Below are 57,671 nucleotides of genomic sequence, written 5' to 3' on the forward strand. Positions count from 1 at the left end.
GTTGGCATCCACTTTTAAAAAAGTGAAATCAAAACAGCTCAAGGCTGTACCAACATGAATTGGGTATTGGTCACTCAGTTCATCGAATAAATCTTTTTGTCTATTCTCAACGAGTGCCCACACAGATTGCATAGGTCAAATTGTTAAAGAGCGTTGACTGTGCGAAGCTGCGCTTCGCTTGGTCAGGGTTGCGTATCTTACTCGCCTTACCGTTAAAGTCAAGAAGAAATTTTATCTTTTATTTTCAACCCTCAGGCTGGAAACAAAACCTCTTTTTGACTCCCCTAACGCTTGGCGTCAAGTGGACGGCTATCTTAATCTTTTAAAAACTCACGTCAAGCGTTTATTTTTATTTGATTTTTTACTTCAACATGGCGCTAAGCGCTTGCGCTGTGTGCCGTGTCGATGTGGGGCGTAGTATAGCGACACAGATCACACTGACAAGGGTTTTTTACGTTTTTTATTTCGACTGGGCAATAATCCACCTAAAATGATGAATAACCAGCGTTTTGAAACATTCTTGATACGTGGTATTTACTGAGAGACAACGCTGGCCTGTTTTCTTGGTCCTTTTCATGACATGCATTGCCTATTTGTTGTTCATGTCATCACTTTTAATCGCTCTATTTTTAATAATGCTTATGAAATCACCAGTCAATTTTGCACTAATTATCTGTATCGCCGTACTCGGCGCCATTATCGTCAACCTGATGGGGGTCAGTTCACCTGCCATTACATTCGCTGCAGGCGCAATCGTCAGCGGACTGGCTTGCCTCTACCTTCCTCTCCCCGATTTTAAACCAGCGACACAGGATGCCCCTGCACCACATAGCGCGAACAACGACGAGGAAGAATCACCTCAGAGTAAAACCTTGTATGTGGGTAACCTACCTTATCGCGCCAATGAAAATGATGTCCGTACACTGTTTAGCGAACATGGCGAGGTTTTTGCCGTTCGGCTGATGAAGGATAAACGCACCGGCAAACGTCGAGGCTTTGGTTTCGTGGTGATGGCCGCTGCGCATGCCGAGGATGCCATCAACGCCCTGAATAACAATGTATATGGCGAGCGGACACTTAAAGTCCGTGAAGCGAACGAACCAAAAAAGCAGGCGAATAGCTAACGCGCGTCAATCCTATCGATTGTATATAGTCGGATAGCGCGTCAGCCTTAATCGGTGTTGCCGTTGCGTAAGCGTGATTGTCTGATGTTGTCGCGGTAACACTGGATAAGTTCAGTGTCGCCGTCAGTGAGACGATGCGGCGCGCGATTGCAGTGCCTGAATCAATCAAACACACTGACTCACCCAATACTTGTTGGATTTCATCTCGCAATAAGGGGAAATGCGTACATCCCAGCACCAACGTATCGATGGTGGCTGTAAACGGCGCTAAGATTGCCGTTAAGTCCTCTTGATTAACGGCCTCGCCTCGTAACTTTCGCTCTGCCATATGCACCAAAGCTGTAGTACCTACCGACACCATATGACAGCCTTTGGCGTAATCGGCAATCAACTGCTTCGTATAAGGACGAGCAACGGTGGCAGGTGTGGCCAGCAAACCTATCGTTTTATGCTGACTTTGCGCCGCTGCCGGTTTGATCGCCGGCACCACGCCGACAACCGGAATCGCTAACTGTTCACGTAACTGCGGCAGTACCAGCGTCGAGGCGGTATTACATGCGATGACGACGATATCAATATCATGCTGCATACATACCGCACTCACCAAAGCAGTCACACGAGTGATGAGTTGGGTATCGTCCAACTCACCGTATGGGAAAGCTGCGTTATCGAACAAATAGGTGTAGTTAGCATCAGGAAGCAGCTCTCGCACCGACTGATAAATCGATAGGCCCCCCACACCGGAGTCGAAGATCAATATATTGGGCTGCGCCATGGGACACCCATTCAATAAAAAACGCCCTTATCATAACGATAAAGGCGTGATTAAAGCTAGTTTCACCATAAAAGCAAACGCTAGTACTGATAGTCCAGCGTCATAAAGTAGCCGCGTTCGGCCGCAGGATAACCACCCGCAGTCTCGTACTCTTTATCGAACACATTATCGACTTTGCCTTTCACGGTCAGGTTATCGGTCGCCTGATAGGATGCAGTGACCGTCCACAGACTATAGCTTCCCAGCATCTCTCCACCGGAATAATCCAGACGTTCACTTTGATACTGCCACTGAGTACCGAGCTGCAGTCGCTCCCATTGGTGCGATGCCTGCCATTTCGCCACCCGTTTAGCACGACGTGCGAGCTGCTCACCGGTTTTATCTTTTTTGGGATCTTTATACTCCAATGAGAGCTGGTTATGGAGTGATGCCACATCAAAGTTGGCGATGAGTTCAATCCCCTTAATCGTCACCTCTTCGACATTGCGATATTTACTCGTCGTCATATCGTAATCAATCATGTTATCGATATGATTAATATAGCCGGTAAGCGACCAATCAATGTCTGCGGTTAAGCCATGCAGAGCAAGCTCGGTATTTGCAGATTCATCTGGATTTAAATTTTCATCTCCATACTGACCATAAAGCTCAGTAAAAAGCGGTGCTTTGAAGGCGGTGCTATAACCAGCGATCAATTGATACCCTTCCGCTATCGCAAAACCCGCGCTTGTCTGCCAAGTCGTATGCTGCCCGTATTGTTCGTTATCATCCAAGCGCACGCTTGCTTCAATAGATAGTGCCTCTACTGGACTAAATTGCGTTAAAAAGTAACTGCCCAGGTTATCGCGTGGGTTAATAGCAATTTCATCAATATCTACCCGTCTTTTATTGTAGGTATCTTGTCGATAATCCACACCACCGCCAAGCAGCCAATCATTCTTGGCTTGATACTGGAGTCCCAACGAGGTAGTGACTTGCTCCACATCAGAATTTTTATTCTCCTTACGCGCACTGCCAGGAAAGTAGTCATACTTATCTCGCTGAGAAAACTCCCCGCTCAGCGTTGCACTTAAGGCACCTGAGCGATAATTCAGATTGCCAGACAGTGCTTGGCTTTCCAACCAACTGTGCTTTATTTGGTTGGATTCGTTGTAATCGTATTCATTCTGATACCAGCGTCCGGTGATATCAGCCGACCAAGATGTATTCCAGTGATGACTGTAGCCAAGTTGGGCATTGCGGCCAGTAAAGCCATGCTGATCGCCACGGTTACTCGCCGTTGGGTGAACATTGTATCCATCATTGGACTCATACCCAGCAATGCCTGAGAAGTGACCCTTATCGCCTAACTTTGTTGCCCAAGCGCCGTTAATCGCATGATGATCCAAACTGCCCATGGTTACGGAAACATTGGCTCGCTCTTTATCGGTTTTAGTAATGATATTGATCACACCGCCGATCGCGCTCGACCCATAGAGTGTGGCGCGTGCGCCGCGAATAACCTCAATACGCTCGATACTGTTCACCGGGATCTGATTAAAATCCACCGACCCAGTGATGGACGAGGCCATACGCACCCCATCAATTAGGACCAAAGAGTGGTCTGATTCCGTGCCGCGCATAAAAATAGAGGCAAGTTGGCCACGACCACCGCTTTGAGCAATCTCGATGCTCGGCACCGTGCGCAATACATCAACAAGGCTTCGCGCCTGCAAGCGCGCAATGTCTTGACGCGTTAAGATAGTTGCCGATTGCAACACTGAAGCATCGGACTGCTCAAACCGACTGGCGGTCACCACCACCGTTTCGGTATTTTGCTCGGCCCACGCGCTCGCGGGGAGTAATGACGCCGCCACCAGGCTCGCCACAATTGGTTTGTTCATGGGTTATTCCTTCCTATCGCGAGAATATGCAGCACAATGCTGCGGGGCGGACTGTATTCGGACTTAAGAGCATGGCTTTCGCCGCCTACTGCTAACGACTTCCCATCACCTATCCAAAGAATTGGCGACAGTGTCTGGCCAGGGGCCGAGTTAGGGTCGTTCTCTGATACCGCTGCGCGTCAGTTGCGGATTCTCACCGCATTCCTGCGATTACGGCCTGTTTGCTCGCTAATCGCTTGCCCGCCCAAGGATAGTAGCCATCTAGATGGATATTGTCCATTGATAACCTTATAGAATAACGGAGAATCGTGAGCAAGGCTGGACATAGCTGGGGATTTGTCTAAAATCTGCGCTCATTTTCCAATCGCTGAGGCAGCCATCATGACCAAGGCCCAATCAACCGTTGACTACGACACACAGCTTGCTGAGAAAGTCCAACGACTCACGGAACAACTCGCACCGTTTCACGCGCCTGAGCTCGAAGTGTTTCATTCGCCAGAGACGCATTATCGGATGCGCGCGGAATTTCGGGTATGGCATGAGGGGGATGATCTTTACTACATCATGTTTGACCCGGCGACTAAACAAAAATATCGCGTTGATACCTTTCCCGTGGCGAGCCGCTTAATCAACGACTTGATGCCGCTCTTACTCGAAGCAATTAAACCCAACGAGACCTTGCGCCGCAAACTGTTCCAAGTGGACTTTTTGTCAACCCAAAGTGGCGAGATCTTGGTGTCGTTACTGTACCACCGCCAACTAGATGAAGCGTGGGAGCAGGCCGCCCAAGCACTGAAGCAACGCCTCAATGATGAAGGCTTTAACCTCAACTTGATTGGCCGTGCGCGTAAGCAAAAAAAGGTACTAGACCGCGATTACGTACTAGAAAAGGTACAGGCTGACGGCCAAACCTTGGTGTACCAGCAAATTGAAAACAGTTTTACCCAGCCCAATGGCCCAGTGGCGCAAAAAATGCTGGATTGGGCGATTGATTGTACCCGAGATAGCGAGGGCGATTTGCTGGAACTGTATTGCGGTAACGGCAACTTCTCACTGGCGCTGGCAAAAAACTTCCGTCGAGTCTTAGCCACCGAGCTTGCCAAGCCCTCGGTACAATCGGCGCAATACAATATTGCCGCCAATCATATCGATAACGTGCAAATCGTTCGTATGTCAGCCGAAGAGTTTACCCAAGCGATTAATGGTGAGCGTGAGTTCCGTCGCTTACAAGACCAAGGCGTGACGCTGAGTGATTATCAGTGCAACACCATTTTTGTCGATCCACCTCGCGCGGGCATGGATGATGAAACCTGCAAAATGGTGCAAGGCTACGATCGTATTTTGTATATTTCATGCAATCCGGAAACCTTGGTCGAGAATTTACAACGCTTAGGCCAAACCCACCGGATTAGTCGTTGTGCCCTGTTCGATCAATTCCCGTTCACTCACCATACCGAAGCGGGTGTGTGGTTAGAGCGCCTATAAAACCGCTAAAGCCAGAAACAAAAAAGGCGTCGCTCGCGAAAGGGACGCCTTTTTTTTAGCCCTGGTGATTAGGAATCAGAGGCCGTCTCTGCAGTCTGTTTGCGACTGAAAAAGCCCAACTTATGCCCAATCCAGAAGGCTAACGCCATTGAGACCAAGATCGAGAAGAAGTTACCGCCCAGCTCTGGTATTTGCATGCGAATAAAGGCGGAATAGCCAAATGCCCCCACCAGGAAACACGCAAAGGCAATCAGCGGTGTGCCTTCTGTCAGTGGCTGTCGTTCATGCAATTGATAACAAGCATGTATGGCCAGTACAAATGCGAGAATGGGGAAGATCGAAAACGCCACGCCACTGAAAAAGACGGTGGCTAGCGTTGCACTTCCACAAATGCCAGTGACTAGCGCCAGCAATAAGAATTTACGTTCTGATTTGACTTGCTCGTGTTCCATGTTTTCACCTGTTTATGACAGTTTTTCCTGTAAGGCTCGCCGCTCACGGTCTTTACGGTACCAGTAAGCTCCCTTGGCTATCATGCGCAATTGTAACACCATTCGCTCCGCCAATTCTGCGCGTGCGTGCGGGTCGAGATCAAGGGCCTCAGCCCCCATATTGAAGACTAAAATCACACACGCCTCAGATTGATTGTACGCTTCTTCATACGTGAGCTGTGTGCGCGATTGTAAATACTCGGTTAACTCCGCAACAAAATGTTGAATTTCTCGCGCGACCGCAGCACGAAACGCAGCGGATGTACCTGACCGTTCACGGAGCAACAATCGAAACACATTCGGACTACTTTCAATAAATTCCATAAAGGTTTCGACGGAAGTACGTACCACACTGCCTTCCGCAGCGATACGTTGACGCGCTTGGCGCATCAGTTGGCGCAATAACAAGCCCCCTTCATCGACCATGGTTAAACCGAGCTCATCCATGTCTTTGAAGTGACGATAAAACGAAGTCGGTGCTATACCTGCCTCACGGGCCACTTCGCGCAAACTTAAGCCTGAGAAACTGCGCTCAGCACTGAGTTGGCTAAACGCCGCATCAATGACAGATCGACGCGTTTTTTCTTTTTGTTCTGCTCGAATCCCCATCATATCCAACTCATGGTCACCATGGTGTCACTATACGCAATTTTTATCGGCAAATCAGCCAGCCTACATCACGCGCGAACGCCAATTTCACCAGAGATTGGGCACCGAAAGTTAACCTTACGGATAATAAGCGTTAAACTAGTCATAAATGGATGTTGCAATAATGAAAATAAGGTCTGAGCCCTATGAGTAAGTCGAGTCCCCACCCAAAAGATCACTTTGACGCGATCGTTATTGGTAGCGGCCCTGGCGGTGAAGGGGCCGCGATGGGTTTGTCAAAAGCAGGCAAACGCGTCGCGGTAATTGAGCGCGAAAACACGGTTGGCGGCGGATGTACCCATTGGGGCACGATTCCCTCCAAAGCGCTGCGCCACACGGTTAGCCGGATCATCGAATTTAATCAAAGTCCGATTTATACCCAAAACACCAAGAGCCTACACAGTACGTTTGCACAAATTCTAAGTCATGCCGATTCAGTGATTGGCAAACAAACGCGCATGCGCCAAGGCTTTTACGACCGCAACCAATGTACCTTGTTACATGGGAGTGCCACATTTATTGATGCACACACATTAGCGGTTCATCATAGTGATGGCAGCGCTGATACCTACACGGCTGATCACTTTGTGATAGCCACCGGCTCTCGCCCTTATCAACCGGCAGATGTTGATTTTGCTCACCCTCGTATTTACGACAGTGATTCAATTTTGTCGCTTGAGCACGACCCTCGTCATGTCATCATTTATGGTGCGGGGGTCATTGGCAGTGAATATGCCTCGATTTTTCGCGGGTTAGGGGTGAAGGTCGATTTAATCAATACACGAGACCGCTTGCTCTCCTTTTTGGATAACGAAATCTCTGATGCCTTGTCCTATCACTTTGGCAGTAGCGGCGTCATGATCCGTAACGATGAGACCTATGCAAACATTGAAGGCACGGAAGATGGGGTGGTCGTCCATCTTGAGTCAGGCAAAAAAATGAAAGCCGATTGTTTGCTCTATGCCAATGGACGCGCGGGCAATACCGACAAACTTAATCTTCAATCCGTCGGGCTGACACCGAATTCTCGCGGTCAACTTGATGTCGATAGCGAAAGCTATGCCACTGAGGTCGGTCACATCTACGCGGTCGGTGATGTCATTGGTTATCCAAGTTTAGCGAGTGCTGCCTACGACCAAGGCCGTGTGGTGGCTGAAGCCATCTGCCAAGGCAATGCCAATGTGCGCCTGATTGAACATATTCCAACTGGGATCTATACCATTCCGGAGATCAGTTCAGTGGGGAAAACCGAGCAGGAGCTCACTGCAGAGAAAGTCCCTTACGAAGTAGGCCGATCGCTTTTTAAACACCTAGCACGAGCACAAATTGCAGGGATGGATGTCGGTAGCTTAAAGATACTGTTTCACCGTGAAACACGCGAGATCCTTGGCATCCATTGCTTTGGTGAACGTGCCTCGGAAATCATTCACATTGGCCAAGCGATTTTCGAGCAAAAAGGTGAGGCAAATACCATCGATTATTTTGTCAACACCACCTTCAATTATCCCACCATGGCAGAAGCCTATCGGGTGGCGGCGCTTAATGGGCTCAATCGCTTGTTCTAGCGGCTTTGTTCTTATCCATGCAAAACGGCACCGAGAGCGGTGCCGTTGACTGTATTATCAAACACCTGCGGTGTCTCTAGCGACGTAAAATAGATGACCACGCTAGCGACTCATCGCCAAGAACAATAAAGTTTGGATTTTGCAGTGAATCCCGCTCGTTATACGACAAAGGGTCAAGCTCTGTGCTGAGGATCCGTCCACCTGCTTGCTCGACGATGCATTGCGTCGCGGCGGTGTCCCACTCACCGGTCGGTCCTAAACGCAGATAACAATCTACCGCCCCTTCCGCCACTAAACAGGCTTTCAGTGCGGCTGAGCCCAAAGGGATCAAATCGTAATTAATTTCAGGCGCTAGTTTTTCCGTCACCGCATGAATATCTTGTCGACGACTGATCGCAATGGATAACGAGGTAATCGCTTCGTCGCGCTTCATGGTCGAGATGCGATGCATATCGCCATCAGGGGTGATTTTCCACGCCCCTTTATCTTGGCACGCATAATAGGTCACACCCGATACAGGCGCATAGACCACGCCCATCACCGGATGGTTGTTTTCCACCAGCGCAATAATAGTGGCAAAATCGCCACTGCCAGCGATAAATTCTTGGGTACCATCCAGTGGATCAATCAGCCAATAGCGCTGCCATTGTTGGCGATCACTGAAGGGCACACCGCAATCTTCTTCCGACAATACCGGAATATCCGGCGTCAACGCAGTGAGTTTTTCCGTAATCAGCTTGTGGGCAGCTAAATCGGCGCTGGTCACCGGCGTTTGATCACTTTTGGTGATCTCTTCAAAATCACCGTCTTGATAAATATCGAGAATAACCTGGCCCGCTGAGCGGGTTATTTCAATCACATCAGGCAACAACTCAGGCAATGCCATGCCTCACCTCTCCGCTTGTAAGTACTTCAGCGCCATCATCAGTGCGGTAATACTGCGCGCTTCACAGAAATCACCATGGGTCAGTAACTCTTCCGCTTGGGCTAACGGCCAGCGAATGATCTCAAGCGGTTCGGGTTCATCACCTTCCAAGCTTTCTGGATACAAATCACGTGCCAACATCAAGGTCATACGGCTGGAAAAGTACGAAGGCGCGAGGACCACCTCTTTCAACGGGATCAATTCGCGCGCGCCCTGGCCAATTTCTTCTTTCAGCTCACGCACCGCCGCTTGCGCGGCCTCTTCACCCGGGTCAATTAAGCCTTTCGGGAATCCCAATTCATAGCGCTCTGTCCCAGCAGCATATTCTCGGACTAATAAGAGATCGCCTGACTCGGTAACCGGCACCATCATTACCGCATTACGGCCTGAGGGTTTCATCCGCTCATAGGTACGTTCAACGCCATTGCTAAACGTGAGATCTAACGACTCCACCTTAAACAAACGAGAAGCGGCGACGACCTGTTTCGACAGGATTTGAGGAAGTTTACGCTGCGTCATAGTGTGATTTGCCACCCTTTGCTGATATGCCAATCAGGCCTTGTTAGCCGCGAAAAGAAAAGCGATAGCGGCCTTGTTGATCTGGCGCGCCTAACCAAGATAATGGCGCCTTCATCGGCTCGGGATAGTCAGGCCCCGGCTTTAGCCATCCCGATACAGAGTATCGCCCAGACGGCGTAATTGACAATGAAAACTTATTGCTTAAAGACGCCGATTGCCCCTCACCGTGCGCGGCAATACCTTGATTTTCGCAGGATAAAGCGGCTTGCGCAGGAATATTTTCTAGCTGCCCCATCGGCAGTTGCAATGCTGCATGCTGCCATTGGATTTGCCCTTGCAATTGCTGACACCCTGATTCAGCCAAGATGGCATCGCGCAGCACCAGATCGAGTGTGCCATCAATCGCAACGCCCGGGGGCAGTGCGATAGCGCCTGTTAATAGCTGCGCGGGCGCAGACACCAACGTTTGTGACACCGTCAGTGTCGAGCCGTTAAAACCAAGGTTCCCTTTTCCTCGCAACCCGTCAGGGCTACGTACCTGAATGGCCGCTTCAAACGTCGCGCCGGTGACTAAACGATGCCACTGCACATCCCATTGCACCGGCCCTAGGGTATAATTTTGCCACCGTATTTGTTCGACTTGCCCGTGCCAAACCGTGCCGTCGATTTCACCGATTTGTATCGCATCGGGCAAAGGCGCTAGGCGTAATAAAGACGCAGGCGCGTGCACCACAACACTGACCACAAAGACAAGCACACACCCTATGCCGAATAAGCCTTTTTTCCACATTGTTTTATCGCTCCAACTGCAGTCGATTCACCTTAACTTTGCCGGCCGTCTCTGTGGCTTCCGTGCTTAAACGCACCACGCGAATACCATGTACACTCGCCAGTTGATCTAACCAGCGGAGGAGTTGGTTAAACGGCAGCGGTTCAATCCCAAGCTGCACGCTATCTTCACCCGGTTGTAAGCGCGTAATCGTGAGGTTAAATTCCCCAGCACTGGCCGCGATGACTTGGTTTAATGGCTGTGTACGGCTTGCAGAGGCTTGATGACCGCTTCCTGACTGCGCCCGCAGCTGCATGATTTGGGTGCGCTTTTGTTGAACGTCTCGCAACAGGTGCTGCTCGCTGGCTAGCGCGGTATTGGCCTTTTCGGCCTGAGTTTGAAGCGGAACGATAACTCCCCAGTACAAAAGACTAACGACCAGCACGCCACCTGCGATCAGTAATAATCGCTGCTCGCGCACACTGATCGCCTGCCACTGGGCTTGAATGCGTGCCATCATGATGGGCTCCTTAACGTAAACTCGCCACTGACTGCGTCGCCACTACGGTTCAGCTGGCCGAGCTCAGTCGCATAATGCTCGCTCAATATTCCTCGCAAACGCTCAAATTGCGCAAAGTCTCGACCTTTGGCGCGTAAAATCAACGCGTCTCGATTACCCTGATAACGCAGCGCCTGGAGCTCCAGGCCAGGCACATCATCCAGCATTGGCGCTAATTGTGCCAACCAAGGCAGTAGCGCGGAATCCTGTTGCTGCCCGGCTAGGCGGGCAATTTCAGCGTCCATTTGCCGCACCATATACGAGCGGGTTGGAATGCGTTGGTATTGTGGTAACGTCTCACGAAACAAGGCTTCGCTTTGCGAGCGTAACACTTGCACCTGTTGCTGAGTGTCACGAAGTGCCAGCCATTGCTCGCCGCCCAACAACGCCATCACCATCACCAATAGCGCGGCGGTGGGGATCAGCGGCTTGAATCGCTGTTTCATCTGGCTTTGCGGCCGATAAGGGCCGGATAATAAATTGGCAGACACCGAGGTACTCTGTGCGGCCAACATACTGATAGTTGGTTCACTTTGCTGCCACTGCACCGGGAAGCCATCGATGGGCAAAGGCGACTCGGTGTGTGCGTCTTGCGCGCCATACACCTGCAGGCTGAGTGTCGATGACTCGGTGCCTGCCGCGCGCTCTCCCTCGGTTTGATTGCCCGGCTGTTGCCACCAAGCTTGCGCCCAGAAGGCAAGCCATGCGCGCTGCCCAACCACACCTTGATGGGGTTGATAGCGGCACAACCACTGATCGGCCAGTGGCGCTAGCGTCAACGTTTGAGGCTGCCAAGGTAAACACAACACATCCGGGATCCACTGGCGAGCATGGATATTGGCCGCATCAAGGGCCTGCTGCCAAGCTTGCATCTGCCGATGAGCTACCACCGCGACCTGAGCGGTGTTTTCTTGGGTGTCTAGCAGGGTGACATGCACCGCCTCAACCTCATCGGCTAATGCTTCTTCCAGTAAATAGGGCACGACTTTGTCTCGTTGCCGGCGCGAGCCAGGTGGTAACGTCACCGAAGTGAGCGTCAGCCAGGTACTGTCCACCAGCACGACCACACGTCTTGTCTGTGCTTGTTCTGTTAATGCTGACAACTGCTGACAGGTGCCGGTCGTCATCACTTGGTTATCGCTGGTACGCACCTGCGCCCAATAAATGGGTTGGCTGGCATCACTGATCCTGATTATCAGTCGCTCGCTCACGCATTCCTCCGAACCGACGGCGTAAAACCGATACTTGGCCGTCGTCTTGATAGTGCAATAATGCCTGGATGTGACGTTGGGCTGAGGCCACGTGCACATCGGCGTGTAATAAAAAGTAATGGCTTGTCACGCTTAAATGCGACATCACTTGCTTGCGCGCCGCCTCATCAAAATCAGTCAGCGTCAGGGTAGCGATAAAATCGTCGACACTTTTCCAACCCGACTCAGGGCGCTCGGTCAGTACCTGTTCTGCCTGTTCAACTGACAGGGCCGGGGTAAACAACGCCGATAGCAATGCAGCCTGTTTGTCCGTTAACGTGTTCACATTCACCATCAGCTCCGCAGAGGGAATCGCACACAGCTGCGGTGATAACTGGCGAAAGACCTCAGCGTTGACCCCACGAACAGCGCGCCACTCACTGACATCGGCAATCACGGCATCAGCCGTCACGTAAGCGGGACGGACACTCTCGTAGTGAGCATCTTCCGCGCCTAACGATTGATCAAGCTGATTATTTTCATCAATATAATCGCGACTCGCTTGCGCAATCACATCGGCTTGATAACTATCGTCGACCTGGCTACCGATTAAAGCACGCAGTACGCGCACTTCATACGGCACCTCACCGCCTAACGCTGCGCCTCGCAACTGCAAACTATTTAAGTTAAAGCAGGCTTGCGCATCTTGTAAGTAACCACTAACTTTGCCACCTTGAAGCGGAAATGTCCGCGCAGACTGGGCCCAGTCCTGGTTTACATTCACCGTATCACTGTCCGATAAACTTTCGCGTAATACCGCAGAGGCAAGGGCTTCCACCGCGTTGCTGTACCAGTACACTTGCTGAAAATGGAGCTGGTTTTCCGCCCGATGGTAATTGGTAAACAATCGTGACGCCATGCTGCCAGCAATCGCTGTCATCAGCGCCATGATCATCATCACGATAAGAAGCGCCGCGCCTCGCTGTCGGGTCATTGTGCCTCCCGCTGCAGCGGCGCGGGTAACGTTTGCCCCGCCAGCAAATACGTCCGGACTAACCGCCCGTAACGCGGATGAGTAAAGCGTACTTGCACCGCTTTGGGCAAAGCATGGGCCGTGTTATAGCTTTCTTGCCAATTGCCTTCCACGTAAAATCGAAACGTGAGCGCTTTGATATCACTGAGCAAGGTCGCCACCGCTGGCTCATCACCTGCGGCCTGATCCGGATAGCGCCAACGCAGGCGCTCTAAGTGACCGTCCCGTTGTCGGTAGCCAACCGCGACGACTTCACCGCGAGGAAAACGCGCTTGCGGGTTAATCCAACCGGTACGCGTAAAACGTATACCCATTTGTTCACTTTGGAGAACATCGCGTCCGGCAATCAGCAGTCGCTCGGTCGGTGTTTGACCGTCGATACGCTGACGACGCGCGGCCATTTGACGAAAGTCACTGTCCATGATCACTAACGCACGTTGCAACCGCTGCAAGGTTTCGCCGACTTCACGCGATTGCACATTGCTGCGTTGTACGGTTTGTAGCACTTGATAAGCCGTCAGGCTGATACTGGCAAATACCACCAACGCCAACAAGACTTCAAGTAACGTAAATCCCTTTTCAGCGCGTCTCGACATACGTCCTCACGGTCACCAATGGGTTATCGCTCTGCTCAGCGGCCGACACCGACAGATCCACCGCTCGCAGTTGGCCGGTTTCGGTCGCCACCGGCGTAAGTTGCCATTGCCATTGCTGACCGGCCATCTCAGTGATCCCTTGCGTCGCCTTTTCTGGCACGTCAGCCCTGAGCACGACTTCAGCAAGTTGGTTATCCGCCACCATAGCCGCTAAGGTTTTTTGCTCTAAACGCCCTAGCGAACGGGTATGCTGGCCCGTCGCCTTCATGACACTGAGCGCGGCAATAGCAAAAATGGCCACCGCCACCAATACCTCAAGCAAAGTCATGCCCTTTTGGGGGCTTGGCGTCTTGCCATGCATCAGCGGTCCTCCACCCGTTGCCAAGTAAACTGTGCCAGCTCATTGGCTTTAAGCTGCCAAGCGGCCCGGCCATCTACGTCGATTCGTAAGGTAAAAGGGGTGAGTTCACCATTGGGCAATAACCAGATCTGTGGTGGGGCCACGGGCTGTTCACCCTCGTCATCAAACAGGTTCTCAAACAGAGGCTTATCTTCGAACAAGCGGTCTTGTTGCTGCCAACCAAAGCCGTCCATGGTGAGAGAAAACCGGCTTTGCGCTGGCAAGGTCCCTTGGGTTGCCCAGCGTTCACTGCGCACGGGGCGCCACTTGTCTTCCCCCAACGTTAACAGCTGATAATCATGCTCATTGATGCGCACGCCATACGTTCGCCCCTCGAGCCAGCTTTGCTCGGCCCATAGCTTCATCCGCTGGTGTAACGCTTGCCCCGCTTCTTGCGCGCGGGTATCGGCAGGCTCTGGCCACACCATCACCACACCAGAGGCACTGACAGCGATAATGACCACCACCAGTAAGATCTCAAGGAGGGTAAAACCTGCCGCTTGGCGCATCTTATTGCAGCTCGTTAAGGTTCCAGTTGCCGATGTCTTGGTTGACACCGTCGCCCCCTTCTTGGCCATCCGCGCCTAACGAGAAAATATCAATCACCCCATGTTCACCTGGGCTGACATAGCGATAATCGTTATTCCATGGGTCCTGTGGCAAGCGCTTAATGTAGCCTTGATCCGGATAGCTGCGCGGTACCGGCTCACTTTGCGGTTTGTTCACTAACGCGTCTAAGCCTTGATCGGTGGTGGGATATTGGTTGTTATCCAGTTTGTACATGTCCAGTGCATTTTCAAGCGCACTGACATCAGCAATCGCCTTTTTGACCGCGGCTTTATCTTTATTACCGAGCAAATTGGGGGCGACAAAGCTTGCTAATAAGCCAATAATCACCACCACGACCATCACTTCGAGCAGGGTAAAACCGTGTTGACGACGCATCTTGTTCTCCTTATTTATCATTATAAAATTACAACCCGACCATATCGTTCATAGCAATAATCGGCATCAAGGTGGCCACGACAATAAAAAGCACCAACCCTGCCATTAATACGATCATTAACGGGCCGAATATACCCAGTGCCACATTCACTTGGGCTTCAAAATCTTTATCTTGGTTATCCGCGGCACGAGAGAGCATGGGCTCAAGATCACCACTGCGTTCACCACTGGCAATCATGTGCAGCATCATGGGAGGAAATAAGCGTGACTGATCCAAAGCAACACGCAAACTGGCACCTTCCCGCACTTTATCCGCAGCTTCCAATACGCGCATGCGGACGTATTGATTACTCATCACTTGCGCGGCGACTTTCATCCCATCTAATAACGGGATGGCACTGGCCGTGCATATTGCCAAGGTACGCGCAAAACGGGATGTATTCAGGCCGCGAGCCACCCGGCCAATTACCGGCAAGGACAGTATTTTTTTATCCCACACTAAGCGTCGCTGCGTATCCTTAAGCAAGGCTCGGATACTGACACCGATAAGGATCAGTGCGCTCACCACCCAAACCCCCCAGTCGGTAATAAAATCACTGGCGTTCAATAGAAATTGGGTGGATGCCGGCAGCGCCTGACCGGTTTGAACAAATTGACCGACAATATCAGGCACCACGGTGGCCAGTAAAAAGGCGACAATCACCACCGAAAAGAAGGTGAGAATGGCGGGATACAACATGGCTTGTAACAACGTGGACTGAATGCGCTGACGGTTCTCAACATAATCAGCCAAGCGTGATAATACGGTGGATAAATACCCCGCTTTTTCACCGGCAGCAATCATCGCTCGATAGAGTTCATTAAACACCTGTGGGTAATCGGCTAACGCATCAGCCAAGGTGTACCCTTCCATCACTCGCGCTCGAACACTGGTCATCATGCTGCCTATTCGCGGTTTTTCCGCTTGCTCTGCCACTGCTTTTAAGCACTCTTCAAGTGGCATAGAGGCATCGATTAAGGTCGCTAATTGGCGGGTGATCAACGACAGCTCTTGTGTACGAATACCGCGGTTTCGTTGACTGAACAGTGGCTGCGACGCCGATGCCTTTTGGTTGGCGCGTTGACGACGCGTTGCATTGACGTCGAGCGGGGTAAAGCCTTTGTCACGCAGCTGCTGACGCGCTTGTCGTGCAGTATCGGCTTCAATCACCCCTTTACGCTTACGCCCTCGCGCGTCTAACGCTTGATAGTCAAATGCGCCCATTAGCCCTCCTTGGTGACACGAATCACTTCTTCAAGGGTGGTTTGCCCTTGCAGCACTTTGGTTAGGCCGTCATAGCGAATACTCGGACTTTGCGCACGCACGGCTTCTTCTATCGCATGCTCGCCCGCATCATGATGGATCAGCGCTTGCACCTTCTCGTCGACTGTCAGCAATTCATGAATCCCGGTTCGGCCTCGGTAGCCCTTGTGGTGACAGTGTTCACAGCCATCCGCTTTATAGAGCGTGATCGCCTCGCCGGGGTTCGCCAAGCCTAGCTCGACAAATAACGGCTGCTGCGAGCTATCGGCTTGATAAGGGATACGGCACCGTGGACATAAGGTGCGGACCAAGCGCTGCGCCAGCACGCCGAGTAACGAGGAGGACAACAAGAAAGGCTCAATGCCCATATCACGTAAGCGTGTCACCGCGCCAATCGCCGTGTTGGTGTGCAGTGTCGACATCACTAAGTGACCGGTCAGTGAGGCTTGTACGGCGATTTGTGCGGTTTCTAAGTCTCGAATTTCACCCACCATCACCACGTCAGGATCTTGACGCAACATAGCGCGCAACCCTCGCGCAAAGGTCATATCGACTTTTGGATTGACTTGGGTCTGACCGATACCCGCCAGATCAAATTCGATCGGATCTTCCACGGTGAGGATATTGCGATCCTCACTGTTAATGGTTTGTAATCCAGCATACAAGGTCGTGGATTTCCCCGACCCAGTCGGACCGGTGACGAGCAAAATACCATGAGGTTTGTGAATCAGTGCGCGAAAATCTTGGTGCAAGCTGGGCACCATGCCCAACTGCGCGAGATCCAGTTGGACGGCGTTCTTATCCAGCAAACGCATGACGACACGTTCGCCGTGAGACGAGGGCATGGTCGACACCCGCACATCCACCGCTCGCCCACCAATACGGACCGAAATACGCCCATCTTGTGGGACCCGTTTTTCGGCAATATCCAGTTTTGCCATCACTTTGACGCGAGACACTAATAAGGGGGCCAACTTGCGGCTGGGGGATAGAACGTCACGCAGCACCCCGTCAACGCGAAAACGGATCGATAACGCATGCTCAAAGGTTTCGATATGAATGTCAGACGCGCTTTCTTTAATCGCTTCGCCTAACATGGCGTTAATCAACTTAATGATCGGCGCGTCGTCTTCCGATTCAAGCAAGTCTTCACTTTGCGGCAGCTCTTCGGCCAACGAGAAAAAGTCGTCGCTGTCGGCATCCGCACCAATGTCAGCCATTAGCTGTTGTGCATCGGCGCTGTCTCTTTGATAAAGGCGAGTTAGATGGTGCTCAAAGTCAGCATCCGACACCCATTCCGGGGCGATATCCGTACCCAGAACACGTTGCACCTCCACCAAGGTCTGCGGTGTTACCGACGCTAAACACAATAAACGCGGGGTGTCGTTATCGGCCAAGACCACCACACCGTGACGACGCGCAAAGCCAAAGGGTAACTGCCAGGTTGTCACCGGTTCAGCCGCTAGCGCCGCAGCACGCTCACTCATCCTTCCAACTCCGCTTGTAGCATACGTACTTCGGCCGGCATCACCGCTTCGCTGTTGTAATCAGGCAGGACCGGTTTTTCAGCGTCAGGCATCAGCTTAACGCCATCTTGGGCGCGCTGTAATTGCTCGGCGCGGATATAGTTGTATTTGCGTTGAGTCACCCCGTCTGCGGTCAAACCGGTACGAATAATGGTCGGCTTAATAAACAGCATCAGGTTTTTCTTTTCGGTTTCGGTCGAGGTCGACTTAAACAAGTGCCCTAAAATGGGAATATCCCCCAACAGTGGCACCTTGGATTCACTTTCGACCGTACGTTCGTCAATCAAGCCACTTAATACAATCATTTGTTGGTCACCGACCATCACTGATGTATTCAGTTGACGTTTACCAAAGCGCACATCCACCGCGCCACTGGCGCCAAGCACGTTCGAGACTTCTTGCTCAATATCGAGCAACACCGCGGAGCCTTCGTTGATTTGCGGGGTGACTTTCAGCTTGATCCCCACATCTTTACGCTCAACGGTTTGGAAAGGGTTATCGTTATTTGAGCCTGTCCGCGAACCAGTAATCACCGGCACTTCCTCACCGACAATAAACGAGGCTTCTTGGTTATCAAGCACCATCAAATTGGGCGACGACAAAATATTCGACTCGTTTTTCGACGCTACCGCGGTCACCAAGGCGGTCCAATCGCCCATGACTACGCCGGCAGCCAAGCCATTTAACCCACCTAACACTTCATTAAGTGCGGAGTAATCGCCCGATTCAGTGATCTCAACGGTTTTTTCCTCACCATCGATGACGCGTGTCTCGGTTCGCGTTCTATCTTTGGTGGCTTCCTGCCCACCGAGGTAACTCGAAATGCCGACACCTGTGTTATTAAACTGAATCCCACCGTTTTCAAGCGAGCCCCACTGTACGCCGAGATTCGCCCCATCGGATTCCGACATTTCGACGATTAGCGCTTCAATCAACACTTGTGCGCGGCGAATATCGAGCTGAGAAATCACGCTCTCAAGGGTTTTTAAAATATCAGGTGGCGCGGTGATCACCAGCGAGTTAGTGCCTTGGTGCGAGGAAATTTGTACCGCTTGATCATTTACGCTCGGTTGGTTTTTCTTCTCTTTTTCTTTTAACAGATTATCGGAGACGCCTTGTAATACATCTACGACGTCTTCCGCTTTCGCATAGCGCAGATAGATCACCCGGCTGTTGCCCGTGGTCGCCATTTCTTGGTCGAGTTGTCGGATAAGTTCAATCACGCGCTCACGGACTTTGGGCTCGCCAGAAACCAACACCGCATTCAGGCGCTCGTCCGCAACAATACGTGGTTCTAAAAGCTCAGGGCGGGTGTTGGCGTTGTCTCGCTTATTTAAAGTATCGACAATCCGTACCATTTCCGCGGCTGACGCGTGGTCAAGGCGGACCACTTCCACTTTTTTATCGCCCGCTTGATCGACGCGCTGAATAATATCAGTGAGCCGATTCACCACCGCGGCACGACCGGTAATCATAATGACATTGGCAGGATCATAGTGCACCACGTTCCCTGCCCCCGCATTATTGATCAGCTGACGCAACAAAGGGGATAGCTCGCGCACCGAGACATTTTTTACGGCAATCACGCGCGTCACGACTTCGTCACCGACCACGTTATCGCCTTCTCCAACCACGGGAACGGGCGAGGTTTTCGCATCTTTGTCGCGAACAACTTTAACAATCCCATTTTCCATCTCAACCACCGCAAAGCCATACACTTCGAGCACGTTAAGGAAAAATTGGTAGTACTGTTCATCGTCTAACGTATTGTAACTGCGTACATTAATGGTGCCGCGTACCGAGGGATCAACGATAATGGTTTTCTCGAGGTTGCGCCCTACAATTTCGATAAACTCTTGAATGTTCGTGCCTTTAAACGAGGCACTAAATTCTGCCGCTCCCGCCGGTAGGCCAGAGAAAAGCAGACTTGCGGCCATCAGATAGGGGATCAGTCGTTGCTTTACGTTCACGTCACACTCCTAAAGCCGCACGGGGCGGTTGTGGTAATTTATAGTTGAATCGAAATGTCATGTTGCTGCCCTTGTCGCTCGACGACTAAATCAAGCGTGCCCTGTTGTTGAATGCGATTGAGAATATCGGGAAGCGCCACCGAACGGCTCAGTGTTAGACCGTTAATAGCGACGGCGATATCACCCGGCTGTAACCCCGATTGCTCAAATAACACCGGATTTTTTCCTGGTGTAAGACGAAAACCTTTTAACTGTTTGGCATCGCCGACCTGCGCTAACTGGACATAATCAAATAAGCGCTGAGGATTGCTGGCAAGCTGTCGCGCTAAGTCGGCAGGCCAGTCAGGGCTGGTCTGCCTTGAGATTGGCGTCGGCTTTGGGGGCGTATGGTTACCCTCAGAAGAAGAGAACACGGTTTGCGGTGTACTGTCGGCCTCCACACCCGGCATCAACAAGGCTTCACGACGCGTGCCTTGACGAAGGATAACGCGATCGGACAAGACTTGATCGAGACTGACCTGGGTACCTTTAACTTGCTCACCCACACCATAGGTTGCTTGTTGACCACCGTTAGCAATCACCGCTAATGCCCGAGCAGGCTGATTGGAAGCCACCACGCCGACTAAAGTAAGCTGTAAACGGGTCTCAGGCACTTGGCTAACCGACTGCTGGCGCTGTTGCGCGGAAGCTTGGAATCGACCAAATAACTGGGCATTAATCGCGGGCGCCAATGAAAAGGCCCCCTTACTGGCGACTTGGCTCGTCACAACCTGACTACTCGACGGCAAGATAGGTGCCGCGGGAGGCGTGTAGACATGCCACACCAGCCGCCCAATAAGCCAAGCCAGTATTAGTACTAGCCCACCGTTTAGGCACAGCAGTACCCGACCGCGTGTCAGTGCAGACATCGAGATTGTTCGTTGAGGGCTTCCTGCCTGGATCATCCTTTTAAAACCAATTAATGACACCACATGCCTATTGATGGCCTTTTTCGCCATTAGATTCCACGATTAGATTACGAAAAGCTGGACATACTAGCAAAAACACATTGTGATCTTGAGACTTTTTCATTTATAGCGTGTTTATTTTACCCAAGTCGCAGCGATGACGGGAGGATGAGCGCTGATGCTGTGATACTGCTCTAAAGTAAATTTTATGCTAATGTCGCCGATCCAGATTGCGCAGGAGTTGAGGGATGAAAAAAAGCAAATCAGCACCTTTGACAGCGGTCAGGTTAGATAAATGGCTGTGGGCCGCTCGCTTTTATAAAACACGCTCTATTGCTCGCAATATGATCGATGGGGGCAAGGTGCACTACAATGGTCAACGTGCCAAGCCAAGCAGAATGGTCGAGGTTGGGGCTGAGATACGCTTGCGCCAAGGCCATGATGAAAGAACCATCACTGTTTTAGCGTTATCGGAGCAACGTCAAGGCGCGCCGATCGCGCAAACCTTGTATCAAGAAACCGACACGAGCCTAAAGAAACGTGAGCACGAGACGGAAATGCGTCGCTTAAATGCCCATAATCCACGTCCCGATGGACGACCGGATAAAAAGCAACGCCGAGATATTCGTAAGTTTAAACAAGGCATAGACTAAGGCCGCAAGTCGCGCCATTGCCGGAGAGAGATTGCATGTCAAACGATCAATTACACCGTTACCTATTCGAAGATGTGTCTGTGCGTGGTGAGCTAGTCAAGCTCGACGAAACCTATCAACGCATCCTGGAGAATCAAAACTTCCCAGCCCCGGTGAATGCTTTACTGGGTGAAATGTTGGCCGCCACCAGCCTGCTTACCGCAACACTCAAATTTAATGGCTCGATCACGGTGCAATTGCAGGGAGATGGTCCTGTGTCGCTGGCGGTCATTAATGGTGATCACCATCAGCAACTGCGCGGCACCGCGCGGGTGAAAGGTGACGTCAAAGAGGATGCGACCTTGCCAGAAATGATGGGCAAGGGCCAACTGGTCATTACCATTGAGCCTGTCGATGGCGAGCGCTATCAAGGCATTGTTGGCTTAGAGTCGGAGCATTTACAAGGTTGCTTGGAAGATTACTTCGCACGCTCAGAGCAGTTAATGACCCGTCTTTGGTTACGCACGGGAGAGGTTGACGGCAAGCCGCATGCGGCCGGTATGATGTTGCAAGTGTTGCCTGACGATAAAGGCGACGAAGGCGACTTTGATCACCTTGCCCAGCTGACTGAAACGATTAAAAATGATGAACTTTTCAGCCTCAGCGCCAAAGATGTCTTATACCGTCTGTACCATCAAGAGAAAGTCACCCTGTATCCGGCACAAGATGTGGTGTTTAAATGCAGTTGCTCCCGTGAACGCAGTGCCGGTGCTATTGCCGCGATTGAGCGCAGTGAAGTCGACAAAATGGTCGCGGAAATGGGTACGATCCATTTGCACTGTGATTACTGTGGCACTGACTATGCGTTCGATAGCGTTGATGTGGCGGCAATTTTTGAGCAAAACGCCAGCTCCTCCTCTCAAATGCAATAACCACGTGCTACATTTTTAGCGCTTCGAAGTAAATAAGCTTGACCAAGCTCAAAAGCCAGCACAACGCTGGCTTTTTTCTTATTCCTTCCCGACTTAACTCACATTTTTCTGCGCGTTATTTTTGTACAAACAATAATAGGTCTTTGGGTAGCGCAAACGTTTAACTAAGCGTTACCATGTCTATGACATGGCAGCTGGTGGTCCGTACCCTACAATCACAATAACCCCAGTCTGTCGTCATCTATGGAGTCAGTTCCTGAATCTATATTTCAGGTTGCTAGCACAAAGACAGTTAACACCATCTTACCTCAAGGAGCACCTATGACTGTCCTGAACGTCGAATCTGAGGTCGCTGACATCGATCTTTCCCGTTATGGTCTGGAAAATGTCAAAGAAGTCATCCGTAACCCCTCATATGAGCAGTTGTTCGAAGAAGAAACCAAACCTGGGCTGGAAGGCTACGAGAAAGGCGTAGTGACCGAACTCGGCGCGGTGTCGGTAGACACGGGTATTTTTACCGGCCGTTCTCCCAAAGATAAGTACATTGTTCGTGATGACACCACGCGCGATACCCTGTGGTGGTCGGATCAAGGCAAAAACGATAATAAACCGATCGATCAAGCGGTATGGAATGATCTCAAGGCACTGGTCACACAACAACTCTCTAATAAACGCCTGTTTGTCGTTGATGGCTATTGCGGTGCCAACCCCAACACACGATTACGTATTCGCGTGATCACCGAAGTGGCTTGGCAGGCGCACTTCGTCAAAAATATGTTTATTCGTCCAACCGAGGAAGAGCTTAAAGATTTCGAGCCCGACTTTGTGGTGATGAATGGTGCCAAATGCGTGAACAACCAATGGCGTGAACACGGCCTAAACTCAGAAAACTTTACCGTTTTCAACCTCACCGAACGGATGCAGCTTATTGGCGGTACTTGGTATGGCGGTGAAATGAAAAAAGGCATGTTCGCGATGATGAACTACTTCTTGCCGTTGCAAGATGTCGCATCGATGCATTGCTCCGCCAACATGGGCAAAGATGGCGACGTTGCCATCTTCTTCGGGCTATCTGGAACCGGGAAAACCACACTCTCCACCGATCCTAAGCGCCAGCTTATCGGTGACGATGAACATGGTTGGGACGATCAGGGCGTCTTTAACTTTGAAGGGGGCTGCTATGCCAAAACCATCAAGTTATCTAAAGAGGCTGAGCCAGATATCTATAACGCCATCCGCCGTGATGCGTTATTAGAAAACGTCACCGTCCGTGGCGACGGCCGCATCGATTTTGACGATAATTCGAAGACAGAAAACACCCGCGTGTCATACCCCATTTATCATATCGATAATATTGTGAAGCCGGTCTCAAAAGGCGGTCATGCCAACAAGGTGATTTTCTTGTCTGCGGATGCATTCGGCATACTTCCACCGGTGTCTAAATTGACGCCTGAACAAACCAAGTACCATTTCTTATCTGGTTTTACCGCGAAGTTAGCAGGTACCGAGCGCGGCATTACTGAACCCACGCCTGCTTTCTCAGCGGCCTTTGGCGCGGCATTTTTGACCTTGCACCCCACCAAGTATGCGGAAGTATTGGTCAAGCGCATGGAGGCGGCAGGGACTGAAGCCTATCTGGTCAATACAGGCTGGAATGGCTCAGGCAAGCGGATATCCATCAAAGATACCCGCGCGATCATCGACGCGATTTTAGACGGCTCGATCGAAAAAGCCGACACCAAGGTAATTCCAATCTTTAATTTGGAAGTTCCTGTCTCGCTAGACGAAGTGAGCGACGGCATTCTTGACCCGCGTGATACCTATGTTGACCCGCTGCAATGGGAAAGCAAAGCGAAAGACCTGGCCACACGCTTTATCGATAACTTCGATAAATACACAGATACCGAAGAAGGCGCAGCCTTGGTCGCTGCAGGTCCACAGTTAGACTAACCCCTAGCCCCATATTGCTGATGCGATATGGGGCGCTATTCCTCAGGGTGACTGGTTGACTGGTCGACTGGTTGAAGTTTGGCAACTTTTGCGCCAATCTTACTGCTACTCGTTGCCTGATAGGATTCATTCATGCGCATCCTGGCCAAACTCTTTGCCAGCTTTTTTATCCTAATCATAATCTCACTGTCAGTGATTTTTGTGTTGCTCCATACGCGACACGCCACCCAGGTTTTCACTGCCCTTATCACCCCTATACTGCCAGGCACCTTAACGGCAGAACAGGTGGACTATCACTGGCAACGCCCGCTTCACCTCACTCTGACGCAACCGAATTACCAATATGGCCATCAACACTGGCAGGCCAATACGGCGCGTGTACAGTTCTCTGTCGAGCGATGGTCTCACCTGCAATGGGTAAGGATTGACGGTCTAAGCCTTGACCTGACCGATCGGGCCATAACGTCTCTCGATATGCTACCGGCGACGCTTACCATTGGTCGTGTCCTTTTTAATGATCTTTCCCTGCAAGGACAAGGCTGGCAAGCGCAGCAAGTCAGCGCTCAGCTCAATGATTGGCACAAAGGACAAGCCCCCTTAGGATCAGTTCGCGGCCGCGCGCAATGGGAGGCCAAACAAGTCGACTGGCATGGGCTACAAGCCTCCCGACTTTTAGTCGATGCCACACCAGCGCCTAACGGTTGGCAATTCCGCGGCGTGTCTTTTGAGTGGCAAGGTGCCGCGATCAGCGCCCAAGGCCATTGGCAGCCAGGTGCGCTCGCCTTAACCCAGTTAACCCTGAGCGATGTCATTATCGACGGGGAAGACACGTATCAACGCGTGTCCAACGCCTTATTGCAATGGCCCCACACAACCACGTTAACCATCGACCGTACTGATATTCGCCAACTCAGTGCCGAAACCGAACAGTTTTCGGTGAATGGCCTCACCTTATCGGCCGAGCACATCACCATTGCGCCAAAGACGCCTTGGTGGCAACAGCCTAAGCTGCGTGCATCATTCAACGCTGACTATATCCGCTGGCACACGCAGACTTGGGATCAACCGCTTGGGGATATTGAACGTCACGGCGAAAGCTGGGTGATCCATCAGTTGACCAGTCAATGGCAAGAAGGATTTGTCGGGCTATCCGGGCACTTTTCTAAGCGTCATTGGCAGATTGATAAGCTACAAGCCAATAACCTGACACTCAGTCACTCAGTGCTTTCTCCGCTGATGGCGGCACTCCCGGAGTGGCCAGAGACACTGTTCATTGACGACGTATCACTGAAACATAATCAATGGCTGGCCTTATCGCCGCAGTTTCCTATCAAAATCAGTGGCATTGATGTTAATGGACGCGCATTGCAGCTATCCCCGTTCAAACAATGGCGCTTAACCGATGGCAGTTTAACCGCCAGCGCAAGCCACGCCAGCATCAATCAGCATTGGCTGGCTGAGCCCTATTTGCGCCTCGATGCCGATCAAGGGAAATTAACCCTCCAGCAGTTATTGCTGGGCTTCCCTGATGGCCAACTGGCTGTATCGGGCGCCTGGGATTTAAGCGCCCCCAGTCAACCATGGTCACTGCTTGTGGATGGGTTACAAATTCCGCTCTCTGTTTATCAAGACTGGTTTGATTGGCCCCTACCCCTAACAGGGTTTCATGATATTGAGGCAAAGTGGTCAGGGCTGGCAGCGGATCGAGAAAGCTTCAATGTGGGGCTCAATGGCGAGATGGATATCACCTTCTTAGATGCAAAAACCCATGCAGACTCAGACACAAATTGGGCCACACAAATAAGCGCTTGGCTGCAACCGCCAAGCCCCAAGAAGGACAAACAACAGACTTTCCCGTTTGAGACTTTATCCATTGATGCTGATCGCGGTCAACTGACCGGCGCACTGCAAGGCGAGACACGCTTATCCATCCAGTGGCCGATTTATCGCACGGACGCCCCACGCATTCGTTAGCGTAACAAAGTCAACTGTGGAGCAGGTTGTGCGGTAGCGCCATCATCCGAGGGGAGCAGGACATAGGTGCCGGTAAACACACCGGCTTTTTCATCACCACTGAAAAAATCGACTTCTAACGTCACACGGGCACGGCGTCCGTTTTCTAATCGATCGAGCTCGCCACTAAGGTTATCGAGTGACACACTCGCCCGGGGCCGTTCTGCAACCGGACGACGGTAGCGAATATGGCTATCCGCTAGGACAATATCCGCGCTGAGTTGGCGCTCTTTCATCAATAGCCATACCATGCCCCAACCGGTTAACGTCGCAAGGCTGAAAATACTGCCCGCAAACATGGTTTGGCGAGGGTTTAAATTGGCGTTTAAATTGGCGCTCACTTCAAAGCTGTAGCCAGTGAACTGGCTAATTTTGACTCCCATTTTGTCGCTAATCGGAATGTGTGCTTGCCAACGCTGCTGAAGCTCGGTGCACCACTCGGGACGGCGAACCACATCCGATAACGGATCCAAGGGTTTAACCATCTGCTGATGACGTATCGGTCCTCGCTCGTCACTCAGATCGCCCTGACGGAGGAAATCGTGTTGCGCATAAAAGCTCACCGCCTCTTCACGCGCACTGCACACCAGACGCTTAGCGCCCTCTTCCCGCGCCAACGACTCTAACGCCATGAGCACTAAGGCGCCTAAACCACGATTACGATAATCTGGTGACACCGCCATATATCGGATTTGGCCGTCATTGTCTGGGGTTAAGTACAAGCGTCCAATCGCGACCGGCGCGTCATCACTGTCTACGATCATACGATGGCACGCATTAACATCATACGCATCGCGCTCTGAACCACGCGGCGCATGCCATGGCTCTCTTAACATCCGATAACGAAAGTCATAATAACGCGCTAGCTCTTGCTCTGTGCGCGGGGTAACGATTCTAAACATGCCTGTCTCTCCTTGTGAGGCGCGTGGTTATACCTGAAGCCAGAAAGTCACAGGACCATCATTAACGAGGCTTACTTTCATGTCGGCGGCGAATTGACCCGTTTGCGTTTTTAACCCTGCACGCTGGCAATCCTGACAAAATACCGTGTACAAACGTTCTGCCTCATCAGGCGATGCCCCCGAGAAGCTCGGACGCATTCCCTTTTTTGTGTCGGCAGCCAGGGTAAACTGCGATATCACCAACAATTCACCGCCGTGCTGCGACACATTAAGATTCATTTTGCCATTATCGTCTTCAAACACACGATAACCTCTGACTTTATGCGCCAGTTTCGCGGCATCCGCATCGGTGTCGCCCTTTTCGACGCCCAGAAGCACCACCAGCCCTTTCCCTATCGCACCGAGGATCTCACCGTCGACAGTGACATTGGCTTCACTCACGCGTTGAATTAGGGCAATCATAAGGCGCCTCCGCTTGATTGATTAAAGGATGGGATGGCTCAGCCAAACCGGCTGACTGATTGTTAACCGCTGGCGAGGTGCCACTTGGCCACCAAGCCTCCGACTCTCTTAAAGTCGCGGTAACTTGTGCGCCGAATAATACAATACACCAGCTAAAATACACCCACACAAACAGAATGGGCACCACGGCCAGGGCGCCGTAAATTAATTGATACGAGGGAAAGTGGGCAACATATAGCGCGAATACTTTTTTACTTAGCTCAAATAGCACACTCGCCACAGCCGCACCGACCAAGGCATGGCGAAGGCGCACGCGAGTGTTAGGTACCAGGGTATACAACCCCATAAAGGTGAGCGTGGTTAAAAGAAAAGGCAGGATTCGGAGTAAGGTGGTAAACAAATCATTCGCCAGCCCTGTTTGTAATAACGACAAAGACGTTAAGTAAGAGCTCAGCGCGATGCTAGTACCAATCAAAATAGGCCCTAACGTGAGCACCATCCAATAGATTGAGAACGCAATCATCATCGGCCGTTTGGTCTGAATTTTAAACGTGTGGTTCAAACTTTTGTCGATCGCCGAGATCAGCATAATCGCGACCACAAACAAAAAACTGACCCCAACAGCGGTCATCTTACCGGCGTTAGCAACAAATTGGTTGAGATAGCGTGCCACTACCTCACCGGCGGCGGGAACAAAATTATTGATCACAAATGTTTGTAAGGTATCACCCACTTGAGAAAATCCCGGGAAACTCGAAAAAGCAGACAACACGACAGTGACTAAGGGGACCAAAGAAAGCAGCGTGACATACGCCATATAACCGGCACTCACCGTGAGCCTGTCTTCGCCCATACGCTGCCACAAATGCGTGAGCATCGCTTTCAACCAATTACGGCTGTCACGCCACGTTTTCTGATTTAGCGTCCCAATTATGCGCATCCTTCCACCTTTATCTTGTGCCCGTTTTACGCGTAATGAGTGTACATGATTTACTTCTCGCTCGCTGCGATCAAAAAAAGGCACCTAACGGTGCCTTTAATCTTGGGACAGAATCTGGTGACTCAGTCACATGATGATATAACGCGATTAACCTTTACGGCCAGCGCGCTTGCGGTCTGTCTCAGTCAACAGCTTTTTACGAATACGGATGCTTTCTGGCGTGACTTCAACCAGCTCATCGTCATCAATAAACTCAAGCGCTTGCTCCAAGGTATACTTGATCGCTGGGCTCAATACCTGCGCCTCATCAGTACCCGAGGCACGCACGTTAGTCAATTGCTTACCTTTCAAACAGTTAACCGTCAAGTCATTGGCGCGGTTATGAATACCGATAACTTGACCTTCGTACACTTCATCACCGTGTTCAGCAAACAAGCGACCACGGCCTTGTAGGTTAAACAAGGCATAAGTCAGTGCCTTACCTGCGGCGTTTGAGATCAATACACCGTTGATACGTTGGCCAATATCACCCCCTTTGAATTTACCGTAATGGTCAAAGGTATGATAAATCAGGCCCGAACCAGAGGTCAGGGTTAAGAACTCGGTTTGGAAACCAATTAAACCCCGTGATGGCATCACAAAGTCCATGCGTACACGGCCTTTACCGTCTGGGAGCATGTTGCTCAGCTCGCCTTTACGCAGACCGATGCTTTCCATAACGCCACCTTGATGCTCTTCGAGCACGTCAATGGTCACGGTTTCAAACGGTTCAAATTTCTCACCGTTTTCTTCTTTGATGATCACTTCAGGGCGAGATACGGCAAGCTCAAAGCCTTCGCGACGCATATTCTCGATAAGGATCGACAAGTGCAATTCGCCACGACCTGATACACGGAATTTATCCGGGTTCTCGGTCTCTTCAACACGCAGCGCCACGTTGTGAACCAGCTCTTTTTGCAAACGCTCAAGGATATTACGTGACGTCACGTACTTACCTTCTAGGCCGGCGAACGGCGAGGTGTTGACTTGGAACGTCATGGTCACAGTTGGCTCATCAACGGTCAGTGCGGGGAGCGCTTCAACGTTGCTTGGATCACAGATAGTGTCTGAAATCTTTAGCTCGCCCAGACCCGTAATAGCAATAATGTCGCCCGCTGAGGCTTCATCGACATCAGTACGGTCAAGGCCGAGGTAACCCAAGACGCTACCTACCTTGCCATTGCGCTTGCTGCCATCGGCACTGATGATGGTCACTTGCTGGTTCGGTTTCACCGAGCCACGCGTAATTCGACCCACGCCGATAACACCGACATAGGCGTTATAATCAAGCTGAGACACCTGCATTTGCAATGGCGTAGTAATGTCGACGTCAGGCGCATCGACGTTGTCCACGATCGCGTTGAACAACGGCTCCATATCGTCGCCTTCGGTCGCTTCATCTAGGCTCGCCCAACCGTTTAGCGCTGATGCGTAAACCACTTGGAAGTCTAACTGTTCGTCCGTGGCACCCAAGGTGTCAAACAGATCGAAAACTTGATCCATCACCCAGTCAGGGCGTGCACCCGGACGGTCAATTTTGTTGATAACCAAAATCGGCTTCAGGCCGTGAGCGAAGGCTTTTTGGGTCACAAAGCGGGTTTGTGGCATCGGACCATCAACGGCATCAACCACCAATAAGACCGAATCAACCATCGACATGATACGCTCGACTTCACCACCGAAATCGGCGTGCCCTGGGGTATCAACGATGTTAATTCGATAATCATTCCAGTTAATGGCGGTGTTTTTCGCCAAAATGGTGATGCCACGCTCTTTCTCAATATCATTTGAGTCCATGACACGCTCTTCCACCTCACCGCGGGAAGCCAGCGTACCGGATTGCTGAAGCAGCTTATCCACTAGCGTGGTTTTACCGTGGTCAACGTGGGCAATAATGGCGATATTTCTTAATTTATCTGTTTGTATTTTGGTCATGGACTCTCTTTTTCACTCGTTAGACGCGGCGCGTGTCGAACCTGACACGCTGAGACAGCGTATACTAGCACGACGGGGCCACCATCTGATTAAAAAAACGGCCGTAATGTACCAGATTTTGTCGCAAAACCCACCTTATTCTGTGAATCAGCTCACCATCAAAGTGGCTTGACTGCTGTCTAGTTGGTCATTTGTTAAGCAAATACAAGGATTCACCGGTCTTCGAGCAAACATGAATTTTTAAAGACGGCCCACACTCTCAATACCGATTGTCTGCTAAAAAGAAGAGGGGGATGGGGTTGCACCCATGTCGTGCACAAACATCTGCACCACCTTCGCCCCTTGCACTATGATTGAGCATGTGCGCACAATAATGGTGCAACCCGCTCTCGTTTGACGAGCACTGAGCGGCATTTTTACCCGCCGAGCCTGCTATGGCGTGGTTTTAAATTGTTGGCACAGTTTTCGCTTTGTCATGCAGCAAGGAGCCAACTCGCTATTTACCTAATTTGACACCGGAGGTTATTTCACATGTCAGTAGAAAATGTGCTCGCACTTATCCAAGAAAACGAGGTGAAATTCATCGACCTGCGCTTTACCGATACCAAAGGTAAAGAGCAGCATGTTTCCATCCCCTCTCATCAAGTGGACGATGACTTCTTTGAAGAAGGCAAAATGTTTGACGGTTCATCCGTGGCGGGCTGGAAAGGGATCAACGAATCAGACATGGTCATGATGCCAGATGCAAGTTCGGCCGTGCTTGATCCCTTTACCGAAGAAAGCACCTTGAATATTCGCTGTGATATTCTAGAGCCGTCTACCATGCAAGGGTATGATCGTGACCCACGTTCCATTGCTAAACGCGCTGAAGATTTCATGCGCTCAACGGGGATCGCAGATACCGTTCTGATTGGGCCTGAACCCGAGTTTTTCCTCTTTGATGACGTGAAATTCGCCACCGATATGGCCGGCTCTTTTTACAAAATCGATGACGTCGAAGCGAGCTGGAACTCAGGCACCGCACTGGAAGGCGGTAACAAAGGCCACCGTCCAGGCGTTAAAGGTGGCTATTTCCCTGTTGCACCGGTCGATTCGTCACAAGATATCCGCTCGGCCATGTCATTGGTCATGGAAGAGATGGGCTTAGTGGTTGAAGCGCACCACCATGAAGTGGCAACGGCTGGCCAAAACGAAATTGCGACCCGCTTTAACACCTTGACCACTAAAGCGGACGAAATTCAGATCTATAAATATGTGGTGCACAACGTCGCACACGCCTTTGGTAAGACGGCGACCTTTATGCCGAAACCACTGGTGGGCGATAATGGCTCAGGCATGCACGTTCACCAATCACTGGCCAAAGATGGTCAAAACCTCTTTGCAGGTGATAAATACGGTGGCCTATCTGAAACAGCACTTTATTACATTGGTGGTGTGATTAAGCACGCTCGAGCCATTAACGCCTTTGCCAACGCGTCAACCAACTCGTATAAGCGCCTGGTTCCTGGGTTTGAAGCGCCGGTCATGCTGGCTTACTCTGCGCGTAACCGCTCTGCGTCAATTCGTATCCCAGTGGTGCCTAGCCCGAAAGCGCGCCGTATTGAGCTCCGTTTTGCCGATCCAACCGCGAACCCTTATTTGTGCTTTGCTTCGATGCTGATGGCCGGCCTTGACGGTATCAAAAACAAGATTCATCCAGGCGATGCCATGGACAAAGACTTGTATGATCTCCCGGCCGAAGAAGCGGCAGAAATTCCGACGGTAGCGGAGTCCCTTAAAGAGGCTCTACAGGCGCTGGATGCTGACCGCGAATTCTTGACCGCAGGTGGCGTGTTCTCAGACGACTTTATCGACTCATACATCAAACTGAAAAGCGAAGATGTTGAGCGTATTCAAATGACAACGCACCCAGTTGAGTTTGAGCTTTACTATTCGGTGTAACGACTCGTCACGCTGAACATTTAAACTGTAGCCCACCTCGCAGGTGGGCTTTTTTATGCTTGGCGACTGTATGTACCCACTTACAATGCTCCGCAGGGGATCGCGCAAACCTAGGGGGCTTTGATGCGTGGGTTAGGTGTTCGTTGGCTAGGAGCTCTTTCGCGAGGCGCTATGTTACTAGGCGCTATGTTGCTAGGAGCTATGTTGCTGACATTGGCTTTTAGCAGCCATGCGGGCATGCTCTATCAGTGGACCGATGACCACGGACAAGTGCATTTTAGCGACCAACCTCCGGCGCACCCGTACCACGTTAGGCCGTATGCATCCCTAACGTCTTCGCCCTCTCTCTACGATGCCTCTTCGTCTTCGGCTGAGCAGCCTGCGCCAGCCCTGACACCACCCAAATCGGTGACACTCACCCTTGTATCGCCCAATGATGGCGCAACATTACGCAGTAATCCCGGCGAGCTATCCGTGACAGCCACGGTGTCACCGCTTTCCATCCCCGCCAAGCAAACACGGCTCGTCTTAGACGGCCAGCCCGTTGCGTCTCCCCCAACCATTAGCTTGAACGCATCACAGCGACAGCTGGATTGGCGGCTGGCGCCCATTGATCGTGGCACCCATCAGATTCAAGTCCAATACCTCGAAAGCGGCAAGGTAATTGCATCCTCATCGATACATCACGTGTATTTACACCGCGCGCACGTTAATCAACGCCATCGACGCCAAGATTAACCGACCACGGCACCTAAACCATCACAAACTCAGTGGTACCGGCTGCATCATGCAAGGATCTCGATTACACTCAATGCACCAAACTAGTGCAAACAAGGACGCGACACGGATGACGCCAGCTCAACTGTTTGATCATCTGCTTACCGCCATCATTGTGGTAGACAGCCAATGGCGTATTGAATACGTTAATGCAGCAGCAGAACAGCTAATGCATCAAAGTGCTAGGCGCTTGCGCCAGCAACCCCTCACACAGCAAATTCAGCATGCCAGTGTTGACTGGGCGCACATAGCCAGCGCCACTCAGGCAGGGCAAAGTTTAACGGATAGTGATGTCACTTGGGTGGTTGATGGACAACCACAAAAAGTACAACTCAGTGCAAGTCCCTTATTTGACGCCGAGGATGAGGGCCGTCTGTTACTTGAAGTCAACGTCGTGAGCCAGCAACAAAGGATCAGCAAGGAGCTGACCCAAAAAGCGCAACAACAAGCAGCAAAAGAACTGGTGCGTGGCTTAGCTCATGAAATAAAAAACCCGCTAGGCGGATTGCGCGGGGCGGCACAGCTACTGGAAAAAATGCTACCCGATGCCAGCCTCGCGGAGTATACCCAAATCATTATCGAGCAAGCGGACCGCTTAAGAAATTTAGTCGACCGCTTGCTTGGACCGCAGCGCCCGGGATTACGCCAACGGCAAAATATTCACGTGGTCTTGGAGAAAGTCCGTCAACTGGTCAGCCTTGATCATCATGACGGGGTGCATATTGTGCGCGACTATGATCCCAGTTTGCCTGATTTTGATATGGATCCAGAGCAGCTTGAGCAGGCGATCCTCAACGTCGTCACCAATGCCGCCGACGCGGTGAGTGGGCAAGAGGATGCACGCCTCACACTGCGCACCCGCACCGGTTTTCAAACCGTGATTCATGGTCAACGCCATCGTGTCGTGGCCCAGATAGAAATCATCGACAATGGCCCAGGTATCGCCCCTCACTTACAAGATACCTTGTTCTATCCGATGGTCACCAGCAAAGCGGATGGTAATGGACTCGGACTGGCCATTACCCACCACTTAATCGATCAACACCAGGGCAAAATTGAAGTGAATAGCTGGCCGGGCCATACCTGCTTCACTATCCAATTACCCGTTATTGAAAAGGATAGACCGCATGAGTAAAGGGACCATTTGGGTCGTGGATGATGACAGCTCGATTCGTTGGGTGATGGAGCGAACACTGAGTGCCGCGGGCCTCACGTGCGATACATTTTGCGATGCTGAAAGTGTAATGAGTGCGTTGCACGATCGCATCCCCGACGTTTTAGTGTCAGACATTCGCATGCCAGGCAGCGATGGGCTTGCTCTGCTCAATGTGGTGCAAGCACAACATCCAGACTTACCCGTCATTATCATGACCGCCCACTCTGATTTAGATGCCGCGGTTAATGCCTATAAAGAAGGCGCGTTTGAGTACCTGCCAAAACCTTTCGATATTGACGAAGCCTTAGCCTTGGTTGAGCGCGCGTTAGCCCACGTTAAAGAACAGCAAAAGCAGCAAACGGCGACGCAACCACACGCACAAACGCCAGAAATCATTGGCGAAGCCCCGGCGATGCAAGAAGTGTTTCGCGCCATCGGTCGGTTATCGCGCTCATCCATTTCGGTGTTAATCAACGGTGAGTCCGGCACCGGCAAGGAGTTAGTCGCCCAAGCGCTTCATCGCCATAGTCCGCGTTCAGAGCAAGCCTTTATTGCCCTGAACATGGCAGCAATCCCAAAAGATTTGATCGAGTCAGAGTTGTTTGGGCATGAGAAAGGCGCATTTACCGGAGCCAATGCCGTTCGCCAAGGACGGTTTGAGCAAGCCAATGGCGGCACCTTATTTTTAGATGAAATTGGTGACATGCCGTTGGATGTGCAAACGCGTTTGCTACGCGTGCTCGCCGATGGTCAATTCTATCGCGTGGGTGGCCACGCAGCCGTCGATGTGGATGTCCGTATTATTGCCGCGACCCACCAAGATTTAGAGCGCCTTGTCACCAATGGTACATTCCGAGAGGACTTATTCCATCGCTTAAATGTGATTCGCGTCCACCTTCCATCACTCAAGGACAGGCGCCAGGACATCCCACAACTGTGCCAACACTTTTTGGCCCGCGCGGCTAAAGAGTTAGATGTCGAGGCCAAACAACTTCACCCGGACACCGAAGCCATGATGAGTCAGCTTCCGTGGCCTGGCAATGTGCGTCAGCTGGAAAACACCTGCCGCTGGCTCACGGTGATGGCCAGCAGTAAAGAAGTACTCCCCGGTGATTTACCGCGCGAATTGGTCAATCAGCCATTGTCTGTGACCGACAGTGAAGCGCAAGACTGGCAGGATGCACTCACTCAATGGGCTCAGGACGCAATCACTCAGGGGCAGCATGGCATTTTGCAACAAGCATTGCCTAACGTGGAGCGAATACTCCTACAATCAGCGTTGCAACATACTCATGGGCATAAGCAAGAAGCCGCGAAAATTTTAGGATGGGGACGTAATACACTGACACGCAAGCTGAAAGAGCTTAATATTGAGCACTAACGCAATATTAAAACTAACACAATTTGAACCTCTGCTAAATTTAAGTAAAGAGATTGAAGTAAAAACCGTTGATCGTGTTAACTTCAATGGTGTTTAGTTGATGAGAAAAGTGATGTTGTTGTTCTGATGAGAAACATGCGCCCATTGTCGATTCGAGCCGCTGTAATGCTCCCCGTGTTTCTCGTGCTCACGTTCACCTTGATTGTGATCATTCTGACCATTAACAACCACTACCGCACCAGCTCTCAGTTTGTCGGTAAGTTACTGCTGGACGATTACTCTCAAGGGATTGAATTAGACTTACGCCAGTATCTTCAGCACCCGTTTAACGCCAACGTATTTGTCGCTGAGCGTCTCGCCGCTCGCCTCCAAGCCGCCCCCATCAACAATAAAGGCTTGCGAGACTATTTACTCAGTAGTCACACGTCGCTTTATCAAGCCATGCCATACATGCAAGTGCTCAGCATTGGCGTTGATGCGAACGGCGATTATTTTGGCTATCGCAAAAATCAAGCAGGCCAGTCGATTTTGATGGAGCGAAGTGATGCCACACAAGGCACATTACGCATCTTCGACGGTCGAACGTTAAACGCCAATATTGTTTACCAAGACAGCCACTATGATCCTCGTGTTCGCCCCTGGTATATTCCAGCCTTTAACCGCGAACAACCACGCTGGACCGATATATACCTCGATGCTGATGAAATCGGCGAAGTATCACTCTCTGCCATTGCGCCCGTGCAGGTTAGTGGCGAGGTCTGGGGGGTGGTCGCCAGCGATATCAAGCTGAACGCCTTTAATCGCTTTCTCAGTGAGCGCCAGCAAAAACTCGGCGGCGCGCTTTTTATTGTCGATGACGAAGGCAGGATGATCGCCCATAGCGGCAACAGCAGTCCTAGCAACATTTTACACTTCCCTAATATCACCAATAACTCAGTACTCAACGCCACCATCAATGAGATATCGGCTGATTGGCCTCCTGAACCTGAAAAGCTCGGCAAATCGTTTCATTTCGACATCCATGAAAAACAGGGTCACTTCTATGGCACCGTCAAAAAAATCGCCTTACCGCCGCCTTTTCAGCATCAATGGTATGTGGTGGCCGCCCTGCCTGATCAGCTGCTTCTCGAAAGCTTGTTAAGCCAACAAGAAATCAGTATTTATTTAGTGATCGCAATATCGGTAATTGGCTTGGTGATTGTTTATTTAATTATTCGCCAACTCACTCGGCCCTTGCGTGACACCGCAGAGGCGGCGGCAAAGCTCGCCTCAGGCAATCTCACCTATCGAATTAACACCCCTGCCAACCTGCGGGAGATTGCGATATTAAAAGACGCGTTTAATAACATGTCCGGCAAAATACAAGAGTCATTCAACCGCTTACGTCAGCAAGTCCGCCAAGATAACTTAACCCAGTTGTATACGCGCGAAGGCTTGATCGAACAAGCCGCCGGGCTGCGTTATCGGTCACCGAATACCTTGGCGATTTTAGGGGTCAATGGCTTTCGAGATATTAACGATAGCCTAGGTCAAGACGGCGGTGATGTGCTGCTATGTGCCATCGCACAACGATTAACAGATTTAGCCGATGGCTCCAGTATGCTAATCGCACGCGTTCGCGGTGATGAATTTGCAGTCCTGGCGCCCCACACCACTAACCGAACCCAGTCAGAAGCGCTAGTGAGTCAACTACTGAGCCTGTTTAACCGCCCAGTCACTATCGGTAACGACGATGTCCTGGTGGATGCTTGTGCCGGGGTGGTGTTCGGTTATACCTACGGGGATGCCATTCATGAAAGCCTCCAACACGCAGGGTTGGCTCTCAGTGAAGCCAAGCGCAGTGATGCGGCGATGTATGTCTATTTTGAAGCCAGTATGCAAGCTCGGGTGCAAGAACAGTCTCGGCTCCTGCTTGAGCTTCATCATGCCGTTCAGCATCATGAATTCGTCGTGTTCTATCAACCTTTCGTGCGCTTAAGCGATGGCTATTTCTGTGGCGCCGAGGCTTTAGTACGCTGGGAAAGCCCCAGCCGTGGCATGGTGTCCCCAGCAGAGTTCATTCCGGTCGCCGAACAAAGCGGTTTAATCAACCAAATCGGCATGCAAGTGCTTGAACAAGCCGCTTTTGATACGGTCGCACAAATTGAAGCCGGACGATGGCCTGCCCATTTCCAATTACATGTCAACTTATCAGCACGACAGTTATTATCGGCTGACTTTATCGACAAGTTGGAGCAAGTGCTCACACGCACACAACTTCCGCCCGAGAATTTAACCTTAGAGATCACTGAGTCACAATTGATGAGCCATGAGCATCTCGCGACCTCTGGGCTCACTAAAATCCGCGCCCTTGGGATTAAAATTGCGATTGACGACTTTGGTACGGGCTATTCTTCATTGGCCTATTTACATCAGATGGCTTTCGACAGCCTAAAAATCGACCGTAGCTTCGTCCATTCGATGACCGAAAACAGCACCAACCAAAGGATCATTGAAGCCGTGGTTGCCATGACCCGTGGCATGGATGTCCACTTGGTCGCTGAAGGCATTGAAACCAAAGAAGAGGCGGCTAGGTTACGTGAAATTGGTTGCCATTATGCGCAAGGGTTCTTGTTCGCCAGGCCCCTTCCCTTGGCCGAACAACCAACAGAACGGGTAACGGATAAATTGCCAACGCGATAAGGCTCACGTCCTACGCGCTTCGACAGCTGACGCATGGCGCCACAGTCGCTATACTGAGCGCCAACTCACCGGCTGGGAACCAACGATGATGAGACACGATTTTCCTTTAACGGACCTACACCGTCACCTCGATGGCAACATCCGCATCAATACGATTTTAGAGCTCGGTCAGCAGTTTTCGATGCCGCTGCCGGCACATGACATTGAAAGCCTGCGCCCCCATGTGCAGGTGGTTGATACCGCGCCTGATTTGGTCGCGTTTCTCTCAAAACTTGATTGGGGTGTGGCAGTACTCGGAGATCTCGACGCGGTACGGCGCGTGGCGTATGAAAACGTCGAGGATGCCCTAAATGCACACATCGACTATGCTGAACTACGGTTTTCTCCCTACTACATGGCGATGAAACATCAACTGCCCCTCGAAGGCGTGGTGGAAGCCGTCGTCGATGGCGTGCAGGCCGGTAGCCGTGACTTTGGCGTGAAAACCAACCTAATTGGCATCATGAGCCGTACTTTCGGCACCCAAGCCTGTATGGCCGAGTTGGATGCACTACTGACACAGAAATCGCAACTGGTTGCCATCGATTTAGCCGGTGACGAACTGGGGCAGCCCGGAGACCAATTCACCGAACATTTTGCCAAAGTTCGAGCCAGTGATTTGCAAGTGACGGTTCACGCTGGTGAGGCTGCGGGCGCTGAGAGTATGTGGCAGGCGATTAACGAGCTAGGCGCGACCCGTATTGGCCATGGCGTGAAAGCGATTGAAGACCCCGCTTTAATGGACTATTTAGCCAAGCACCGTATCGGGATTGAATCCTGCCTAACCTCGAATATTCAGACCAGTACCATTGCTGATCTCGCACAGCATCCGGTGCGCCAATTCCTCGACCACGGTATTCTGGCATCGTTAAATACCGACGATCCAGCCGTGGAAGGCATCGAGCTGCCCTATGAATATGAAGTCGCGGCCCCAGCCGCGGGCTTAACCGCTACGCAAATCAACACACTACAAGAAAATGGCCTAACCATTGCCTTCTTGTCTGACCATGAGAAAGCGGCGCTAATAGCCAAAGCTGCGGCCCGCTAATGGGCTGTGGGTGTTATAAAAAAAACCGCCATTTGGCGGTTTTTTTTGTTTAAATCACCCGTGAGAACTGTTGTTGTCGCGCCCTATCCCGTAAATAAATATCAAAACTCATACAGATATTACGGATCAGCATCCGACCGGTTTTGGTCACGCTGATGGTCTGGTCGGTGACACGGACCAAATCGTCGTCAATAAAACACTGTAGCAACTTGAGATCGTCAGCAAAGTAACGGTCAAAATCAATCTGATAACGTGCGGCGATCACCGCCTTCTCAAGGGTAAAGTTACACATCAAGGCTTTAATCACATCGCGGCGAATACGATCATCGCGCTCCAACATGACGCCTTTAAATAAGGCATGTCGCTCCGCATCCACTTGGTGATAATACCGCTTCATCTCTTTTTGATTTTGCGCGTAACAATCACCAATCATCGAAATCGCCGACACACCCAATCCTAATAAGTCACAGTCACCCTGGGTGGTGTAGCCTTGAAAATTACGATGCAAGCGTCCCTCACGTTGCGCAACCGCCAGCTCATCATCGGGCAACGCAAAGTGGTCCATACCAATAAATTGGTACCCCGCCGCCGTTAGCGTGTTAATGGTTTCTTGCAGCATGGTGAGCTTGGCGTCGGGTGACGGTAAGGCATTCTCGTCTATTTTCCGCTGGGCGGCGAATAAATTAGGTAAATGGGCATAGTTAAACACTGATAGCCGCCCAGGGCGCATGGTGAGCACTTGCTCTAGCGTGTTGGCAAATCCCTCGGGGGTTTGGCTGGGTAAACCATAAATCAAATCAAGATTGGTGGAGCGAAAGCCAAGCTCTCGCGCACGTGCAACCAATGCGTGAATAAAGTCTTCATCTTGCTCTCGGTTGACCAGCTGCTGCACTTTTTTATCAAAGTCCTGCACGCCAATACTGATGCGATTAAACCCTTCACTGCGCAGATGATCGAGCATATCCAGCGGGATTTCACGTGGGTCCACCTCGATACTGATTTCCGCATCGTCTTCAAACTGGAACTCTTGGCGCAGTAACCCCATTAGACGCGAGATCTGTGCTTTGGTGAGAAAGGTGGGTGTACCGCCTCCCCAGTGCAATTGAGTAACCCGACGGGCGCCCAGTAAGAATGCACGCTGGCGAATTTCATGTTCCAAGGCATCCAGATACTCATCCGCCTTATGTTGATGCCGGGTCACCACTTTGTTGCAGCCGCAGTAATAGCAGAGCTTGTGACAAAATGGGATATGCACATACAACGACAACGGCCGCTCAGGATACTGGCTACATGCCATATCAAATTCCGCAGGCGTAAATGCCTCATGGAATTCAAGCGCGGTGGGGTACGAGGTATAGCGGGGCCCTGAATAATTATACTTATTGATCAAGGCTTGATCCCAAATGATTTGTGGTGATGACATGGCTTACATTCCGCAAAGGCGCTTAGGAAAGGAGAACAAAGTGTAGTGTGCCACAGCCTTAAGTCAGGTGTTTAGCACTACCCGCATTGGTATAGTGAAAGTGTCGGCGAGATCGATTTTCGCCTAATAATTATAAGGGTATTGTGCCAAAATAATAAAGGAATGCCGCTGCGAGCAGCCGCATTCCAAGCAGGTACACTTAGTGGGTCAAAATATGATCAGGGATATGCCTGCCACCCGTAAAGGCCAAAATCTCGGCCAACTCGGCTTTTATCGCCTGCTCGAGTCGCGCTTCATGCTTGGCACGATCAAAGTCCAACCGCATCCGTTCGTTCTTTTTAAGGGTTTTCCTGGCATCACCTCGTGGGGTGTCTTTGACCGCCTCATAAAGTTCAAATAACGCAGGGTAGCGGCTATCAAATTCAACCCGCTTTTCACCTTGGAGGTGATCCATAATCATATAAAGACGAATCGCCGCCTCGGACAAATCACATTGATCTTTCAAGGCTGCGAACGCAATCACATCAACGCTTTCAATGATTTTATCATTCCGCTTATTTATCGCCGCCTCTTCCATCTCCGCTTGCAGCGCCGTCTGCCGCTTGAGTCTTGCCAGCAAAGTCCCGGCGTATACCGATAACGCTAAAATAATCAGCGCGCCTAGTCCTGCTAGTATCCAGATCCCGTCCTGCACCTGCTACTCCTCATTAATCGTTCTGTTGCTCAAATTTAGCAAGCAGATCGCTGTCATCATCCTCCGGTGTATCCTCGTCGCTCAGCAACCCTAGCTTATCCATCAGCACTTCAATGCGATCGAGTTTTTCATCGACATAGTTTTGCAGCCCTGACCCGAGCTTTTCACCGTTTTCGATGCGATCGAGTAAGACATTCAGTTGCGGGTCTTGCTCGAGCTTTTCCAGCTCTTGCGCAGGGGTCAACGTGGATTGTTTCGGTTTCGCAGCTTCAAGCCCCAATGGAATCGGTTTTTTACTGCCAATTCGTGGGTCTTTCTTGCCGCCGCGACGATGCGTTTGCACATCACTTTCTTCAGAATGACGCGATCCTGCTTTTTTTCCTTTCCGTTTTTTCTGCTTTTTCAGCATGCGAGCAATTCGATCTTGCTCGGTCTGGTTTTTATCTACGTATTGCGCCGGGCCTTCCGATCCTGTGCGGCGCGTTTTCTTTTTACGCGTCATAACAATGGTTTCCTCATTAATATTACATCGTTGCCCAAAAAGGTCAGTTCGAAGCCAGCTTGAGCAGCTAGAAATTGAAACGTTTGGCGGCTAAAAAAGCTGACATGAGTCAGGTCATTCTTATAGTGCCAGCGTGAAAATGCCGCTGGATCCTGGACCAGCTTGGTCATGATCCCCAGATACCCACCCGGCTTTAGCATGGATAGCCATTGTGTCCACTGCTCGGCGGGGTGATAAAAGTGCTCAATCGCTTCGGTGCAGGTGATGAAATCGTAACCACGCGCCAACACCTGTGTATCAGGGGCATAGAAGGGATCATAGCAGGCGATGGAATGTCCCGCGTCACGCAGCATGTTTGCAAGCACCGGCCCCGGACCACAACCAAAATCTAGGCCATTGCGTGGCGATTCAGCTAACCGCGCAAGTAACGGGGCGGCCAACCGCGATAAGAAGCGCTGATAGCCCGCATCATCAGGATGATTTTGGTGCAAGTCATAAATGGCTTTCTCATCGTGCGGTGCCAGCAGTGCCTGGCGATCAACAAACACCAAATCACAACGCGTACATTGAAAATAGGCGCGGCGCTTATCGGTATGGTAAGGGTGAGTCTGGGTATGCTCACATAAAGGGCAGTGCTGCATGTTATTCGTCTATGCCAAAAGCTGGCGCGAATGTAGCAGAAAGTGGGTCAATAAAAAAGCGACAGGCATAATGCCTGTCGCGGTATCGCCTTGGCGATATAAGCGGGTGTCGTCCGTCCTGGTACGTCTTTCATCCCTGCTCAATAGCGTTTTACGCCTTGGCTTTAACATCCTGTTAGTGTGGTTGGCTTACCTGCCTAACGGTCGCATCCTGCGTCCTTGTCGTCATAACATCCACATCACATCCTGTGCGAGGCTATCCTTGCATGCCGACCTTGGCGAGTTCACATCCTGTAGCGACACCTTCCTGGTGAAAAGCTTTCCTTAGCCGGTTGGCCTATTCTTGGCGTCAACGTCCTGTTGATGATGATAGCGTATCCTAATCACTTAATTTGCCTAGCATGCCAAACAAAAAAAACCTGTTTAAAAAAGAAAGGGGCGCGGTAAGCGATTGAATGTATAGTGTTTTTTATTTTATCTTTCAATCGATATCGCGATTTTCTCGCCGTAAAATAGCAAATATCTTACACCCGATAACGCACTTATCGTTATCAGCGCTAACGCCCATGCAAGCAAACCGCAAAGCAGTGATAAGAAGAGGAAGAGGAAGGAAACAAAAAGCGGCTGCGTTATTCACAACCGCTTTTGCTGCCACGCTCGGTAATTAATGCAGACCACCGAGATAGCTCGACAGCGCATCAATTTCCTCGTCAGTGAGCTTGGCAGCCACCGATCGCATCATGTTATTCATATCATTATGACGTTCCTCTGCGCGGAACATCTTCAACTGACTCGCCAAGTAGTTTGCGGGCTGGCCAGAAATTTTCGGGAAACCAGAAGAGGGGGTGCCATTACCGCGTGGACCGTGACAAGCGACACACGCCGCAATGCCTCGCTCTGCATCGCCCGCCATGTAGAGTTGGCGGCCAATTTCAACCGCGCCTTCGGGGGTTGTGCCAGGCTTGGGCGTAAGCGTTGCGTAATAAGCAGCCAGGTCAGCCATGTCCTGCTCCGATAAAGGAGCCACCATGCCAGCCATCACCGCGTTGTATCGCCCTTGCTCACCGCCGCTTTGCGCGCCAAGCTTAAATTCCTTCAACTGCTTTTCAATGTAGTTGGCGTGCTGACCCGCCAAGTTTGGGTAATCAGGCAAAACACTGTTACCGTCAGCACCGTGACAGGCGGCACAGGTATTGGATTTGGCTTTGCCCGCTTCAGCATCTCCTTGAGCCCAGACTGAAGTGCTGGCCAGGAGAGTCAATATTAGCGCTAATTTCTTCATGACATTCCGTTTATAATTATCAAGCTTCCAGTACCACTACTTAGTTACCGTCATGGTACAATTACCGATCAAAAACCGAGCACGGTTATTTTACACAAATTCACACAAAAGTAATCAGTCTACTACACCAAGACGAGACGGAGTTAACAGTGGAGCAATCACTTAATTACCGTAACACCCAGTTTGTTACTAGCGCACCAGACATCCGCCATCTTCCTGATAATACAGGAATCGAAATCGCTTTTGCTGGCCGCTCAAACGCCGGTAAATCTAGCTCCCTTAACCGTCTATGTGACCAAAAGAGCCTAGCGAAAACCAGTAAAACCCCCGGTCGGACACAATTGATTAACCTATTTAAGGTGGACGAGGGTTGCCATATTGTCGACCTCCCTGGCTATGGTTATGCCCAAGTCCCTCTAGAAATGAAAGAGAAATGGCAGCGATCGCTGGGAGAATATTTACAAAAACGTGATCAACTTGGCGGATTAGTGGTGTTGATGGACATTCGCCACCCGATGAAAGACTTGGATCAGCAGCTGATTTATTGGGCCGTTGAGTCAAAATTGCCCGTTTTAGTGTTACTGACCAAAGCGGACAAGCTTAAAACCGGTGCACGTAAACAGCAATTAATGAAGATTCGAGAAGCGTCGCTGGCATTTTGCGGCGATGTCGAGGTCGAATTGTATTCGTCACTCAAGGGCATTGGCGTGGATAAATTACGTCAAAAACTGGATGCCTGGTATCACACCACGCCGCCATTGCTTGCCGAAGAGCAACCACTGCCTAGCGAGTAATCGCCTTTTATCGGCGTAAGGGACGCACAACGTCTTCCCTCACGGATCTGGCGCTAAAAGACGAAAGCTAAAAAAAAGCCGACCCTCATCGAGGGTCGGCGAATCTTTGTGCGTGCGTGATCTGAATCAGACCCTGTAAACACATAAAGAACAAGAAGCTGTGCGTATTATAACCAGGTTTCCCAGCGAAATTAAAGTAATTACTCTAATTTTTTGGAATACAGGATCAACACAGCTGAAAATAGTTAAAAAGGCAGTGGCAGGGCTGCTCGCGTCGCGGCATATCAACCAATAAAAAAAGCCCCAGTCAGTATCCTGACTGGGGCTGCTGAATCAGCCAAATCCAATAACGTGAAACAAAAGGTCTGAAAGATAGAACATCTTACCTCTGTACCCTACGCTGATAACTGTATATCAATCACCCAGCCTTGAAAAGTATATTACGTAATTTTTTTTCATAAAAATACGCAAAAAAGAACGAAAACCACCATAGATCAGTTGGATACTAAACAAAAAAAAGCCGAATTCGCATTCGGCTCTTTATACTAAAAGGTCGATATATAGATAAAAACCGTAAACTTAGTGGGCTTCTCCCCAGTTATCGCCAAATCCTGCCTCAGCGATTAAGGGCACATCAAGTACAGCCGCCGACTCCATCAATTTTCGTACTTGGCTTTCAACTTTGGACATAGATGACGTTTTTACTTCCAACACCAGCTCATCGTGAACTTGCATCACCAGACGCGCGTCATCCGCGGCGTTGGCCTGAATCCACTGATCAACCAATATCATTGCACGCTTAATAATATCGGCGGCGGTACCTTGCATCGGCGCGTTGATAGCCGCACGTTCGGCTCCTTTGCGACGCATGCCATTGCGTGATTTTATTTCAGGTAAGTACAAACGACGGCCAAAGATAGTCTCCACATAACCTTTTTCTGCGGCTTGCTCACGGGTGCTATCCATATATGCTTTCACGCCTGGATAACGATCGAAGTAGGTGTCCATGTAGGTTTGCGCTTCATGGCGACCAATACCAAGCTGGCGTGAGAGGCCAAAGGCACTCATACCATAAATCAAACCAAAGTTGATCGCTTTGGCGCGGCGACGCTGCTCACTGGTGACCTCATCAAGACTCACCCCCATCACTTCCGCCGCCGTGGCCGCGTGAATATCTTTGCCCTCACGGAACGCTTCTAACAAGGCTTTATCACCGGATAGGTGCGCCATAATCCGCAATTCGATCTGCGAGTAATCCACCGCTAAAATCGTATGATCCGGTTCCGCGGTGAAGGCTTCACGAATACGGCGACCCTGCTCGTTCCGAATCGGGATATTCTGTAAGTTTGGATCGGTTGACGATAAACGCCCAGTGGCTGTGACCGCTTGATGATACGAGGTATGCACGCGGCCCGTTTGTGCATTGATCATGCGTGGCAGTTTATCCGTGTAGGTTGATTTGAGTTTCGCAAGGCCACGATACTCCAAGATACGCGCAGGCAACGGGTAATCGAGCGAGAGCTCTTGCAGCACTTCTTCATTGGTCGACGGGCTACCTGACGGGGTTTTCTTGACCACAGGCAGACCCATCTTCTCAAATAAAATCGCCTGTAATTGCTTCGGCGAGCTTAAGTTAAACTCTTCGCCGGCAATCTCAAAGGCTTCACGCTCAAGTTCAATCAAACGGGTATGCAGCGCTTCTGATTGCGTCGCCAACTTGTCTTTGTCAATTAACACACCATGACGTTCCATGCGCGATAGCACACTGACTAATGGCATTTCATAAAACTCAAAAATGGTTTTTAACTTTTCGTCACTGGTGACCCGTCCAATCAAATACTGATGTAACCGTAGCGTAATGTCAGCATCTTCCGCGGCATAAGGTGCCGCCTGTTCCAACGGGATCTGATTGAAAGTGAGCTGCTTTTTGCCCTTACCCGCAATCTCTTCGAAACTAATGCAGGTGTGCTGCAAGTAGCGCTCAGCGAGGCTGTCCATGTCATGGCGTCCCGCGACACTGTTGTACACGTACGACTCCAGCATGGTGTCGTAGGCTATCCCTTTTAAGGTGATTCCGTGACGCGCAAAAACACTGGCATCATACTTTAGATTTTGGCCGACTTTCGCCGCTGAGGGATCTTCCAGCCAAGGACGCAATACAGTGATCACATCTTCCAGCGATAGCTGCTCAGGCGCTTCGAGGTAATCATGGGCCACCGGTACATAAGCCGCTTCGCCTGGCGCGACCGCAAATGAAATACCAACCAGATTGGCTTCCATATAGTTAAGGCTATCGGTTTCCGTATCCACCGCCACCACGTCAGCTTGACGAATTTTCTCTAACCATGTTTCCAGTGACTCGCGCGTGAGTACGGTTTGATAATGATCACGATCGATACTGACTGCCTGCGATAAAGGCTCATCAGAGGTTGATTCCTCTGGCGCATCTCCCTCGTCGAGCTCTTTTAGCCAACGACGGAACTGTAAATCGCGGTACATGGCTACCAAAGTATCATTATCAGGTGCTTGCTTAATCAGTTGTTGCGGGGTGAAATCAAGCGCCACATCTAATTTGATAGTAGCCAACTGATAGGAAAGATAGGCGCCCTCTTTATTGTCCGTTAGCTTTTTTGCCATGCTCTTGGCGCCGCGGAAGCTCAGCTCAGCAATTTTATCCAGATTGGCGTAGATATCATCCAAGCCGCCGAGGTTGGCAATCAACGCCGTCGCAGTTTTATCGCCCACCCCCGGCACGCCAGGAATGTTATCGACTTTATCCCCCATCAGCGCGAGATAATCAATAATATGCTCAGGACCAAAGCCATACTTATCACGCACCGCATCCGGGTCCATCACCACATTAGTCATGGTGTTGATTAAGGTGACATGCTCGTCCACTAATTGAGCCATATCTTTGTCGCCGGTGCTGATCAGTACCGGCATTCCGGCTTGTGAGGCCTGAGTGGCAAGTGTGCCGATAACGTCATCGGCTTCGACCCCCTCTACCGCAAGTAAAGGCAACCCCATTGCTTTAATAATCTTATGCAGGGGGGCTATTTGCCCACGTAAGTCATCTGGCATCGGTGGACGATTCGCTTTGTACTGTTCGTACATGTCATCGCGGAACGTCTTCCCTTTGGCATCAAAAATCACCGCGACATGAGAATGCGGGTATTGGCGCAATAAACTACGCAGCATATTCACCACACCATAGACCGCCCCCGTCGGCTCACCTTCACTATTGGTGAGACTGGGAGACGCATGGTAAGCCCGGTAAAGATAAGAGGATCCATCCACCAGGATGAGGGGGTTATCGGGAAGAGTTGCCATATCAGTATCTTGATTGCCAGTTAAACACGTTAGTCGTTAAGCATGCCACGAGTCGTGACCCCTGTTAACCATGGTTTTTCCCATCGCGTCGTCTATCTGTGGATAACTTTGTTGGTAAATATTTTATAGGGTTTTTTGCTTGTCTAAATAGAGAAGAAAAATAAATTTTTAACCTTTAATAATCAAACAGATAAATAAAAACAAAGGATCCTGATCTTGATCGAACAAGGATCTTGTGGTGTGGAAAARGAAATCGCTATGGGTCTCAAGGTTGCAGAGAAAGTCATCATAAACTGCGGAGATAATCACCAATTTCATTGCCGAAGTTCGCTAAGCTTTCGCCTAACCCAGTACCAATGCGACACTGATAAACGTAGCCTATATTAGCGTCGTTGATCGTTGTGCATTGCCCACACTGATTGCGATATTTTTAATCTCGATACAAGGAGAGCGTGATGAAAAAGGTGGCTGTGATCTTATCTGGCTGCGGCGTGTTTGACGGCGCAGAGATCCAAGAGACCGTATTATCGCTGCTAGCACTAGAACAAAACGATGCGCAATGGCAGTGTTTCGCACCAGATATCGATCAGCACCATGTGATCGATCATCGTACTGGTGAGCCGATGAACGAAACGCGCAATGTGCTCACCGAAGCCAGCCGTATTGTTCGTGGTGAGATTCTTCCGCTTACCGATTTAAACGTCGATGACTTCGACGCCTTACTGGTCCCCGGTGGCTTTGGTGCAGCCAAGAACTTGTCAGACTTTGCTTACAATGGCGATCCGGTGCAGGTACACCAAGATATGTTTGCGGTTTGCCAAGCTTTTATGCGTGCAGAAAAGCCCGCCGGTTATATGTGTATCGCACCAATCATGATCCCGCAGATCTATCCAAAAGGTGTAAAAGGCACCATTGGCAATGAACCTGATATCGCTGCCGCCTTTAATCGTATGGGGAGTGAACATATTGACTGCCCAGTATCGGATTATGTGCTGGATCAGCGCCATCATCTGCTATCCACACCGGCCTATATGCTAGCAACGTCTGTTTCGGACGCAGCTAGTGGTATCAATCGGATGGTGAAAAAACTGGTTGAGCTCGCCTAAGCAAATAATAACGGGAAAAAGAAAGACACAAAGAAAAAAGCGACGCCGAGAGCGGCGTCGCTGTAACAGGTGAGCGCAAAAACAAAGCTGTTTTAGTAACAGTTTGCTGGCCCCAATACACTGGAAGCAATGTGAGCAATGTCGTGCCTTCAGCGCTGAGCATGTGGGCTTTGCCCTGAAGACAAGTTAACAATAACCATTCTCATTAGCATTTTCAACAAATAATTTCGATGCTTTTTGATTTGTTGATCTTGTGCTCAGACTCTCTCGCTGTCATCAAACTGTTATTGCACCCACAGCTATCACGCCAACATCCATCGTTCGAAAAGCCAGCACCCAGAAAAGAAAAAAGCGACACCCCGAAAGGTGTCGCCTAGCAAAAATGGGCTAACTTAATCACTGTCTGATAAGCGCCCCGCTAATACACTGGAAGCAATGTGAGCAATGTCGTGCCTTCAGGGTTAAGCATGTGGGCTTGACCCTGAGTGCGAGTTAATAATAACCATTCTCATTATCGTTTATCAAGAAAAAAATATGCTTATTTTCCACTCACTGTTCATTTATTGATCTGCTTCTCAAAATAAAGTCGATAATCGGCAGGCTGACCTTTTTGCTCCAACGCCACCATCTGATAGCCATGACGCATCAGCATGCACACCATCGCGGTAAAGCGGTTGCGTGATTTGACCGCAAGTGTTTGATAGCCAGAAGCCGCAACCCACGCTTCCTGAGCCTGTAGCAGCGCTTTCGCTACCCCTTGACCTCGCGCCGCTTTGGTCACCCCGCCCAGCCAGCTATAAAACTGCGTCTGACTGGTGGCATAGCCTATTTTCGCCCCCACAGGCTCACCGTTTTGATACGCGACCAATACCAATGCCATGCGTCCGGCTAATCGCGCGTGGCATTGCTCCAAGGATACTCCTGCATCCAACTCGGGCACGCTGTTAAGTACCGTTATCGCCTCCTCTAAGTACCCAGCACGAATTTCCATCTCACCTCCTCGTATTGACGTAAAAAAAGAGCCGCGATGCGACTCTTTATTCTGCTACTGATTAGGACGTTTGCTGCACCGCCCCCGACGGACTCACTTGTGTGATACGTCGGATAATCAGGTTGAGCAACACCCCATACATAGGAATAAACAGCCCCAAACTAATAATCAGCTTAAAGGCGTAGTCGACCAGGGCAATTTCAACCCAGTGCTCCGCCATAAAGGTATCTTGGCTTTGATAGAACGCAATCGCAAAAAAGGCGAGCGTGTCTGAGGCATTACCAAACAAGGTAGAACAACTCGGCGCCACCCACCATTGGCGCTGCTGGCGTAAGCGATTGAACACATGAATATCTAAAATCTGACCCAGCAGATAGGCCATAAAGCTGGCAATCGCAATCCGAGCCACCGTGAGATTAAACGTGCTCAGTTCCGCGAATCCTTGGTAACTGCCCTGATAAAACAAGACGGATAACACATAGGAAATCAGCAAAGCTGGCATCATCACGAATAAAATGATGCGACGCGCTAATCCAGGGCCATAAATTCTGACAGTCAGATCGGTAGCCAAGAAAATAAACGGAAAGGTAAACGCTCCCCAGGTGGTGTGGAAACCCCAAACGGTAAAAGGGATCTGCACCAAGTAATTACTGGAGGCAATAATGATAAGATGGAATATCACGAGGTAACTCAGCGCTTTACGCTGCTGAGCGAGAGAAAAGTGGCTCATAGTGCACCTTTTTGTTATTGGGGGCGAGGGAACCCAAAATACTTAGCTACCTATCAACAGGCAGCGCGAGGTGGCGAATTATACAGCAATCAATCGGCGGTGCCAGTGTAATTTAAAGAGGCGGATGACGTATCCACCAGCGCCGCAAGAAGGCTATCACTTCATCACCATCACTCTCCAATGGCTCCAACCATACGCTCTGGGTGTAATGGGCCGCTTTGAGCATCAGACGCGTGCCTTCAAAGTCAATTAGCCAGGTCATCATGTCGGCGTCTTGCTGGCTTTCCAGTACTTGAGCTTGTAACACGTCAAGCAATGGCTGACAGATAACCTCGGCATTATCCGCATCAAGCTGTGGCTGAGAAAATGCCAAGGCACAGTCTGATTCAATCAAAGGCCAATTACTCGGTACCATAACCGTACTCACTGATGCCAAGGTGATCGTCAATTAAATCTAAAAACGCATCGCCGAATTTTTCCAGTTTGCGCTGGCCGACGCCACTGACCGCCAACAGCTCAGCGTGTGAGGAAGGCAGCATCTCGGCCATTTCCATCAAGCTGGCATCGTTAAACACCACATACGGTGGAATATCTTCCTCATCGGCAATCGCTTTACGTAACTTACGCAACTTGGCAAATAGCTTTTTGTCGTAATGGCGCTGACTCAGCTTATTGGCTTTGGTGCGTGGGCTGAGGCCGATACGTGGTACCGCCAATTCAAGCGCCATTTCGCTACGCAATAGTGGCCGCGCTTGTTCAGTCAACTGCAACACCGAGCTGCGGGCAATGTTTTGCACCAGATAACCGCGGTGGATCAATTGGCGAATAATGCTCACCCAGTATTCATGACTCCACTCTCGCCCGATGCCATAGGTCGATAGCTTGTCGTGACCATGATCTTTAATGCGCTGATTTTGCATTCCGCGCAGCACTTCAACCACATACCCGACCCCGAAGCTTTGGTTGACACGGTAGACGCATGACAGCGCTTTTTGCGCTTGCTCAGTGCCATCGAAGTGAGTAGGTGGGTCGAGACAAATATCACAGTTGCCACACGGGGTTTGGCGGTTTTCGCCAAAGTAGTTCAGGAGCACTAAACGGCGACAGGTTTGCGCTTCGGCAAACGCGCCCATCGCAGTCAGTTTATGGCTTTCGACCTGCTTTTGTGGCCCCTCGGGCTTTTCTTCCAAACAGCGATGAAGCCACCCCATATCTGAGGGGTCATACAGCAACACCGCTTCAGCCGGTAGTCCGTCTCGTCCGGCACGGCCGGTTTCTTGATAGTAAGACTCAATATTGCGCGGTACATCGTAATGCACCACAAAGCGAACATTGGGCTTATTAATCCCCATGCCAAATGCCACGGTCGCCACCACAATATTGACATCATCACGTTGGAACGCCTCTTGCACCGACCCGCGCGCCTCTGTGGTCATGCCGGCATGGTAAGCAGCGGCGAGCATATTGTTGTCGCACAGTTTTTGCGCGACCTGCTCTACTCGCTTGCGACTATTGCAATACACAATGCCCGACTGACCGCGTAGGCCAGTTAAAAAATGTATCAATTGCGCTAAGGGTTTATGCTTTTCTAATAGCGTGTAACGAATATTCGGGCGATCAAAGCTGCCCAGATGCACCAGCGGATCGTTCAGGGTAAGGCGAGATAGAATGTCCTCGCGCGTGGTGGCATCCGCGGTCGCCGTCAGCGCCATCACCGGCACATCGGGGAAATGCTGTTTCAGCTGACCCAAAGAGGCATATTCGCGGCGAAAGTCATGTCCCCACTGGGAAATACAGTGCGCTTCATCCACCGCCACTAATCCAAGTTGCCAATCACTTAAGCGATGAAGAAAATCACGGCCCAGGGCACGCTCAGGCGACACGTACAGCAGTTTCACCTCGCCATGGTTTAAGGCGCGCAAAGTCTCCGCTTGCGCCTCGGGGGTCATCGCCGAGTTTAAGCAAGCCGCCGTGACGCCATTGGCATTGAGCTGATCGACCTGATCTTTCATCAACGAGATCAAAGGCGAAATCACCACGGTCAAACCAGTACGTACCAACGCAGGGATCTGATAGCACAGTGATTTCCCGCCTCCGGTTGGCATAATCACCAAGGCATCACGGCCAGCAATCGCTGCGTCAATCACCGCTTGCTGACCCTCGCGAAATTGATGATAACCAAACACCGCTTTGAGTACCTGGTGGGCAGGACTCGTGGCAGGGTCAATGGTAGCGGCGTCGGTCGCCGTTGGTGTATCGACATGAGCGGGGGTGGCGGACATAATCAAGCTCGTTACTCAAACTGGCGCTCATTCTACCGACACCCTCTGACTGATGAAACCCTGAGCACTAAGAAAGGTGCTTGCGCCGGTGCTTACAACTTGTTACATCTAGTCAACATGCATGAATACGCGTTCATTCCTTATCGATACCCATAACGAGAAAGCACCGTGATTCCAGATCCGAAACGCGCCCGCCAAGGCGTGCTATTAGCCCTTGCAGCTTACATTATGTGGGGAATTGCCCCTATATACTTTAAAACGGTCAACCATATTCCGGCGCCAGAAATCTTGTCGCATCGGATTATTTGGTCGTTTGTCTTTTTGGCATTGCTGCTGTTTTTTACCCGTCGTTTTTATCAGCTTAAACCGATTATCCGCGAGCCGAAAAAGCTGTTGATGTTGATGCTCACCTCTTGCTTTATTGGCTGTAATTGGCTGATTTTTATCTGGGCGATTGTCAATAATCGCATGCTAGATGCCAGCCTTGGCTACTACATTAATCCACTGGTGAATGTGGCGCTGGGGATGATCTTTCTTGGTGAGCGTTTCCGTCGTCTACAATGGCTTGCCGCCGCGCTAGCGTTGGTGGGGGTATTGGTACAATTGATTACCTTTGGCTCACTGCCTTGGATAGCCCTGGTGCTGGCCACCAGCTTTGCGATTTACGGCTTACTGCGCAAAAAAATCAACTTACCGGCAGTGCCGGGTCTGTTTGTGGAAACCTGCACACTCTTGCCCGTTGCGCTGATTTATCTATGGCAGTTTGCCGATACACCTAGCGCTAACCTGCTCGATAATCCCATCAGTCTAAATATGCTACTGGCCGCTGCCGGCTTGATCACCACGATACCTTTACTGTGCTTTACCGGCGCCGCCACCCGCTTACCTTTAACGGTATTAGGCTTTTTCCAATACATCGGCCCAAGCTTAATGTTTTTACTCGCCGTCGGCTTGTATGACGAACCTTTCACCCTCGACAAGGCCACGACGTTCGGCTTTATTTGGGCCGCCTTGGCGATATTTAGCGTTGATGCCTATCAGAACAAACGACATCAAGTCACCAACATTAAACGTGCCGCGTTATCAACAGGAAAACCAGAATGAACGAGCTGACTATTCTCGCCACGCTGGCGGGGGTACATATGATTGCGCTACTCAGCCCCGGGCCCGACTTTGCCTTGGTGCTCCAAAATGCGACCCGTTATGGCCGTGCCACTGGCTTGGCGATTGCACTGGGGTTATCGCTCAGTATTTTGGCGCACACAATACTGAGCATTACCGGCATCAGCCTGTTGGTGCATCAGCACCCGCAACTGTTTATGTGGGTGCAAGTGGCAGGAGGCAGTGTGCTGATGTATTTAGGCCTTAGCGCGATTAAAGGCTTGCTCGCCGCCACCACAGCGCCGGCGCAAACCACCAATGATGCGCCTGCGGTACGCGGCCAAAAACAGGCCTTTTGGAAAGGGGTACTGACCAACCTTTTCAACCCAAAAGCCTTGGTGTTTTTTATTTCGTTGATGAGTACCTTGGTGCCGGCCAGCATGTCTGCCAGTGGCAAAGCCATGGCCGTGGCGGTGGTGTTCCTACTCTCATTAGGCTGGTTTTCGTCACTCGCCTGGCTGCTATCAGGGAGTCGCGTACAGCAAGTGCTCACCAAGGTCGCCCCAGTTATCGATGGCCTGTGTGCGCTGTTGTTTTTGCTGTTAGGTGGCGCGGTCGTTTGGCAAGCCGGCGTGTTCGGCTAACGCCGCGGCTGAAAAAATGCAGGCAATCGAGTCAATACCAATACGCCCAGCCAAGGCTGGGCGTATGTTACGTTTTTTAGCGTTAAGCAGCCGAGATTAAAGCGCTTCCAGTTTGGCGTACTGAGTCACCAACCACTTAATCCCTTCCCCATTAAAGGCGACTTGCACGCGGCTTTGTCCGCCACTGCCTTCAAAGTTGATGATGGTGCCTTCACCAAACTTAGGGTGCTGAACCCGCTGACCCAAACTAAACCCGGTTTGGTTAAAGTTCTCCTGAGTCTGCGTTTTGGAAAAACGACCACCGCTTGCAGCAGGGCGTGAGACATTGGCACGCATCCGCACTTCTTCCAAGCAGGCCTCGGGCAGCTCACGTATAAAGCGCGAGATCTTATGGAACATGTCTTTGCCGTACACACGCCGCATTTCTGCGTAGGTCAGATAGAGTTTTTCCATCGCTCGCGTCATGCCGACATAGCAAAGGCGACGCTCTTCTTCTAGGCGACCCGCTTCTTCGGCTGACATCTGGCTGGGGAACATGCCCTCTTCCACCCCAACCATAAAGACTAAGGGGAACTCGAGACCTTTGGCACTGTGCAAGGTCATCAATTGGACCGCATCATCAAACTCGTCCGCTTGGCCGTCACCGGCCTCAAGGGCAGCGTGGGCCAAGAATGCCGACAGCGGTGTCATCCCTTCCGCTTCCGCCTCTTCGGGTGGCGTAAATTGGCGCGTGGCCGTCACCAACTCTTCCAAGTTATCAACGCGTGCTTGCGCCTTTTCGCCTTTTTCTTGCTCGTACATGGCGCGCAAGCCGGAGTGACGGATCACGGCATCGGTTTGTTGATACAGTGCCATGTCACGGGTGTCATCTTCTAGCGCATTGACCAGCTCGATAAACCGGCCCAATGCATTGGCCGCACGCCCTGCCAGCGCTTTTTCGGCCAAGATTTGCTCGGCAGTGTGCCATAAGGTTTGGCCACGATCGCGCGCCGCACCACGAAGCGTCTCAAGAGTGCGATCACCAATTCCCCGAGTGGGCGTGTTCACTACCCGCTCAAACGCCGCATCGTCATTGCGATTCGCCATCAAACGTAAATACGCCAATGCATCTTTGATTTCCTGACGCTCAAAAAAGCGCATACCACCGTAGATACGATAAGGCAAACCGGCTTGAATTAAGGCTTCTTCCAGCACCCGGGATTGGGCGTTGTTGCGGTATAAAATGGCGCTGTCACTCAGTACGCCCCCTTCGTCTTGCCAGGTTTTAATTTTCCCGACCACAAAGCGCGCTTCATCTAGCTCATTAAACCCGGCATACACCGAAATAGGCTCGCCCTCTTTGCCCTCGGTCCACAGGCTTTTGCCCATCCGGTCGGCGTTGTTTTCAATCAGGGTGTTCGCCGCTTGCAAAATCGTACTGGTCGAGCGGTAGTTTTGCTCCAAACGGATAGTCTGCGGGGTGGTGAAATCGTCCAGAAAACGCTGAATATTTTCGACTTTCGCGCCACGCCAGCCGTAAATGGATTGGTCGTCATCGCCGACAATCATCACTCTAGCCTGTTGACCGGCCATCATGCGTAGCCACGCATATTGGATGTTGTTGGTATCTTGAAACTCATCCACCAAAATGTGCTGGAAACGTGCTTGGTAATGATCACGGATCACCGCTTTATCGCGCAATAACTCTAAGGTTCGCAGCAAGATCTCGGCAAAATCGACCAAACCGGCGCGATCACAGGCTTCTTGATACGCCTGATAAATCCGTAGCCAAGTGCTTTCAACCGGATCATGGCGGGTATCAATGTGCTTGGGACGCAAGCCTTCATCTTTTTTGCCATTGATGTACCAACTCGCTTGCTTGGCGGGCCAGTGTTTTTCATCCAAGTTTTGCGCTTTAATTAACCGGCGTAGCAAGCGCTGCTGATCGTCTGAGTCAAGAATTTGGAAGTCTTGTGGCAGGTTGGCATCCAAATAGTGGGCACGGAGAATACGATGGCAAATGCCGTGGAAGGTGCCACACCACATGCCCGAGGCGGTGCCTTGCATCAATTGCTCAATACGGCCACGCATTTCGGCTGCTGCTTTGTTGGTGAAGGTCACCGCCATCACTGAGAACGGCGACGCCTCTTCCACCCGCATTAGCCAAGCCATACGATGAACCAGCACCCGTGTTTTACCACTACCGGCCCCGGCAAGCACTAAATGGTTGCCAAGCGGCGCGGCTACGGCGTCACGCTGTTTGTCGTTGAGTCCGTCAAGAAGAGTTGATACGTCCATCGCCACCTGCCATTTTACTGGGTATTTATACACTGGTTGGCGATTATACCAGCTCAGCGCTAAATTGCGCGCCCGATAACGATCGGCGCTTCAACCGAGTGAATGGTGGAAATATCAGTACTATGAGTAATATCGGAGCTATGAGTAATACCGGTAGTATGCGTAATATCGCATAGCAGTATCGCGGCCTAACGGTGCCACTGCTGAATTAAGCTATCGAGCTCAGATAAATCATCGATCGCCACATCCGGCAAGGTGCGCCCTTTGTGCATCATGGGTGATTGCCGCTCTGGGCGAATCCAGCATGCTTGCATGCCCGCTTGACGCGCGCCGGCAACATCCGAGCTTAAATGATCGCCGATATGTAGAATGCGCGCTGGGGCGAGGCCCAA

General features: G+C 50.9%; 52 protein-coding genes and 1 riboswitch (1 of these 53 running past the window's edge). Of the genes, 17 read left to right on the forward strand and 35 right to left on the reverse strand.

What is annotated here, in order from left to right:
* Positions 1-641: 641 nt before the first annotated feature.
* On the forward strand, positions 642-1,124 hold the full coding sequence (locus BZG81_RS06965; protein WP_077677047.1) for an RNA recognition motif domain-containing protein: 483 nt from the start codon (positions 642-644) through the stop codon (positions 1,122-1,124).
* On the opposite strand, the gene murI is transcribed toward BZG81_RS06965, so the two are convergent.
* Both murI and BZG81_RS06975 read right to left on the reverse strand, forming a co-directional pair.
* Entirely contained in the window at positions 1,078-1,899 is an 822-nt protein-coding gene (gene murI / locus BZG81_RS06970; RefSeq protein WP_077461655.1) for a glutamate racemase, read from the reverse strand. The two genes, BZG81_RS06965 and murI, sit on opposite strands and share 47 nt — an antisense overlap.
* 80 nt (positions 1,900-1,979) lie before the next feature.
* Positions 1,980-3,782 carry a TonB-dependent receptor domain-containing protein gene (locus tag BZG81_RS06975; RefSeq protein WP_077677048.1) on the reverse strand — a complete coding sequence of 601 codons (1,803 nt, stop codon included), beginning with the start codon at positions 3,780-3,782 and terminating at the stop codon, positions 1,980-1,982.
* 53 nt (positions 3,783-3,835) lie between these two features.
* Positions 3,836-3,987, reverse strand: a riboswitch (cobalamin riboswitch).
* A gap of 176 nt (positions 3,988-4,163) precedes the next feature.
* Here BZG81_RS06975 and trmA point away from each other — a divergent pair.
* The gene (gene trmA, locus BZG81_RS06980) at positions 4,164-5,267 is read left to right on the forward strand and encodes a tRNA (uridine(54)-C5)-methyltransferase TrmA (protein ID WP_077461657.1); all 1,104 of its coding nucleotides are present in this window, start codon (positions 4,164-4,166) and stop codon (positions 5,265-5,267) included.
* A gap of 68 nt (positions 5,268-5,335) precedes the next feature.
* Here trmA and BZG81_RS06985 read toward each other — a convergent pair whose 3' ends face one another.
* Together BZG81_RS06985 and fabR are read right to left on the reverse strand one after the other, a co-directional pair.
* Positions 5,336-5,719, reverse strand: a complete 384-nt coding sequence (locus tag BZG81_RS06985; RefSeq protein WP_077677049.1) for a YijD family membrane protein — start codon at positions 5,717-5,719, stop codon at positions 5,336-5,338.
* A 12-nt stretch (positions 5,720-5,731) separates the two neighbouring features.
* Entirely contained in the window at positions 5,732-6,367 is a 636-nt protein-coding gene (gene fabR, locus BZG81_RS06990) for an HTH-type transcriptional repressor FabR (RefSeq protein WP_028569605.1), read from the reverse strand.
* A 185-nt stretch (positions 6,368-6,552) separates the two neighbouring features.
* Between fabR and sthA the strand changes: the two genes are divergently transcribed.
* Positions 6,553-7,971, forward strand: coding sequence for a Si-specific NAD(P)(+) transhydrogenase (gene sthA, locus BZG81_RS06995; protein ID WP_021022555.1), 1,419 nt, complete (start codon positions 6,553-6,555; stop codon positions 7,969-7,971).
* A 76-nt stretch (positions 7,972-8,047) separates the two neighbouring features.
* Here the strand turns inward: sthA and cysQ are convergent, their stop codons facing one another.
* The 14 genes from cysQ to gspC form a co-directional block, all read right to left on the reverse strand.
* Positions 8,048-8,857: a 3'(2'),5'-bisphosphate nucleotidase CysQ gene (gene cysQ, locus BZG81_RS07000; protein ID WP_021022556.1), complete on the reverse strand. Its 810-nt coding sequence runs from the start codon at positions 8,855-8,857 to the stop codon at positions 8,048-8,050.
* A 3-nt stretch (positions 8,858-8,860) separates the two neighbouring features.
* Positions 8,861-9,415 carry an ADP compounds hydrolase NudE gene (gene nudE / locus BZG81_RS07005; protein ID WP_021022557.1) on the reverse strand — a complete coding sequence of 185 codons (555 nt, stop codon included), beginning with the start codon at positions 9,413-9,415 and terminating at the stop codon, positions 8,861-8,863.
* 43 nt (positions 9,416-9,458) lie between these two features.
* A complete protein-coding gene (locus tag BZG81_RS07010; protein ID WP_077577217.1) occupies positions 9,459-10,205 on the reverse strand; it encodes a type II secretion system protein N in 747 nt (248 codons plus the stop codon).
* A 4-nt stretch (positions 10,206-10,209) separates the two neighbouring features.
* Positions 10,210-10,704, reverse strand: a complete 495-nt coding sequence (gspM, locus tag BZG81_RS07015) for a type II secretion system protein GspM (RefSeq protein WP_077577218.1) — start codon at positions 10,702-10,704, stop codon at positions 10,210-10,212.
* Positions 10,701-11,954, reverse strand: coding sequence for a type II secretion system protein GspL (gene gspL, locus BZG81_RS07020; protein WP_158011831.1), 1,254 nt, complete (start codon positions 11,952-11,954; stop codon positions 10,701-10,703). Before gspL ends, gspM begins: the two co-directional genes overlap by 4 nt.
* Positions 11,923-12,927 carry a type II secretion system minor pseudopilin GspK gene (gspK, locus tag BZG81_RS07025; RefSeq protein WP_021022561.1) on the reverse strand — a complete coding sequence of 335 codons (1,005 nt, stop codon included), beginning with the start codon at positions 12,925-12,927 and terminating at the stop codon, positions 11,923-11,925. The genes gspL and gspK overlap by 32 nt, the downstream gene beginning before the upstream one ends.
* Complete coding sequence (gene gspJ, locus BZG81_RS07030) at positions 12,924-13,562, reverse strand: type II secretion system minor pseudopilin GspJ (RefSeq protein ID WP_021022562.1); 639 nt, start codon at positions 13,560-13,562, stop codon at positions 12,924-12,926. Before gspJ ends, gspK begins: the two co-directional genes overlap by 4 nt.
* Positions 13,546-13,923: a type II secretion system minor pseudopilin GspI gene (gene gspI / locus BZG81_RS07035; RefSeq protein ID WP_077677051.1), complete on the reverse strand. Its 378-nt coding sequence runs from the start codon at positions 13,921-13,923 to the stop codon at positions 13,546-13,548. The genes gspJ and gspI overlap by 17 nt, the downstream gene beginning before the upstream one ends.
* On the reverse strand, positions 13,923-14,471 hold the full coding sequence (gene gspH, locus BZG81_RS07040) for a type II secretion system minor pseudopilin GspH (RefSeq protein ID WP_158011803.1): 549 nt from the start codon (positions 14,469-14,471) through the stop codon (positions 13,923-13,925). The genes gspI and gspH overlap by 1 nt, the downstream gene beginning before the upstream one ends.
* A 1-nt stretch (position 14,472) precedes the next feature.
* Complete coding sequence (gspG, locus tag BZG81_RS07045) at positions 14,473-14,928, reverse strand: type II secretion system major pseudopilin GspG (protein ID WP_033379158.1); 456 nt, start codon at positions 14,926-14,928, stop codon at positions 14,473-14,475.
* 7 nt (positions 14,929-14,935) lie between these two features.
* Positions 14,936-16,171: a type II secretion system inner membrane protein GspF gene (gene gspF / locus BZG81_RS07050; RefSeq protein WP_077577222.1), complete on the reverse strand. Its 1,236-nt coding sequence runs from the start codon at positions 16,169-16,171 to the stop codon at positions 14,936-14,938.
* Positions 16,171-17,697 carry a type II secretion system ATPase GspE gene (gspE, locus tag BZG81_RS07055; RefSeq protein WP_077577223.1) on the reverse strand — a complete coding sequence of 509 codons (1,527 nt, stop codon included), beginning with the start codon at positions 17,695-17,697 and terminating at the stop codon, positions 16,171-16,173. Before gspE ends, gspF begins: the two co-directional genes overlap by 1 nt.
* Positions 17,694-19,673 carry a type II secretion system secretin GspD gene (gene gspD / locus BZG81_RS07060; protein ID WP_077677075.1) on the reverse strand — a complete coding sequence of 660 codons (1,980 nt, stop codon included), beginning with the start codon at positions 19,671-19,673 and terminating at the stop codon, positions 17,694-17,696. Before gspD ends, gspE begins: the two co-directional genes overlap by 4 nt.
* 71 nt (positions 19,674-19,744) lie before the next feature.
* Positions 19,745-20,614 (reverse strand): type II secretion system protein GspC, encoded by an 870-nt coding sequence (gspC, locus tag BZG81_RS07065; RefSeq protein ID WP_158011832.1) that lies wholly within the window; start codon positions 20,612-20,614, stop codon positions 19,745-19,747.
* Positions 20,615-20,901: 287 nt separating this feature from the next.
* On the opposite strand from gspC, the gene hslR reads away from it, so the two are divergent.
* The 4 genes from hslR (at position 20,902) to BZG81_RS07085 (ending at position 26,141) form a co-directional block, all read left to right on the forward strand.
* On the forward strand, positions 20,902-21,306 hold the full coding sequence (gene hslR / locus BZG81_RS07070; RefSeq protein ID WP_077677052.1) for a ribosome-associated heat shock protein Hsp15: 405 nt from the start codon (positions 20,902-20,904) through the stop codon (positions 21,304-21,306).
* 35 nt (positions 21,307-21,341) lie between these two features.
* Positions 21,342-22,217, forward strand: a complete 876-nt coding sequence (hslO, locus tag BZG81_RS07075) for an Hsp33 family molecular chaperone HslO (RefSeq protein WP_077677053.1) — start codon at positions 21,342-21,344, stop codon at positions 22,215-22,217.
* A 321-nt stretch (positions 22,218-22,538) separates the two neighbouring features.
* Positions 22,539-24,167: a phosphoenolpyruvate carboxykinase (ATP) gene (gene pckA / locus BZG81_RS07080; protein WP_021022572.1), complete on the forward strand. Its 1,629-nt coding sequence runs from the start codon at positions 22,539-22,541 to the stop codon at positions 24,165-24,167.
* A 132-nt stretch (positions 24,168-24,299) separates the two neighbouring features.
* Positions 24,300-26,141: an AsmA family protein gene (locus BZG81_RS07085; RefSeq protein ID WP_077677054.1), complete on the forward strand. Its 1,842-nt coding sequence runs from the start codon at positions 24,300-24,302 to the stop codon at positions 26,139-26,141.
* Here the strand turns inward: BZG81_RS07085 and BZG81_RS07090 are convergent.
* The 4 genes from BZG81_RS07090 to typA all read right to left on the reverse strand — a co-directional run bounded on the left by BZG81_RS07090 (position 26,138) and on the right by typA (position 30,458).
* A complete protein-coding gene (locus tag BZG81_RS07090) occupies positions 26,138-27,082 on the reverse strand; it encodes a bifunctional GNAT family N-acetyltransferase/hotdog fold thioesterase (RefSeq protein ID WP_077647230.1) in 945 nt (314 codons plus the stop codon). The two genes, BZG81_RS07085 and BZG81_RS07090, sit on opposite strands and share 4 nt — an antisense overlap.
* 27 nt (positions 27,083-27,109) lie before the next feature.
* Positions 27,110-27,544, reverse strand: coding sequence for a D-aminoacyl-tRNA deacylase (gene dtd, locus BZG81_RS07095; RefSeq protein ID WP_077661382.1), 435 nt, complete (start codon positions 27,542-27,544; stop codon positions 27,110-27,112).
* On the reverse strand, positions 27,516-28,484 hold the full coding sequence (locus BZG81_RS07100) for a virulence factor BrkB family protein (RefSeq protein ID WP_077677055.1): 969 nt from the start codon (positions 28,482-28,484) through the stop codon (positions 27,516-27,518). The genes dtd and BZG81_RS07100 overlap by 29 nt, the downstream gene beginning before the upstream one ends.
* Before the next feature lie 147 nt (positions 28,485-28,631).
* Positions 28,632-30,458, reverse strand: a complete 1,827-nt coding sequence (typA, locus tag BZG81_RS07105) for a translational GTPase TypA (RefSeq protein ID WP_077661384.1) — start codon at positions 30,456-30,458, stop codon at positions 28,632-28,634.
* Between the two features lie 531 nt (positions 30,459-30,989).
* Here typA and glnA point away from each other — a divergent pair.
* From glnA to add, 6 genes are all read left to right on the forward strand, one after another.
* Positions 30,990-32,399, forward strand: a complete 1,410-nt coding sequence (gene glnA, locus BZG81_RS07110) for a glutamate--ammonia ligase (protein ID WP_077461674.1) — start codon at positions 30,990-30,992, stop codon at positions 32,397-32,399.
* 171 nt (positions 32,400-32,570) lie between these two features.
* Complete coding sequence (locus BZG81_RS07115; RefSeq protein ID WP_198533635.1) at positions 32,571-33,137, forward strand: DUF4124 domain-containing protein; 567 nt, start codon at positions 32,571-32,573, stop codon at positions 33,135-33,137.
* Positions 33,138-33,246: 109 nt separating this feature from the next.
* Complete coding sequence (gene glnL / locus BZG81_RS07120; RefSeq protein WP_077677057.1) at positions 33,247-34,311, forward strand: nitrogen regulation protein NR(II); 1,065 nt, start codon at positions 33,247-33,249, stop codon at positions 34,309-34,311.
* Positions 34,304-35,713: a nitrogen regulation protein NR(I) gene (gene glnG / locus BZG81_RS07125; protein WP_077677058.1), complete on the forward strand. Its 1,410-nt coding sequence runs from the start codon at positions 34,304-34,306 to the stop codon at positions 35,711-35,713. Before glnL ends, glnG begins: the two co-directional genes overlap by 8 nt.
* A gap of 135 nt (positions 35,714-35,848) precedes the next feature.
* On the forward strand, positions 35,849-38,395 hold the full coding sequence (locus BZG81_RS07130) for a bifunctional diguanylate cyclase/phosphodiesterase (protein ID WP_198533636.1): 2,547 nt from the start codon (positions 35,849-35,851) through the stop codon (positions 38,393-38,395).
* Between the two features lie 85 nt (positions 38,396-38,480).
* The gene (add, locus tag BZG81_RS07135; RefSeq protein WP_077461679.1) at positions 38,481-39,482 is read left to right on the forward strand and encodes an adenosine deaminase; all 1,002 of its coding nucleotides are present in this window, start codon (positions 38,481-38,483) and stop codon (positions 39,480-39,482) included.
* 49 nt (positions 39,483-39,531) lie between these two features.
* Here add and hemN read toward each other — a convergent pair whose 3' ends face one another.
* From hemN to BZG81_RS07160, 5 genes are all read right to left on the reverse strand, one after another.
* Positions 39,532-40,905 (reverse strand): oxygen-independent coproporphyrinogen III oxidase, encoded by a 1,374-nt coding sequence (gene hemN, locus BZG81_RS07140; RefSeq protein WP_077577230.1) that lies wholly within the window; start codon positions 40,903-40,905, stop codon positions 39,532-39,534.
* A gap of 199 nt (positions 40,906-41,104) precedes the next feature.
* Positions 41,105-41,599 (reverse strand): DUF2489 domain-containing protein, encoded by a 495-nt coding sequence (locus BZG81_RS07145; RefSeq protein ID WP_077677060.1) that lies wholly within the window; start codon positions 41,597-41,599, stop codon positions 41,105-41,107.
* Between the two features lie 13 nt (positions 41,600-41,612).
* Complete coding sequence (gene yihI, locus BZG81_RS07150) at positions 41,613-42,101, reverse strand: Der GTPase-activating protein YihI (protein ID WP_077677061.1); 489 nt, start codon at positions 42,099-42,101, stop codon at positions 41,613-41,615.
* The gene (locus tag BZG81_RS07155) at positions 42,098-42,742 is read right to left on the reverse strand and encodes a class I SAM-dependent methyltransferase (protein ID WP_077661388.1); all 645 of its coding nucleotides are present in this window, start codon (positions 42,740-42,742) and stop codon (positions 42,098-42,100) included. The genes yihI and BZG81_RS07155 overlap by 4 nt, the downstream gene beginning before the upstream one ends.
* Positions 42,743-43,406: 664 nt before the next feature.
* Positions 43,407-44,024: a c-type cytochrome gene (locus tag BZG81_RS07160; RefSeq protein WP_077461683.1), complete on the reverse strand. Its 618-nt coding sequence runs from the start codon at positions 44,022-44,024 to the stop codon at positions 43,407-43,409.
* A 149-nt stretch (positions 44,025-44,173) separates the two neighbouring features.
* Between BZG81_RS07160 and yihA the strand changes: the two genes are divergently transcribed.
* Positions 44,174-44,818, forward strand: a complete 645-nt coding sequence (gene yihA, locus BZG81_RS07165; RefSeq protein WP_021022591.1) for a ribosome biogenesis GTP-binding protein YihA/YsxC — start codon at positions 44,174-44,176, stop codon at positions 44,816-44,818.
* A 333-nt stretch (positions 44,819-45,151) separates the two neighbouring features.
* On the opposite strand, the gene BZG81_RS15920 is transcribed toward yihA, so the two are convergent.
* Both BZG81_RS15920 and polA read right to left on the reverse strand, forming a co-directional pair.
* Positions 45,152-45,199, reverse strand: a complete 48-nt coding sequence (locus tag BZG81_RS15920) for a hypothetical protein (RefSeq protein WP_438616993.1) — start codon at positions 45,197-45,199, stop codon at positions 45,152-45,154.
* Between the two features lie 198 nt (positions 45,200-45,397).
* Positions 45,398-48,148 carry a DNA polymerase I gene (gene polA / locus BZG81_RS07170; RefSeq protein ID WP_077677062.1) on the reverse strand — a complete coding sequence of 917 codons (2,751 nt, stop codon included), beginning with the start codon at positions 48,146-48,148 and terminating at the stop codon, positions 45,398-45,400.
* Positions 48,149-48,603: 455 nt separating this feature from the next.
* Here polA and elbB point away from each other — a divergent pair, with 455 nt between their 5' ends.
* A complete protein-coding gene (gene elbB / locus BZG81_RS07175; protein WP_077677063.1) occupies positions 48,604-49,254 on the forward strand; it encodes an isoprenoid biosynthesis glyoxalase ElbB in 651 nt (216 codons plus the stop codon).
* A gap of 556 nt (positions 49,255-49,810) precedes the next feature.
* Here elbB and BZG81_RS07180 read toward each other — a convergent pair.
* The 4 genes from BZG81_RS07180 to recQ form a co-directional block, all read right to left on the reverse strand.
* Positions 49,811-50,245, reverse strand: coding sequence for a GNAT family N-acetyltransferase (locus BZG81_RS07180; protein WP_077677064.1), 435 nt, complete (start codon positions 50,243-50,245; stop codon positions 49,811-49,813).
* 61 nt (positions 50,246-50,306) lie between these two features.
* Positions 50,307-50,975, reverse strand: a complete 669-nt coding sequence (locus tag BZG81_RS07185; protein WP_077461685.1) for a 7-cyano-7-deazaguanine/7-aminomethyl-7-deazaguanine transporter — start codon at positions 50,973-50,975, stop codon at positions 50,307-50,309.
* 112 nt (positions 50,976-51,087) lie between these two features.
* Positions 51,088-51,390: a DUF3630 family protein gene (locus BZG81_RS07190; protein WP_077461686.1), complete on the reverse strand. Its 303-nt coding sequence runs from the start codon at positions 51,388-51,390 to the stop codon at positions 51,088-51,090.
* Positions 51,377-53,257: an ATP-dependent DNA helicase RecQ gene (gene recQ / locus BZG81_RS07195; protein ID WP_077677065.1), complete on the reverse strand. Its 1,881-nt coding sequence runs from the start codon at positions 53,255-53,257 to the stop codon at positions 51,377-51,379. Before recQ ends, BZG81_RS07190 begins: the two co-directional genes overlap by 14 nt.
* Before the next feature lie 171 nt (positions 53,258-53,428).
* On the opposite strand from recQ, the gene rarD reads away from it, so the two are divergent.
* Both rarD and BZG81_RS07205 read left to right on the forward strand, forming a co-directional pair.
* Complete coding sequence (rarD, locus tag BZG81_RS07200; RefSeq protein ID WP_077461710.1) at positions 53,429-54,361, forward strand: EamA family transporter RarD; 933 nt, start codon at positions 53,429-53,431, stop codon at positions 54,359-54,361.
* Positions 54,358-55,002, forward strand: coding sequence for a LysE family translocator (locus tag BZG81_RS07205; RefSeq protein ID WP_077661541.1), 645 nt, complete (start codon positions 54,358-54,360; stop codon positions 55,000-55,002). Before rarD ends, BZG81_RS07205 begins: the two co-directional genes overlap by 4 nt.
* A gap of 96 nt (positions 55,003-55,098) precedes the next feature.
* Here the strand turns inward: BZG81_RS07205 and uvrD are convergent, their stop codons facing one another.
* The gene (gene uvrD / locus BZG81_RS07210; RefSeq protein WP_077677066.1) at positions 55,099-57,279 is read right to left on the reverse strand and encodes a DNA helicase II; all 2,181 of its coding nucleotides are present in this window, start codon (positions 57,277-57,279) and stop codon (positions 55,099-55,101) included.
* Between the two features lie 188 nt (positions 57,280-57,467).
* Positions 57,468-57,671, reverse strand: the end of a protein-coding gene (locus BZG81_RS07215; protein ID WP_158011834.1) for an HAD-IA family hydrolase. The gene runs 525 nt beyond the window's last position; the window shows 204 of its 729 coding nt (coding positions 526-729); the start codon falls outside the window, past its right edge; the stop codon is at positions 57,468-57,470.

The sequence above is a fragment of the Salinivibrio sp. MA607 genome, assembly GCF_001996245.1.
In the GTDB taxonomy this organism is placed as follows: domain Bacteria; phylum Pseudomonadota; class Gammaproteobacteria; order Enterobacterales; family Vibrionaceae; genus Salinivibrio; species Salinivibrio costicola.

Coding starts and splice junctions, on each gene's coding strand:
- BZG81_RS07085 (WP_077677054.1), top strand. CDS start 24,300: ATGCGCATCCTGGCCAAACTCTTTGCCAGCTTTTTTATCCTAATCATA.
- BZG81_RS06985 (WP_077677049.1), bottom strand. CDS start 5,719: ATGGAACACGAGCAAGTCAAATCAGAACGTAAATTCTTATTGCTGGCG.
- sthA (WP_021022555.1), top strand. CDS start 6,553: ATGAGTAAGTCGAGTCCCCACCCAAAAGATCACTTTGACGCGATCGTT.
- nudE (WP_021022557.1), bottom strand. CDS start 9,415: ATGACGCAGCGTAAACTTCCTCAAATCCTGTCGAAACAGGTCGTCGCC.
- BZG81_RS07185 (WP_077461685.1), bottom strand. CDS start 50,975: ATGAGCCACTTTTCTCTCGCTCAGCAGCGTAAAGCGCTGAGTTACCTC.
- yihI (WP_077677061.1), bottom strand. CDS start 42,101: ATGACGCGTAAAAAGAAAACGCGCCGCACAGGATCGGAAGGCCCGGCG.
- gspD (WP_077677075.1), bottom strand. CDS start 19,673: ATGGCCGCAAGTCTGCTTTTCTCTGGCCTACCGGCGGGAGCGGCAGAA.
- BZG81_RS07115 (WP_198533635.1), top strand. CDS start 32,571: ATGTTACTAGGCGCTATGTTGCTAGGAGCTATGTTGCTGACATTGGCT.
- gspF (WP_077577222.1), bottom strand. CDS start 16,171: ATGGGCGCATTTGACTATCAAGCGTTAGACGCGCGAGGGCGTAAGCGT.
- BZG81_RS06975 (WP_077677048.1), bottom strand. CDS start 3,782: ATGAACAAACCAATTGTGGCGAGCCTGGTGGCGGCGTCATTACTCCCC.
- BZG81_RS07155 (WP_077661388.1), bottom strand. CDS start 42,742: ATGCAGCACTGCCCTTTATGTGAGCATACCCAGACTCACCCTTACCAT.
- gspK (WP_021022561.1), bottom strand. CDS start 12,927: ATGACCCGACAGCGAGGCGCGGCGCTTCTTATCGTGATGATGATCATG.
- fabR (WP_028569605.1), bottom strand. CDS start 6,367: ATGGGGATTCGAGCAGAACAAAAAGAAAAAACGCGTCGATCTGTCATT.
- add (WP_077461679.1), top strand. CDS start 38,481: ATGATGAGACACGATTTTCCTTTAACGGACCTACACCGTCACCTCGAT.
- pckA (WP_021022572.1), top strand. CDS start 22,539: ATGACTGTCCTGAACGTCGAATCTGAGGTCGCTGACATCGATCTTTCC.
- typA (WP_077661384.1), bottom strand. CDS start 30,458: ATGACCAAAATACAAACAGATAAATTAAGAAATATCGCCATTATTGCC.
- murI (WP_077461655.1), bottom strand. CDS start 1,899: ATGGCGCAGCCCAATATATTGATCTTCGACTCCGGTGTGGGGGGCCTA.
- BZG81_RS06965 (WP_077677047.1), top strand. CDS start 642: ATGAAATCACCAGTCAATTTTGCACTAATTATCTGTATCGCCGTACTC.
- recQ (WP_077677065.1), bottom strand. CDS start 53,257: ATGTCCGCCACCCCCGCTCATGTCGATACACCAACGGCGACCGACGCC.
- hslO (WP_077677053.1), top strand. CDS start 21,342: ATGTCAAACGATCAATTACACCGTTACCTATTCGAAGATGTGTCTGTG.
- gspE (WP_077577223.1), bottom strand. CDS start 17,697: ATGAGTGAGCGTGCTGCGGCGCTAGCGGCTGAACCGGTGACAACCTGG.
- BZG81_RS07180 (WP_077677064.1), bottom strand. CDS start 50,245: ATGGAAATTCGTGCTGGGTACTTAGAGGAGGCGATAACGGTACTTAAC.
- gspJ (WP_021022562.1), bottom strand. CDS start 13,562: ATGTCGAGACGCGCTGAAAAGGGATTTACGTTACTTGAAGTCTTGTTG.
- elbB (WP_077677063.1), top strand. CDS start 48,604: ATGAAAAAGGTGGCTGTGATCTTATCTGGCTGCGGCGTGTTTGACGGC.
- BZG81_RS07010 (WP_077577217.1), bottom strand. CDS start 10,205: ATGTGGAAAAAAGGCTTATTCGGCATAGGGTGTGTGCTTGTCTTTGTG.
- BZG81_RS07205 (WP_077661541.1), top strand. CDS start 54,358: ATGAACGAGCTGACTATTCTCGCCACGCTGGCGGGGGTACATATGATT.
- gspC (WP_158011832.1), bottom strand. CDS start 20,614: ATGTCTGCACTGACACGCGGTCGGGTACTGCTGTGCCTAAACGGTGGG.
- hslR (WP_077677052.1), top strand. CDS start 20,902: ATGAAAAAAAGCAAATCAGCACCTTTGACAGCGGTCAGGTTAGATAAA.
- glnL (WP_077677057.1), top strand. CDS start 33,247: ATGACGCCAGCTCAACTGTTTGATCATCTGCTTACCGCCATCATTGTG.
- gspH (WP_158011803.1), bottom strand. CDS start 14,471: ATGCGCCAAGCGGCAGGTTTTACCCTCCTTGAGATCTTACTGGTGGTG.
- BZG81_RS07160 (WP_077461683.1), bottom strand. CDS start 44,024: ATGAAGAAATTAGCGCTAATATTGACTCTCCTGGCCAGCACTTCAGTC.
- BZG81_RS07090 (WP_077647230.1), bottom strand. CDS start 27,082: ATGTTTAGAATCGTTACCCCGCGCACAGAGCAAGAGCTAGCGCGTTAT.
- BZG81_RS07190 (WP_077461686.1), bottom strand. CDS start 51,390: ATGGTACCGAGTAATTGGCCTTTGATTGAATCAGACTGTGCCTTGGCA.
- gspG (WP_033379158.1), bottom strand. CDS start 14,928: ATGATAAATAAGGAGAACAAGATGCGTCGTCAACACGGTTTTACCCTG.
- BZG81_RS07130 (WP_198533636.1), top strand. CDS start 35,849: ATGCGCCCATTGTCGATTCGAGCCGCTGTAATGCTCCCCGTGTTTCTC.
- cysQ (WP_021022556.1), bottom strand. CDS start 8,857: ATGGCATTGCCTGAGTTGTTGCCTGATGTGATTGAAATAACCCGCTCA.
- polA (WP_077677062.1), bottom strand. CDS start 48,148: ATGGCAACTCTTCCCGATAACCCCCTCATCCTGGTGGATGGATCCTCT.
- dtd (WP_077661382.1), bottom strand. CDS start 27,544: ATGATTGCCCTAATTCAACGCGTGAGTGAAGCCAATGTCACTGTCGAC.
- BZG81_RS07100 (WP_077677055.1), bottom strand. CDS start 28,484: ATGCGCATAATTGGGACGCTAAATCAGAAAACGTGGCGTGACAGCCGT.
- trmA (WP_077461657.1), top strand. CDS start 4,164: ATGACCAAGGCCCAATCAACCGTTGACTACGACACACAGCTTGCTGAG.
- glnA (WP_077461674.1), top strand. CDS start 30,990: ATGTCAGTAGAAAATGTGCTCGCACTTATCCAAGAAAACGAGGTGAAA.
- hemN (WP_077577230.1), bottom strand. CDS start 40,905: ATGTCATCACCACAAATCATTTGGGATCAAGCCTTGATCAATAAGTAT.
- gspI (WP_077677051.1), bottom strand. CDS start 13,923: ATGCATGGCAAGACGCCAAGCCCCCAAAAGGGCATGACTTTGCTTGAG.
- uvrD (WP_077677066.1), bottom strand. CDS start 57,279: ATGGACGTATCAACTCTTCTTGACGGACTCAACGACAAACAGCGTGAC.
- glnG (WP_077677058.1), top strand. CDS start 34,304: ATGAGTAAAGGGACCATTTGGGTCGTGGATGATGACAGCTCGATTCGT.
- gspM (WP_077577218.1), bottom strand. CDS start 10,704: ATGATGGCACGCATTCAAGCCCAGTGGCAGGCGATCAGTGTGCGCGAG.